A 57,671-nucleotide genomic window follows, 5' to 3' on the forward strand; every position below is an offset into this window, starting at 1 on the left:
GAGTTGCCGCTTCTATTGCCGAAGCAGAGCTTCGTGGGCACGACTGGCACGCGCGTCAGTCTGGTCGATCCGACCGATGTCCTTGCACGGCAATGCGTGGCTCTGGCGACGGCGTCCGCGCTACACGCTCCGGTCTTTAGCGCGCCCGGTCGATCGCGCTGACAGCCAACTCCCGAGCCAGGTCCGCGTACAGTTCGGCCCACTTGCCTATCAAACTGGGATCATCGGTCAGGAAAAGCGGATGTTCGGCCCAGGCGCTGACGTCCGCACCTTTCCAGGCCATTTCGAATATCCGCAACTCCTCATCCTCGCTGACGCCGACATCGACCAGTTCGCCAAACGAGGCCAGGTTGGAGAGCGACACATTTTCGGCCGCGATGCCGTGAATAGCGGCCAGGGCGCCGGTCGCCCGCTTTCGGGCATCGTCACGGCTGCCGGCAAACAGGAACACGATGCTTTCGCCGTGCGCGTTGTTCGCCGCCGCCCGATACAGCGAAGTTTTGCAGCGATGACTCAGTTGCGTGCCCATGGTTGCCCCCGGTTCCGAAAACTGTTCGTCGTTTTGCTCCGCCACCTGAGTTGTGCCGATTTGCGTCTCCAGGCGCTGCTGCCGGTCGCGGTATCTGTCGCTGCTCCAGTACAGGTAAATACCGCACACGACCAGGCAGGCCATCGCGAGAATCCCGACGCCTCCAAGTATCGCAAGATCCGCATGCGCCATTTCGGGCCTCCTCTAGTCTCGCGCGTGTCACGCCCGCCATTTGCGGAACCTTGCCGGCACGCTATCTATCAGAATACGGCGGCCCCGCTCGACTTTTTAAACCGTCCCACGCATGAACCGGACGCGGGTGGCGGAGAATCGGTCTGCTCGCATCGCCGGCATGGCCGAGATCTTGCGAGCGCAGGAACGATACTTCGAGTATCTGATGGCAGTGGCTAATGATCAACAGAGCACACCTCTCTATTGACCAATCGATCGCGCTATAGGACGCTATGAGGCTTATGCCAATGCGCCGGACGGCTGTCTCACGTCGCGCCCTTCATCTTCGGAAACCGCCCCGCCGCAAAACCCCGGACCCAGGTCGCGGCGCGTAACTTCAGCGGTTTCTTTTGCAGTGCAGCCGCGATGAAGTCGACAAATACTCGAGCGGCCAGGCGGTTGGCTCGCGCCATCGGGAATAGGCATGCACGGGCAGGCGCGCATGCCGTTCACGGCATCTACACTCCAGCCAGCGCCGGGAGTTCAACCTCGTAAGAAACGCGTTCGCGCCAGCTGCTCATTTCCGGCTGATGAGCCACGCGACTCTGGCGCGGCGCGCTGTCGACATGTCTCGGCAGCGGCGCCGGATAGCGCGCACGTTTCTTCTCAAGAATGGCCTGGCTCAAAAATTCCGCGCTGTAGGCCTTCAACAGGTGCGCATGATGTGCTTCGATATACGCGGCGATCTGCGCCTGTTCGCCGTCGATCGTAGCGAGCAGCTTCAGCGTCTGCGCATCCCAGCGAAAGCGCAGGCCGAGTTCATCGAAAGCGGCGTTATAGGCGCACAGTTGCGCCTGGATTTCAGCATGGTGCGCGCTGTCGCCAGCGTCGAATTGCGAGGGGTTCATGGTCGTCTCCGTCAGGCAGGTGGCATGAACGAAGAGTAGAAGAGCCCATAAATAAACAATAGTTAAAGTTTTTTCGAAAAACGATAGTGTTTTGTTTATATATTGGTTTACCCCAAGTGGCCACAGCATCGAGATTCGCGCACCCTGGACAGCGTGCCATCGCCGTCAATCGAGCCATGGGCAAGGGCGACAGCGCATCCATTAGGAATACCGAATGCAAACCATAAAATGTTTTAACTTTTCCTTATTGCTGTTCTCGCGCAGCATCCACTCAGACGCGCTGCACGACCCATCGCCTCTCACTCGCCGGTTTTTCTCTCGACGGGTAAGGGTTTTCGTTAGTGCAGCTCCCTCTGGCCGACCATTGGCGCCTCGCTGCCGCAAATAAAACGGCGACGAAGCGGTTCGATCACGTAAGTCCAACGCGCCGTTTGAGCGCGACGGAATATACAGGAGACGGAGACATGGGACATTCCAGTGCATCGGAGAGAGGCCGCACTGCATTCACGCATCACCGCTGGGTGCAGCTCGCGATCGGCATTGTGTGCATGGGGCTCGTCGCAAATCTGCAATATGCGTGGACGCTGTTCGTGGTACCGATGGACAACGCCCACCACTGGGGACAAGCGGCGATCCAGACAGCGTTCACGATCTTCATCGTCACCGAAACCTGGCTCGTGCCCGTCGAAGGCTGGCTCGTGGACAAATTCGGGCCGCGCCCGGTCGTCATCGGCGGCTCGCTGTGCGCGGCGCTCGGCTGGATCATCGACGCTCATGCGAACAGTCTCGCCGAACTGTACGCCGCGGCAGTCATCGCCGGGATCGGCGCGGGCTGCGTGTATGGCACCTGTGTGGGCACGGCGCTCAAATGGTTTCCGGACAAGCGCGGTCTCGCGGCGGGTTTGACCGCGGCGGGTTTCGGCGCCGGGGCGGCCGTCACCGTGATCCCGATTGCCGACATGATCCAACGCTCGGGCTACCAGCACACCTTCATGTTCTTCGGCATTTTCCAGGGCGTCTGCATTCTGCTGCTCGCCACCATGCTGATTCGGCCGAAGCCGCCCGCCACCGCTGTCGCCACTAAACGCATCGTCGCTAGCAAGATCGACTACACCCCTGGCGAGATGATCCGTTCGCCGCTCTTCTGGGTGCTGTATCTGATGTTCGTGTTCGTTGCAGCCGGCGGCATCATCGCGACCGCGCAGCTCGGGCCGATTGCGAAGGAATTCGGCTTCGCCAAGCTGCCCGTGAATCTGATGGGCATCACGCTGCCGCTCCTCACGATGACACTGTCTATCGACAACCTGTGCAACGGTTTTACCCGTCCCTTGTGCGGCTTTCTGTCGGATCGCATCGGCCGGGAAAACACGATGTTCATGATCTTTCTCGGCGAAGGCGTCGCGCTGCTGGGACTCATGCAGTTCGGCCATAACCCGTACGCCTTCATGTTCTTCGCGGCCGCCGTATTCCTGTGCTGGGGCGAAATCTTCTCGATCTTCCCGGCGACCTGCGCGGATACGTTCGGCAGCAAATACGCCGCAGCCAACGCGGGAACGCTGTACACCGCGAAGGGCACGGCATCGATGCTGGTGCCGCTGGCGTCGGTGCTGTCGGCGAACGGCGGATGGAGCACGGTGTTCATCTCCGCCGCCGTGGTGTCGATCGCGGCAGCCGTATCCGCGAAATTCATCCTCGCCCCCATGAGAAAGCGCTGGATCGAAAACTCAGGCGCGCCGGCCGGCGTCGTCATCGCCGAAGCACGGCTGCAGCCGTCGTCCGGCGGCTCGCCTGATTGACTGACCACGTGAGCGCCCCGCTCGCGAAATACCACACACGCCCCGCCACTAAGGAGAGATGTCATGGCAGAAGCCGACCAGCCCACAACAGACAACACGTCGACACAACAGGCGATCGAGACGACCGACGGATTCCATCTCGTCATCGACGCGCTGAAACTGAACGACATCAACACCATCTTTGGCCTGGTCGGCATCCCGATCACCGACCTGGCGCGTCTTGCCCAGGCGGAAGGCATGCGTTTCATCGGCTTTCGCCATGAACAGCACGCGGGCAATGCAGCGGCCGTTTCCGGTTACATGACAAAGAAACCCGGCATCTGTCTGACGGTGTCGGCGCCGGGTTTTCTGAATGGACTGACCGCACTCGCCAACGCGACCACCAACTGCTTCCCGATGATCCTGATCAGCGGCTCGAGCGAGCGCGAAATCGTCGATCTGCAGCAAGGCGATTACGAAGAGATGGATCAGTTGAATGCAGCCAAGCCGTACGCGAAGGCCGCTTATCGTGTGCTGCATGCGGAAGATATCGGCATCGGCGTGGCGCGCGCGATCCGCGCCGCGGTGTCGGGCCGCCCTGGCGGCGTCTATCTGGACCTGCCCGCCAAGCTGCTCGCGCAAACCATGGACGCCGTGAAAGCGCAGCAATCGCTGGTGCGCGTGATCGACGCAGCACCTCGTCAATTGCCCGCGCCGGAATCGGTCAAGCGCGCGATCGATGTTCTGAAGAGCGCCAAGCGTCCGCTGATTCTGCTCGGCAAAGGCGCGGCGTACGCACAGGCCGACGCGGAGATTCGCGGCTTCGTCGAACAAAGCGGCATTCCGTATCTGCCGATGTCGATGGCCAAGGGCCTGCTGCCCGATACGCACGAGCAATCGGCATCGGCGGCGCGTTCGTTCGTGCTGCAGGAGGCCGACGTCGTCGTGCTGATCGGCGCGCGTCTGAATTGGCTGCTCTCGCATGGCAAAGGCAAGACGTGGGGCGCCGAGCCGAAGAAGTTCGTCCAGGTCGACATCTCGCCGACGGAAATCGACAGCAACGTCGCGATTGCCGCGCCGGTGATCGGCGATATCGGTTCGTGCGTGGCGGCGCTGCGCGAAGGCCTCGATGCGAGCTACAAAAAGCCGAGCACGGAGTGGACCGGCGCAATTGCCGAACGCAAGAACAAGAACCTCGCCAAGATGGCCGCGACGCTCGACAAGAACCCGTCGCCGATGAACTTTCACAGCGCGTTGCGCGCGATCCGCGACGTGCTGAAAACACGGCCGGACATCAACGTCGTCAACGAAGGCGCGAACACGCTCGACTACGCGCGCAGCATCATCGACATGTACGAGCCGCGCAAACGCTTCGACTCGGGCACGTGGGGAATCATGGGCATCGGCATGGGCTTCGCGATCGGCGCGGCGGTGACGAGCGGCAAACCGGTCGTCGCGATCGAGGGCGATAGCGCGTTCGGCTTCAGCGGCATGGAACTCGAAACCATCTGCCGTTACGACCTGCCGGTTTGCACCATCGTCTTCAACAACAACGGCGTGTATCGCGGCACCGACGTGAACCCGACCGGCGGCAAAGACGTCGCGCCGACCGTGTTCGTGAAGAACGCGCGCTACGACAAGATGATCGAGGCATTCGGCGGCATCGGCTATCACGCGACCACGCCGGAAGAACTGACGAAGGCGCTGCTCGAATCGATCGCCTCGGGCAAACCGAGCCTGATCAACGCCGTCATCGACGAAGCGGCCGGCACCGAAAGCGGCCGCCTGACCAATCTGAATCCGCAAAGCGCGGCAATGAAAAAGTAATCTGGGCAACCACGGAGATTCAACATGACCAAACCTCTCGAAGGCATCAGGATCATCGACTTCACCCACGTTCAGGCGGGCCCCGCATGCACGCAGTTGCTCGCCTGGTTCGGCGCGGACGTCATCAAGGTTGAACGGCCGGGTTCCGGCGACGTGACGCGCAACCAGTTACGCGATATCCCTGATGCCGACGCGCTGTACTTCACGATGCTCAACAGCAACAAGAAGTCGCTCACGCTGGACACGAAAAAACCCGAAGGCAAAGAGGTGCTCGAAAAGCTGATCCGCGAATCGGACGTGCTGGTCGAGAATTTCGGCCCCGGCGCGTTGGACCGGATGGGCTTTTCGTGGGAACGCCTGAACGAACTCAACCCGAAGATGATCGTCGCTTCGGTGAAGGGCTTCAGCGACGGCCACCACTACGACGACCTGAAGGTCTACGAAAACGTCGCGCAATGCGCGGGCGGCGCGGCCTCCACCACCGGCTTCTGGGACGGCCCGCCGACCATCAGCGCGGCGGCGCTCGGCGACAGCAACACCGGCATGCATCTGGCCATCGGCATTCTGACCGCACTCCTCGGACGCGACAAAACCGGCAAAGGCCAGAAGGTCGCGGTATCAATGCAGGACAGCGTGCTGAATCTGTGCCGCGTGAAACTGCGCGATCAGCAGCGGCTGGAGCGTGTCGGTTACCTGGAAGAATATCCGCAGTATCCGCACGGCGAATTCAGCGATGTCGTGCCGCGCGGCGGCAACGCCGGCGGCGGCGGCCAGCCGGGTTGGGTGCTCAAGTGCAAGGGCTGGGAAACGGATCCGAACGCGTACATCTACTTCACGATTCAGGGCCACGCGTGGGAACCGATCTGCAAGGCGCTCGGCAAGCCCGAGTGGATCGACGATCCGGCCTACAAGACTGCGGAAGCACGACAACCGCATATCTTCGAGATCTTCAAAACGATCGAAGATTGGCTCGCCGACAAGACCAAGTTCGAAGCGGTCGACATCCTGCGCAAGTTCGACATTCCGTGCGCGCCGGTGCTGACCATGAAGGAACTGGCGAACGATCCGTCGCTGCGCGCGAGCGGCACGATTGTCGAAGTGCCGCACAAGAAACGCGGCTCGTATCTCACCGTCGGCAGCCCGATCAAGTTTTCGGATCTGAAGCCGGAAGTCACTGCTTCGCCGCTGTTGGGCGAACACACCGAAGAAGTGCTCGCGAGCCTCGGCTACAGCAAGCAGGACATTTTCAACCTGCGCGAAGTGAAAGCGGTTTAAATGGTGCTACGCAAGGCCGGGTATCAGCCCGGCCTTGCCGATGCGGCGCCCCTGGCGGCGCCGTATGCTTTTGAGCATCGTGTTGTCATATTGGGGAACGCCATGCAAAACGCCATCGACTTCCAGCAACTTGCCAACGCAATCGGCGACGCGATCGTCATTTCCGACGCCCACGGCAGCATCACATTCTGGAACCCCGCGGCTGAACGCATGTTCGGCTTTACGCAAAGCGAGGCGCTCGGCAATTCGCTGGACCTGATCATCCCGGAGCGTCTGCGCGGCCGGCATTGGGACGGCTATCACAAGACCATGGCAACGGGCGAAACCCGCTATGGGAACGACGTACTGCGTGTTCCAGCCGTGCACAAGGACGGACGCTCGCTATCGATCGCCTTTACGGTCGCATTGCTGCATTCGCCACAAAACGAACTCACCGGCATCGTCGCCGTGATCCGCGACGAGACCAGCCGCTTCCAGGAGGATCGCCTGCTGCGCAAGCGGCTTGCGGAACTGGAGGCGTCCGCCGGCGCGTGAGCGCCCCTGCTTCACCCCCGTTCGGTCCATCGCTGTAGACTCTGCCAGATCGCGTTTTCAATCACACTGGATCAGGCAACATGGACCGCATCGACGCAATGAAGGTGTTCGTCGCCACGCTCGACGAAGGCAGCCTGGCGGGCGCGAGCCGTCGACTCGGCCGCTCGCCCGCCGCGGTTAGCCGCGCTATTGCGTTCCTCGAAGAGCATGTCGGCACGGCCTTGCTGCATCGCACGACGCGCACCATCAAACTGAGCGAAGCCGGCGAACGATATGCCGCTGCCTGCCGCCGCATTCTCACCGATCTCGAAGAGGCCGACCTGCTGATCGCCGGCGAGCGCTCCGCGCCGCGCGGGCTGCTCACGATCACCGCGCCGGTGGCCGCCGGCCAGGACATGCTGCAGCCGATCATCGACGAATTCGTCGACCGCTATCCGGCTGTGTCGGTCCGCCTGAATATGCTCGACCGCCCGGTGAGCCTCATCGACGAAGGGATGGATCTGGCGTTGCGCATCGCTCATCTGCCCGATTCCACGCTGGTGGCAATTCCGGTCGGCGAAGTGCGGCGGGTCGTTGCCGCGTCGCCTCGCTACCTGGCCAAGCACCCTCCCATCACCGAACCTGCCGATCTGGCCCAGCATCAGATCATCTCCATGACTCACTTCGGCCTGGATTCGTGGAGCTTTCCGCCGCCGAACGGTTCGACGATTCCGCGCGTCGTGCAGTTCACGCCACGCTTCATCGTCAACAGTATTCAGGCGGCCGTGGCCTCGGCGGTCGCGGGACACGGCGTCACCCGCATGTTTTCGTACCACGTCGCCGAACAGGTCAAGGAAGGCACGCTGAAGATCGTCCTGAGCGACAACGAACCCGCCCCGCTACCGGTCCACCTGCTGACACCGCACGGGCGCCTCGCCGTGCCCAAGGTGCGCGCGTTCGTCGATTTCGCGGCGCCGCGTCTGCGCAAGCATTTCACCCAATCCCAGCGGATTACCACCAGAAATTGAACCGTTTCGCGGAAGAATGTCTGCCGTGCCGCGTGGATTCTCTCTTCAATCGGTTCAATCTAGACTTGGCTCCATCGAGATCACCTGACGCAAGCCATCGGCCACCCCGGGAATTCACTGGCATGACCGACGCCACGCTCGACTCGAATCGGCAATCTTCGTAACAGGCACCCATACCGCACGTGAACGGCGGCCACAACGTCGGCGCTCCAGGTGTCGTTCGTCACGCTGCGAAGCATTGCGGACTCAGTTTGCAATCCTCATGAGCGGCATTGCGAGCGGTGATCGTCGTACCTTTCGCGTCGAACCCGCCAACAAGACGAGTCGGCGCGTAACCGAACAGTGGAGGCAGTGATGCAACGTGCAGTCGTCAACGGACCGATCCCGCCGGCATTCAATGTGTGGCGCGGCGCGCTGGCAGGCGCCAGCGCGAGCCTGGTCGGTATCGGCCTCGCGCGCTTCGCCTATACCCCGTTGTTGCCGGCGATCGTCAGCGCGCACTGGTTTCCGGCGTCGACCGCCGCGTATCTCGGCGCGGCCAATCTCGGCGGCTATCTGGCGGGCGCGCTCGCAGGCGGTTGGCTGGCACGGCGTTTCGATGCCACGTCCGTGTTGCGCGCGATGATGCTGCTCGCGACCGTCGCGTTCGTCGCCTGCGCCTTTCCGGTTTCGTTTCTGTGGTTCTTCGTCTCGCGCTTCGCATCCGGCCTGGCCGGCGGCGCGCTGATGGTGCTGGCCGCGCCGACGATCCTCGCGCACGTGAGCCCATCGCGCAGGGGCTTTGCGAGCGGCGCGATCTTTAGCGGTATCGGTCTCGGCATCGTGGCATCCGGGACGATCGTGCCGATCCTGCTGCGCCAAGGCCTGATGCAAACGTGGCTGGGACTGGCCGCAATCTCCCTCGCTCTGACAGCCGTCGCGTGGAACGGCTGGCCGGGACGAGGCGAATCCGCCGCGCAGCACACGACGCATCACACACGGCATGGTCAGACTTATCCGGCTGCGTCGCTGCGCGCGCTCTACACCGAGTATGCGTTGAACGCCGTCGGCCTCGTTCCGCACATGATCTTTCTCGTCGATTTCGTGGCGCGCGGCCTCGGCAAGGGTCTCGATGCCGGCGCGCAATACTGGGTGCTGTTCGGCCTCGGCGCGATTGTGGGCCCGCTGCTGACGGGTCATCTGGCTGACCGCGCCGGCTTCGGTCCGGCATTGCGTATGGCCTTTGTCCTGCAGATCGCCGCAGTCGCGTTGCCGGCCGTCGTGCGCGGGCCCGCGGCATTGATCGTGTCGAGCGTCGTAGTCGGCGCATTCGTGCCGGGCATCGTAGCGCTCGTGCTCGGCAGGATCAATGAATTGCTCGCGCATCATCCGGCTGCCCAGAAAAGCGCGTGGAGCGCGGCGACCACCAGTTTCGCCGTCTTGCAGGCCGTCGCGGCGTACGGTCTGTCGTTTCTGTTTGCGCACGACGGCGGCAATTACACCACGCTGTTCGTGATTGGCGCAGCGTCTTTGGCGCTTGCTCTCGCGGTGGATCTATTCGCGTCGTTTCGCTTCGGTTCGAAGCAAGCCTAGCCGCTCCGCTGCAGGCGACTCCACCCACTACTCGAACTGTGAGAACCTCATGACCTCCAATACCGGCTTTCTGCAGGCACTCGGCGTGCAGCATCCCATCATTCAGGCGCCGATGGCGGGCATTTCGACGCCCGCCCTTGCAGCCGCGGTTTCCAATGCCGGCGCGCTCGGCTCGATCGCCGTGGGTGCGAGCACCGCGCAGCAGGCGCGCGAACTGATTGTCGCGACGCGCGCGCTCACCAGCGAGCCGTTCAATGTCAACGTGTTCTGCCATCGGCCGGCCTACAGCGATCCGCTTCGCGAAGCGACCTGGCTCGCGCATCTGCAGCCGCTGTTCGCCGAGTTCGGCGCCAGAACGCCGGTGGCGCTCAAGGAGATTTACACGAGCTTCGTGGTCGACGAGGCGCTGCTGCAAGTGTTGATCGAAGAGCGTCCCGCTGTCGTCAGTTTTCATTTTGGGCTGCCATCGCGCGAATGGATCAATGAACTGCATCGCGCCGGCATTCTGCTGTTCGGATGCGCGACCACGCCGCACGAAGCCTTGCAAATCGAGCAGGCGGGACTCGATGCGATCGTCGCGCAAGGTGCCGAAGCAGGCGGTCACCGTGGCGTCTTCAATCCGGACGACGACGCGATGATCGGCACCCTTGCGCTGGTGCGGCTGATCGCCAGACAGTCGACGCTGCCGGTCATCGCCGCGGGCGGCATCATGGACGGTCAAAGCATTGCCGGCGCGTTGCTCCTCGGAGCGAGCGCAGTGCAGATGGGCACCGCGTTCGTGCTGTGTCCGGAATCGGGCGCGGATGCCGCCTACCGCAACGCATTGACCACCCAGCGCGCGTACCGGACGGCCGTGACGGCCGCGATCTCCGGCCGCCCTGCGCGCGGTTTGAGCAACCGGCTGTATATCGACGTAGACTCGCCGGACGCGCCGCCGCTGCCCGACTATCCGATTGCATACGACGCCGCCAAGGCGCTGAACGCCGCCGCCCGTGCCAAAGGCAACACAGAATTTGCTGTCCAGTGGGCCGGCCAGGGCGCACCGCTCGCGAGAGCGTTGCCTGCGGCGCAATTAGTCGCCGCATTGATGAGCGAACTTGCCGAAGCACAGGGTCAGTCACGCTCGCATTTGTTTGCCGAGAAGACGATATGAACACCCCCTCGCAAGTTTCCGTGCCTTCCGGTCAGCCAACGCACGGCCTCGACTATTCCGCGCGACATGAACGTTACTGGCGCCGCAATCTGGCCGTGTGCGTATTCGGCTCGTTCACTACGCTCGTCAGCCTGAGCATGCTGCTGCCGTTCTTGCCCATCTATGTGCAGCAACTCGGCGTGCAGTCGCAGTCCGCCGTCATCCAGTGGTCGGGAATCGCGTTCGGCGCCACGTTTCTCGGCACTGCCGTCACGGCGCCCGTGTGGGGACGCCTTGCCGATCGTTATGGCCGCAAGCCGATGCTGGTGCGCGCGGCCGTCGGCATGGCCGTGGTCATGTCGCTGATCGGCGTTGCGCACAACGTGCATCAACTCGTCGCCCTGCGTTTGCTCGCGGGTCTCGTGGGCGGCTACTCGTCGGCGTCGACGGTCATGGTCGGCACCCAGGCGCCGAAGGAACGCGCGGGCTGGGCGCTCGGCGTCCTGTCGACGGGAGCGCTGGCCGGCAACCTGATCGGGCCGCTCGTCGGCGGTTTTTTGCCGGGCTGGCTCGGCATTCGCGGCACGTTCTTCGCCGGCGGCGCCATGATCGCGGTCGCCGCGCTGCTCACGATTTTCGTCGTAAAGGAAGATTTCGACCCGGCGACTCATTCCAGCCGGCGTCCCGCCGAACACGCAACGGCGAGCACGCATCGCAACAACTACCCGGTGATCGCCGCGTTGCTCGTCACGGCAATGATGGTGCTGCTCGCCAACATGTCGATCGAGCCGGTCATCACCGTCTATGTGGGCAGTCTCGGCGTGCAGTCGCTGCATCTGGCGCGCGTGGCCGGCATCGTGATGGCCTGTTCGGCTTTCGGCAGCATGCTGACGGCCGCACGCCTCGGCGCTTTGGCCGATCGGGTGGGCAGTTGGAACGTGATCGTCGCGTGCCTGGTGTTGACCGGGCTGGTGATGATTCCGCAAGCGTTCGTTCACGCGTGGTGGCAACTGGCGGGATTACGCGCGCTGATGGGCATGACGCTGGCCGGTCTGCTGCCTGCGATTGCGAAACTCGCCCGGCATGCGGTGGAAGAGCACAAGACCGGTCAGATGCTCGGCTACCTGCAGTCGGCGCAATTCAGCGGACAGGTTGTCGGTCCGATTATCGGCGGCGTGATCGCTGTCCATCTCGGGCTGCACTCTGTGTTCTTCGTCACCGGCTCGTTGCTGGTGGCATGCGCCGCGCTTGCGCAGTGGGCGCGGACTCGTCAGAGTCTCGCTGTTTGATCGGCGAGATTGCCGCCGTCATTCGCCCGCGATTGTTCTACCCGACGGATTCTTTACCCTCGCATGCAACTGCGTGCGAATCTCGCTCGCGACTGCCGGCGGCAGCGGAATATAGTCCAGGTCCTCAGCGGCCTGGTTGCCGTTCGTCAGCGCCCAGTCGAGGAATCTCAGCGTTTCCTCGCCGCGCTCCGGTTTGTCCTGCGTGCTGTGCAGCAATACATACGTCGCGCCGACGACGGGCCATGCGTTTGCGCCCGCTTCATTGGTCAGGATCGGAAAGCGCGATCTGGACCAGTCGGCGCTCGCGGCGGCGGCCTTGAATGTTTCCGGCCCAGGCTGAACTACGGCACCCGCCGCATTTTCCATGGCCGCGTACGACATATGGTTCTGCTTCGTGAAGTCCCACGCAACGTAGCCGATCGCGCCCGGCAAATGCTGTACGAAGGTAGCAACCCCTTCGTTGCCTCTTCCGCCTATTCCGCGCGGCCAGCGCACTGACGTCCCCTCACCGACCTTGCTCCTCCACTCAGGGTTGACCTGCGCGAGAAAGTGCGTCCAGATCAGCGTGGTACCTGAACCGTCGAGCCGACGAACCACCGCGATAGGCGTATCGGGCAGCTTGATCGTGGGGTTGATGGCGGCAATGGCCGGGGCATTCCAGCTGACGATTTTGCCCAGATAGATATCTCCAAGCACACGCCCCGAGAGAATCAACTCGCCTGGCTTGATACCAGGTAGATTGATGACCGGCACGACACCGCCGATTACGGTTGGAAACTGGATCAGCCCGTTCTTCGCCAGCTCGTCGTCGCTCAGCGGTGCGTCCGAACCTGCGAAATCGACCTGGCTGACCATGATCTCCTTCAAGCCTTCCGTCGACCCGACTGCGCGATAGCTCACCGTGCCGCCGCCCGCGCGCTGATACGCGTTGGCCCATTTCATATAAATCGGCGCGGCAAAGGTGCTGCCGGCGCCGGTGATGTCAGCGCTGTGCGCCGCGACCGCCAGAAAAGCGCCGGCCACACTAGCCAACAATGTTTGTATATAGCTCACGAAAGACCTCACTCGGAATTGTTGTTGAAGCTCATGAAGTGAAGCTCGCCGGGTAACGACGCGTGGCGCAATGAAACTATGGTCTGGCGGACTCCTTTACGATTTCTATTTCCGCCAGTTGGTCGTCGCGTTGCGGTGTGCCGATCTGAAACCGGGTGTGTGCAGCGCTGAATAACAACTTTTCTTATTACAGGACGATGAACAGCGGGAAGCAAATTGAATCGCTCTATCACCACGGCACGGAAAGGACTCGCCATTCGATTCGACATACTGAACAACGTGAGGACTTCTCCGAGCGAAAGTATGTTGAATGGTTGCGTGGAATCCGCCGCGTGCACAATGAGGGCATGGCCCTCGAGGTTTTTACGTTGTAGGATTGGTATTACCGTTTGCCAAGCCACCCGATACGCGTCACCTTACGTTCACCTCACTTCCGTCCGCTTTTGGGACTCATGCATCTCGAGCCGATGAACTCCACACCTGACACGCGTGATCCCGCATCCGCAACCGCATCTGCACAGGAGCGGAACGCGGACAATCCCGGCAAACGAGGCGGCACGATTGCGCCGGACATGTCGCCGGCAGTGGCATTTTCGACGCTGGCCACGCCAATGGCCGCGCAAGTGGCGCAACGCATCGGCAGCTTGTGCGTGAGCGCGGATGCGGAAAGTCCGCACAAACTGCGTGTCGTGCTGCGGCGCTTGCGTTCGCTGTGGTGGGCTTACGATCCGCTGATCGACAGATCGCAGGCAAGATGGCAGCGGCGCGAATTCAAGGCGCTCGCCGATTCCGCCGGTCAGACGCGTGACTGGGATATCCTGAAACACTTACTGGCGGAAGACGTGTCGACCGCAGACTCTTTTGCGGCGCTCATCGAACGTCTCGATCTATTGCGTGGCAATGCGCTGTTGCGCAGTCGCGCAACGATCGCCGACGCGAACGCCGAAGCCATGCTGACGCAGCGGATAGCGAGCGTGATTCAGCAACTCGACGCATGCTCGTTCGACGAACCACTCGCGGTATTCGCTACGAACCGTGTTACAGCGGCGAAGCAGTCGCTGCGAAAACGGTTGAAGCGCGCGCTGGGAAATCCGCACGCCGGCTATGCTGAACTTCACGATGTCCGCATCGCGGGAAAGAAAGTGCGCTACTTGTTGGAGTTTTTCGCACCGCTACTCGATAGCGGCGATGAGATCAGCGTCGTGGAACTCACGCAATTGCAGGACGAACTGGGCAAGCTCAACGATATCGTTTCGAGCGAAGCGCTACTCCTCGCGCATGCGGATCGGCTCGGTGAGCCCGGCATAATAGACGACGCAATTGCGTATCTCAGGCATCGCAAAGGCCAGCACATGCAGCGAGCGGATGCGGAGCTACACGCACTCCGCGACCGGCTTGCCCTTGAGCGTACCGGCGCCGGTATGAACTGACTCGACGATACGGCGTTATACGGCCACTGCCACTAGCGCCAAAGCCGGACGCAACGGCCCTTATCGCTCCTTGCGCCGGCGGAACGCCCACCATCCCGCGAGCCCGGTAAAACCGGCGACGAGCAACACCATCACCCAGAAGCCGTGCCGGTTTTCAGCTAGCGGGATACCGCCGACATTCATGCCGAAAAAACCCGCGACGATATTGATCGGCATAGCGAGAACCGTCACCAGTGTGAGCGTAAACAGCGTGCGGTTGTTCTGCTCTTCGAGGCGGGAGATGATTTCCTCCTGCAGCAACCTGACCCGTTCGATCAGCCCGGCCACGTCGGAGAGAACCACGGAAAACTCTTCCGTCGACTCGCGCAGGTCCTGTACGTCCTCCGAATGAAGCCAGCGCGGCGGCCTTGCGAGCAGACGGAAGATCGCACCGGGTTCAGGCGCCAGCATGCGCTGTAAGCGCGTCAGCATTCGGCGCATCGCGCCCAGGTCGATCCGGTTCTGTGTGGGCCGCTGCGAGAGAAACCTGTCCTCGATCCGGTCGACGTCGGCGCTGGTTCGCCGGACGATCTGCACCAGCAGGTCAGCCTGATCACGCATCAGGTGAACCAGTAATTCCGCTGGAGACCTGAATACTTCCCCCTCCCGAACCGACGCGCGCAATCGGTCCACAGAGCGCAGTGGTTTGAGACGTGCGGTCACGATGATCCGCTGGTTCGCGTAGATCCACAGCGTCGCAATCTCGGAGGGAGTGAACTCGAGATTGAACATGACGTCGTTCACGACCGCGCGTAGTGCGCCGTCCGCATGTTCGATACGCGTGGAGTGCGAGCCTTCGCGCAATGCATCGAAAAACGTCTCGGGCAAATCGAGCTGGGCTCTTATCCAACGCTCGCTGGCGCTATGCGCCAGATTGAAGTGAAGCCAGAGAAACTCGCTGCCTTCCTTCGCGGGGCCGTTGGCATCGTGGGCCTGCAGCCATTCGGCGACTTCGTCGGCGTCGACAGAGCGCCCGGCGCGATTCGAAGTAAAGAGAAAGCCGCAGACCATGCCGGACGAGTCCGCGCCGTAGGTTTGCAGTAGCAGATCAGATTTCATAGGTCATTCAGCGTTTGCTTCCCATGCGGGATTGGCCTATCCAGCAATCTGGCGGCCGTAATCAGACCGTGGCAGCCGCCACACGATTCCAATTTCAGGCACCGCGCAGATTGAACCGGAATCAAAGTCCTGAGCATATCGCGGCCGATCAAAAGAAGGTTAACCCGCTAGTTTTCACGACGTCGACTTAGCGAATGCTTAAGCTTAGGCAAGCGGATCATTTAATTTGAGTAGTCACAAGAACGTCATATTTCACACTTAAGTTGCAGCCCATCGAAGGCGGCCGTGTCGCCATGAGGAGTCTCACCATGAATCTCAAGCAACTTACGCTGGTCGTGTGTGCGCTGTGTGCCGGCGCCGCACACGCCGCCGACATCACCGGTGCGGGCAGCACCTTCGCCGCGCCGATCTATACGAAATGGGCCGACGCCTATCAAAAGACCGGCGGCGGCAAGGTCAACTATCAGGGCATCGGTTCGTCAGGCGGCATCAAGCAGATCATTGCGAAGACCGTCGATTTCGCCGGCTCGGACGCCCCGCTCAAAGACGACGAACTGGCCAAAGACGGGCTATTCCAGTTCCCGACCGTTGTGGGCGGCGTGGTGCCGGCAATCAACGTGCCGGGTGTGAAGGCTGGCGAACTGGTGCTGTCGGGCGAAGTGCTCGCCGATATCTATCTGGGCAAGATCAAGAAGTGGAACGATCCGGCGATCGCCGCGCTGAACCCGAAAATGAAACTGCCCGATACCGATATCGCCGTCGTTCGCCGTGCCGACGGCTCGGGCACCAGCTTCATCTGGACGAACTATTTGTCCAAGGTGAGCCCGGAGTGGAAGTCGAAGGTAGGCGAAGGCGCCACGGTGAACTGGCCGACGGGGACGGGCGGCAAGGGTAACGACGGCGTGGCCGCTTTCGTGCAGCGTCTGCCGGGCGCGATCGGCTACGTCGAGTGGGCGTATGCGAAGCAGAATCACATGACCTATGCCTCGCTGAAAAATGCAGCGGGTACGGTGGTCGCACCGGCAACGGACAGCTTCAAGGCAGCGGCAGCGGGCGCGGACTGGTCGAAGTCGTTCTACCAGATTCTGACGAACGAGCCGGGCAAGAACGCGTGGCCCGTGGTCGGTGCAACATTCGTGCTGTTGCACACGACGCAGGACAAAGCACCGCAAGGCGCCGAAACACTGAAGTTTTTCGATTGGGCGTTCAAGAACGGCGGCAAGGCGGCGGATGATCTCGACTACATTTCGCTGCCGGAATCCGTGACGGCTGAAATCCGCACGCAGTGGAAACAGAAAGTGAAGGACGCGTCGGGCAAACCGGTTGCGCCGTAAGCGCCGGCCTCATGGGGCGCGCGTCACATGCGCGCGCCTTTCTCCATTTCGCGTCTGACCGGTGGCTTGCGTCAGGTCGTGACTTTCGACATCGCCGCCGTGGCCGGGTCGTAACGGTAGCCCTTCTGCGCGAGCTGGTGCGTCATCGTCGCGGCGATCAGTTTTTGCTGCGCCTCCCTGGAGATCAATTCGTGATCCGGCTTGAGCCGCTCCAGTTCGGACGAAAGCCGCCTGACAAGCGCCACCTCGCCGGTGCTACGCGCGTCGATGAACAAGATTTTTTCGCTCGCGAGACCGAGCCGCTGCTTCAGGTCTTTTGCGTGCGCGACCCACTGTTCGGCCGTTGTGCGAAGCTCGCTCATGGCCTTTGCATGGGCTTTGGCTTGCGTCGACATTTGACGTTGCAATGCCGCGACCTCCTCCGCATTGTCGTTCTCCTCGGCGCGGGCTGCTAACTGCTGGGCGCGTTGAGCGTGTTGCGCGATGGCCGCGGTTTGCGCCGCGACGCGCTGCTCCAGTTGCGCGACATGGCGTTCGGCGGCCTCCGCGCGCTCCCTCACGGTGGACGCGTCCTGCGATAGCCGAGCGAGGTTCGCACTGACGAGTGTCTTCGCCTCGGTCACGGTGCTGATTTGCTCCCGCGCCTCCTCCAGTTCATGCGTGACACGCTGCAACTCGCGCAGTTGAGCCGACGCTTCCTCGGCCCGCACCTGGGCTGCCTCGCGCTCCGCGATAAGCACAGCGCGGGCTTGTTTCAACTCAGCTTCCACTGCGGCGAACTGCGCGTGGTTCTCGCTTGCCTGCGCTTCAGCTGCTTTTGCCTGCGATGAAGCCGCGTTCAACTCCGTCAACAACCGTGCCGCTTCTTCTTCCCTGGCTTGATAGGCGTTGTTCAACGCTGCAATCCGCTGCTGGGCTTGATCGCGTTCTTCGGCGGCTCGCGCGATTTCATCGTGCCTGGCTGATAGTTCTGCGGCCAACTCCGCTCGTGCCTTGCGTTCTTCGTCTAGCAAAGCCGTTGCGGCTTGCTGTTCGGCAGCTTGCGACGCTGTGCGCTGGGTGAGTTCTTCTACGCGTGCTTCGGCTGCCTGCGCGCGCGACGTTGCCGCGCTCAACTCGTCGGACAGTCGCGTCGCTTCTTCCGACTTCGCCTGATGGGCGTCGCGCAAAGCGGCGAACTGCTGCCGCGTTTGATCGTGTTCCTGGGTGACTCGCGTTACCTCGTCGTTCCTGGCCGAGACAACCGCCGTCAACTCTTCGCGTGCTTTGCGTTCTTCTTCCAGCAAGGCGTTCGTCGCTGTCAGATTGGCATGATCCGCCGATGCACGCTGTTCGATTTCTTCTACACGTGTCTCTGCTGCTTGAGCGCGTGACGTCGCGGTACTCGCTTCCTGCGACCATCGCGTCACTTCCTGCGAGCTCGCCTGATACGCGGCTTCCAACGTCGCCAATTGCTGCAGTGCCTGGTCGCGCTCCTGAGTGACGCGCGTTATTTCGTCGGTCTTGCTGGAGACAGCCGAGGCCAATTCCTGGCGTGCCTTACGTTCCTCTTCAAGCGACGCGCTCGTCGCTTCCAGGCTGGCACCTAGCGACGACACGCGTTGCGTAAGCTCTGCCACGCGCGCCTCCGCCGTTTGCGCGCGAGACGCAGCAGCACTCGCCTCGTGCGACTTGGCCTCATAGGCGCCGCGCAGCGACGTGATTTCCTCCAGCGCAAGATCACGCTCTTGAGCGACACGCGTCATCTCATCGTTCGTGACCGAGACGATCGACGCCAGTTCTTCGCGTGCTCTGCGTTCCTCTTCGATAGATAACTTTGCAGACTCCAGGTCCTCAACCTGCAGCGACACTTGCCGCGCCAGTTCTTCCGCGCGCGCCTCCGCCGCTTGCGCACGCGACGAAGCGGCGCTCGCCTCCTGCGACCGTTGCGTGGCTTCTTGCGACTTCGCCTCATGGGCGTCGCGCAACGCGGCGATTTCCTGCTGGGCGCGATCGCGTTCCTGCGTGACTCGCGTTACTTCATCGTTCTTGCTCGTGACGACCGTCGCCAACGCTTCGCGCGCCTGTCGTTCCTCTTCAAGCAACGCGTTCACGGCTTCCAGTTTGGTTTGGTCGTCGGACGCGCGCTGCACGAATTCGTCGATGCGTGCCTCCGCCGCTTCAGCGCGCGACGTAGCCGCGCTTGCCTCTTGCGCGAATCGCGTCGCCTCTTCTGTCTTCGCCTGACAGGCGTCGCTCAATGTTATGGCTTCGTGCCGCGCCTGATCTCGCTCCTGCGTGATCTGAGCGACTTCATCAGTTTTGCCGGTCAGCGCCGCGGCCAACTCTTCGCGCGCGAGGCGCTCTTCGTCGAGCGAGGCCTTCGTGCCTTCCAGTTCGGCGTCTTGCGCGGATGCACGTTGCACCAGTTCGTTGACGTGAGTTTCCGCCGCTTCGGCGCGACCGGCGGCGCTCGCGCGTTCCGCCTCGAGGCGTAGGGCAGCACTTTCCGACGCGCTCAGCGCGTCCGTCAGCGCGCTGAGGCGATTGCGCCCCGCTTCCATTTCATCGATGCTCTTTTGATACTCGGCAAGCGCTTCGTCCCGTTCCGCGAGGGCAGCTTCGAGGTCCTGGCTCACCGCGGCGAGACGTTGATTGAACGCCTTCTCCGCATCGTGCTGCGACGCCGCCCAGATCCGATCCGCGGCGCTGATGACCGTTTCCGCGAGGCCTTCCGGCAAGCCGGGCTGGACCTGTGCTTGCGGTGTTTCGGCCTGCCGCGCCTCGCGCCAGCGTTGCAAGGCTGCGACTATCGCCACCAGCGAACCGCCGCGAACCTCTTTCCAGATCGTCACTGGCGAAACTCTTCTGCCCTCTTCGACCATGCGATCGGCGATGGCAGCGATCTGTTCATCGGTGATTGTGTCTGTGTCCGTGGACATATGCGCCTCAAGAATCAATGTAACGGGGCGAAAGGTTAAATTTTATACGTTACTACGTCTGCGGACGTCCGGCGACGTTCGGGATACAAGCTAAATGACAGCTAACGGAACGCGGACCGCTGATATTAGGGCTCAACGGTCGTCTCGAATGCGCGGAACAGCGGACCATAAGGCGGCTATATCGCCGCCGATCGCTCGCGTGAAGGAGGTACCCGCGATACCGGTACGAGCGCTTGCCTTGTTAGCCCGCACCGACGTTGCAACAATGCAGCGGAAGCGCTTGGGGCGCCCGCCGGCGTGGAAAGGCGAAGCGGCGTCGACATGACACACCAGATACCGAGGTATACGGCAATGCGTATTTCGTTTCTGCATACGATGGATGGGAACCGCCAGGTGTTTGAGCAGGCAGCAGAAACGCTGGGGCTGCGGGCCGAAGATCTTCACCATGAAGTGAGAGCGGACCTTCGCGAGGCTGTCGACCGAACGGGGGCGTTTTCCGACGAGTTGCGCGCCCAGACAAGCCAGCGTCTTCTCGCGCTGGCAGCCGATTCCGACGCTGTCATTCTCACTTGCGCCACACTCGGGCCCGCGGTGGCCGATATCGAGAGTCCGCCTGTGCCCATCGTCCGGGCGGATGTCGCTCTGGCTGCGGCGGCAGCAGAAATCGGCGGGACAATCGTCGTGTTGTGCGCGGCAGAATCGGCAATCGAGTCGACCACGAAGCTCTTCGCGGAGCACGCAGGCAAAAGCGCTGCGTCGGTGGAAGTCGTTCATGTCGGCAACGTTTGGGCGCTGTTCAAAGCGGGCGACATTCAAGCATGCCTCGCGGCGACCGCGTCATCAGCCGATGCGGCGTATGAGGCAGGCGCGACCGTTGTGGCATTCGCTCATCCGTGGATGGCGGCCGCCGCCGGCCTCGTCCAGAAGGGTAGACGGCCGCTCGATAGTCCGAGCGCGGCGCTGCACGCTGCAACACAGCGATTCCGCGAACGCTCGAGGCACGTCTGACAGGTAACGGCGCTCAATCAGCCACAACTGGACTGAATGCAGCCCGCGTCAAAAGAGGAATCGTGATGCCCGGCTCCACGATAACTGCCAGCGACGACCCACACTTTGAAGTTATTACGCTTCAAATTCACCACGGCGATCGTTTCTCGCTCTGACCGAAGCGCACGACGCGTGACTCGGCTTCGTCCACCGCGAATACCGGCGCTGTTTGCAGTTGCTGCTCGTGCAAATCGAGAAGCCTCGTGATCGGCGCACAGTCCGCTGCCGCGATCCGCCAGATTTCTCGGCTCGCACTGCGGGCGGCGGCATCCAGAATACGTTCGGCATCGAGATAAAGGTCACGCTCCAGCGCGCCGAACCCGGCCTGTTGAAGATACCAGGCCAGGTAAAGCACCTTCACCAGTTTTGCCAGTAATTCGCCGTTGCCTTTGCCCGCCTGAAATGCGGCCAACGCGAGATGCCAGCGCAACGACTGTTCGCGCACATATGCGGTGGTATGCGGCAAAAGTTTGGCTTTACCCAGCGGCTTTCTGCGCGCCTGATTCCCCGTTGGTCGTTTTTTACGATTCTGAGACATGGATCGTTTATCTTGTCGATGCTGCTTTTAATCCCAGCATCGTAATGCATACGACAACGGAAAATCTATCGTCGAGACGATTTAACGAAATTTATTAGTATGCCGATCGCATAACAGACTTTGAGATTAATAGAATGTGGGGCTATGAATATCTCTCAAGCAACTGTTTTACTTCATTTTTTCATATTCAAACCAACAGGGATTACCGCACCGGCCGGGAGAACCTTATCAAGGCTCGCGGATGGCAAGAGACAACATAACGCGCCGCGCAATACCTGAACTAATGTCTTCCTTCCGAAGGAAGCCAGAATTAGCAAACCCACAATATCAAACGCGACTGGCAGCCCAAATTAATATTGAGCCCGGCAATGACACCATCGGGCAGCCACTCCTCGGCCGTGAATCAAGTTTCCGATGAGAAAAGTATGCGAATGTCGCACCTGCTTCGATCCGGCAAATCCGCTTCCCTGCCCAAGCCGCGCGCGACGGTTCAAAGCGCTGGCGGAGAGCCCATCGCCAACGCCCGAATCTCGTCCGCAGACTTGTCGCTCGCCTCAAATGTTATTATCGGAAACAACATTGTCCCTCCCAAGCGTGCATTTAAAGCATCAAGCCCCATGGACACCCATCTCGCCAAATCCGCCGATCCGTCCATCACCGACCTCGGCCGCCGCGTCCGCGCCGCTCGCCAGGCGCAGGATCTGACTCTGGAAACCGCCAGCCGTCTATGCGGCGTGTCCCGCTCGACGCTCTCGAAGGTCGAAAACGGCCTGATGTCCCCCACTTTCGACGTGCTGCAGAAAATCGTCCTCGGACTGAAGATCGAAATCGGCGAGCTGTTCGGCTCCACGCCAAAAGTCAGCGCCAGCGGCCGCCGCGCGCTGACCCGCAAAAACGAGGGCCAGCGCCACGCGTATCGCGGCTACCAGATGGAACTGCTCGCCACCGACCTCGCGCACAAGGCGATGCTGCCGTTTCGTATCCGCATCTCCGCGCACACGCTCGACGCCTTCGACGACTGGGGACGTCACGAAGGCGAGGAGTTTCTGTACGTGATCAGCGGCAGCGTGTGCCTCTATTCGGAGTTGTACGCGCCGACGCATCTGAACGCCGGCGACAGTCTCTACTTCGACAGCCGCACCGGTCACGCAGCGGTCTCCACGAGCGAAGAAGACGCCGAGGTGTTGTGGATGGCGACCAGCGCCGACATTCCGCAAGCGCCGGCCACCATCGAATCGACGAAAAAGTAAGCGCAGGCGCAGCAGCGCGCGTGAGCGCGCTTTAGCGCGCCGCCAACGCCCGCTGCGCGAGTTGCGCGATATGCATTGCGTGACGCCCCGTCCCCTGCTCGATCTGTTCACGGCAACTGAAGCCGTTGGTCAAGACGATCGTCTCCGCGCCCGCCGCACGCACCGCCGGAAATAGCTTGTCTTCGCCGATTTTCGTGGACAGCGCGTGATGCTCCGTGTTGAACCCGAACGATCCCGCCATACCGCAGCATCCCGTATCGAGCAGTTTCCAATTCACGCCGAGCTTGTTCAGCAGCGCGGTATCGCCCTGCATGCCGAACAGCGCCTTCTGATGGCAATGTCCGTGCACGATCACGTCCGCGGCGAGCGTCGGCCAATCGAACGGCTGACGCGCGACGAAATCGGAGAACAGGAAAGTTTGCGCGGACAGCTTCCTAGCCAATGCATGATTGGGCAGCTGCTTCAGCAATTCGTCCTTGAACACTGACAAACAACCCGGTTCGAGACCGACTAGCGGCACGCCGGCCGCGATATCGTCCGCGAGGTCGTCGAGAATATGAGTGAGCAACTCGCGCGCGCGTTCGAGCAGGCCGAAGTCGTACAGCGGGCGCCCGCAGCACAACCGGTTCTTCGGCAACACGACATCCCAGCCCAATTGCTTCAAGACATCGGCAGCGGCCTGCGCGATCTCGGGCGTGAAGTGATCGTTGAACGTATCGACCCACAGGATCACTTTCTTCACGTCGCCGCGAGCATCACGCGCCGATTGCGGCGAACGTCGTGCGATCTGCCTGTATGTGGCATCCGCGAAACGAGGCAGTTCGCGCGTTTGCGCCACGCCGGCCAGCCACTTGCCAAACGAAGATAAACCCGGCGCCGACGTCACGAAATTCGTCAGACGTGGAAAACGCGCCGCCCACGGCGCCCATTCGCCGATGCGTCCCATGAACAGCGCCTGCCGTGGCCGACGATTCGTCCCGTAGTAATGCGAAAGAAATTCCGCCTTGTATGAAGCCATATCCGTATGCGTCGGGCAATCGGATTTGCAGCCCTTGCAGGCGAGACACGTATCGAGCGCTTCTTTCACTTCGCGGCTTTGCCAGCCGTCGGCAATCACGTCGCCTTGCAGCATTTCCCAGAATAGATGCGCACGGCCACGCGTCGAATATTTCTCTTCGCGTGTCGCGCGATAACTCGGGCACATCGTGCCGCCTTCGAGCGAGCGGCATTTGCCCATGCCGATGCATCGTTCGATCTCGCGCTGAAAACCGTCGCCCTCCTGGCTCGCAAACGTCAGTCTGGTTTGCAACGTGACCGGCTTGTAGGCGGGGCCCATGCGCAGGTTCTCGTCGGCGCGATAGGCATGCACGACTTTGCCCGGATTCAGACGATTGGCCGGATCCCAGATCGCCTTGAACTGCTCCATCGCCCGCATCAACTCGGGGCCGTACATGATCGGCAGAAACTCGGCCTTGGCCTGGCCGTCGCCGTGTTCGCCCGACAGCGAACCGCCGAATTCGACGACCAGTTCGGCCGCCTCGCGCAGAAACTTGCGCCACGTCGCCACACCTTCCGCACTGCGCAGATCGAAGGTAATGCGCGCGTGCACGCAGCCATCGCCGAAATGGCCGTAGAGACTCGTCTCGTAACCGTAGCGATCCACCAGCGCCTGGAATGCGCGCAGATAGTCGCCGAGACGCAGCGGATCGACCGCGGCATCTTCCCAGCCGACGACGGGGTCCGGCGTGCCGGAATCGACCGACAACGCCACCGCCGACGCGCCCGTCTCACGAATCGACCAGACCTTGGCCTGCAACGCTCGATCTTCGACCAGCATCGCCGAGACGTTCGGCCCGGCTTCCCCGGAGGCAAAATAAGCGGCGGCGGCTCGCGCTTTAAGCATCACATCGCCTTGCGTGTCCGCGCCGAATTCGAGCACGACCCACGCATCGCCTTCGGGCAGCAACGCGATCTCGTCCTTCTTCAGACCGCGCGCCTGCAAGCCGCGAATGATCGCGCGGTCCAGTCCTTCGATGGCGATCGGCCCGCAGCGCATGAAATGCGGCACGGCATCCGCTGCCGTGTAGATATCCGCGAAGCCGACCACGACGATCACGCGCATCGCCGGACTCTTCACGAGGCGCACTTTCGCCTGCAAGGTGAGCGCGCACGTCCCCTCGGTGCCGACCAGTGCGCGCGCGACGTTAAAGCCGTTTTCCGGCAGCAGCTGATCGAGATTGAAGCCCGACACGCGCCGTTTGATCTGCGGGAATCTCGCGCGAATCTGCTCGGCGTAGGTATCGCGCAACTGCTTCAGCGCGGCGTAGATTTCACCCTGACGGCCGCCCGCGGCGATGATGCGTTCGAGCTCCTGATCGGAGGTCGGACCGACCCAGAAACGCGCCCCGTCGAATGTCGCGATTTCCAGCGCCTCGACGTTTTCCACCGTTTTGCCGGCCATCACCGAATGCGCGCCGCACGAGTTGTTGGCGATCATGCCGCCGAGCGTGCAGCGGCTGTGCGTCGCCGGGTCGGGGGCGAAGGTGAGGCCGTGTTGTTCAGCGGCATCGCGCAAGGTATCGCAGACCACGCCGGGTTCGACGATCGCAACGCGCGCGACCGGATCGACCGACACGACACGGTTCACGTATTTGCTCGCGTCCGCGACCACCGCGACGTTGACGCACTGTCCGTTCTGCGACGTGCCACCGCCGCGCGGGAGAAACGGCACGTCATTGCGACGGCAAGCGGCGAGCGTGGCCAACAGGTCGTCGACATCCGCGGGTACGACGACGGCCAGCGGCACTTGCCGATAGTTCGACGCATCCGCCGCATACAGCGCTTTCGAGCCCTGGTCGAAGCGCACTTCGCCACGCACGTGGCTGCGCAAATCGGCTTCGAGCGCCTGCATCACGGCGGCGGTGCCGGTGAATGGCGTCGCCACGTGCGGCGCCCGCTTCAATGCGCTTGGGCCGCTATCGTGCAGTTCGTCGACGCTTGCGCCCTGTTCCTCATCAAATGACGTTCCCACTGCGCTCCCCGTCTCTCGTGCCTGTGCGCCGCCGCTGCGCGCTCACGCAGCCTGGCTCGCGGTCATCTTGAAGATGCCCTGTGCGTTGCCCGCGTCGAAACGCAGGTCCGTTTCCCAACGACGCGCGTCCTGATCGAAAGTCCGCTTGCGCGTGATGAATTCGTAGAAAGAGCCCGGCACTTCACGTGTCACCAAACTGCCGTCAGCCGCACGGAACTCGCGCAGCACGAGGTCGGCACGATACGCCGTCTGAAACACGCGTCCCGAGCGCGAGCGCTCCACTTCCGGTTTCATCGGACGACCCTTGGCCTTCTCGTCGTCGGACAATTGAAAGACATCCGCGACGCGATCGGTGGCATGGTTGAACGCGTTGCCTTCCGTGGCGATCCACGCCATCTCTGCCGATTCCCTCAACAATACTTCGTAATCGGCTTCGCGTGGCATGTCGTGCTGGCGCGCGAACGCGCCGACGATCATTGCCAGCAATTCGTGCGCCGAGTCGAGCGGCAGCACGCCGTCGCGCTCGAGCTCCCACAACTGGCCGACGGCGCGCGGCGTCAGCGGATCGCGCGACGCGCCGATCACGTTGGTCACCGCCTGCTGAAATTCCGGCGAGAACCGTTCAGGATGCAATTCGCTGACGAAGAACTGCGCGATTTCATCGGGCGCGTCGTCATGCGCCCACGCGCGGCCGGTCATGCCGAGGCGATCGAGCGGATAGCGGCCGTTAATGCTGAAGCCGAGCGGACGAAGAATGCGCGCGAACGCGGCTTCGCCCGTCGGCAGCGCGCCGCTGTGCGGCCAGCGCACCGTGCGCAACGCGCCGTGATCGAAGTACACGCTGCCGCCCGCCGCGATCGTCTCCTGAGTGTACTGGCGGCCGTTCGCCGAGCGCGCCAGCAGATCCTCGAACAGCGCCATGTTCATCGCCTGCGCAAGCTCGGCGCGCGTGACGATGCCGCCCTCCCATTCGTCCAGAATGCGCGGATGGTTCAGCGTCGCGAAGAGCCGTGTGGTCTTTTCGGCGCCGAGCAATTTCAGCAGCAGTTGTTCGACATTCGCATTCTTGATGGTTCGCATAGCGGTTCTCTACGTGGCTTTGACGGGCGCTGATTTACGTGTTCGAACAGACTTTCCGGCGCGGATGCAAAGCACCGGATGGCATGCTCGAAGACGTGATTATTCAAATCGCCCGGCGTGCCGTAAAGCGAGATAAAATCGCCACTTGATGCGTTTTTGGAATCAACGTGCGAAAGTTCAAGATCCCCAACATGGGCGCGCTGCTCGCTTTCGAAGCCGCCGCGCGGCACGAGAGCTTTACGCACGCGGCGCGCGAACTCTTTCTCACCGAGAGCGCGGTGTCACGGCAGATCAATACGCTGGAGAGCAACCTTGGCGTGCGGCTGTTCGTACGCGTCAAACAGCGCGTGGTGCTGACGAAAGCGGGCAAGGTGTACAGCGCGCAAGTGCGGCGCTCGCTGGAACAACTGGATCGCGACACGCTGTCCATCATCGCGCACGGCAGCGGCGGCGGTTATCTGGAGTTGGCGGTTCTGCCCACTTTCGCGTCGCAATGGCTGATTCCGCGGCTCGCGGCATTCAACGCGCAGTATCCGGACGTGCGCGTGAACATGGGTGTGCGAACCGGCACATTCCCGTTCGCCGAGACCCATTTCGAGGCCGCGATTCACTATGGCAAGCCCACTTGGCCGGGCACGTCGGCGGATTTTCTGTTCAGCGAAGAGGTCGTGCCGGTGTGCGCGGCGAGTCTGCTGAAGCGCCCCGTTCAAAGCGCCGCCGAGCTTCTGAACTACCCGCTGCTGCATTCCACCACCCGGCCGGACGGCTGGGCCTCATGGTTCGCCAGCGTGGGCGTCGACGACAACCGGGCGATGCAAGGCGTGCGCTACGAGCTCCACACCATGCTCATCAGCGCAGCCGCGGCAGGTCTCGGCATTGCGCTGGTGCCGCGTTTTTTCGTCGATGCGCAGCTCGACCAGCTCGGGCTCGTGATTCCGCTCGATGCGCCCGCCGTCGCCGACTCGGCGTACTACCTCGTCTATCCGACCGAGTTGAGTCATGGCAGGCCGCTGGCGAGTTTCCGCGAGTGGCTGTTGCACGAAGCCGCGGCCTACAACGCGGTCAATCCCGAGCTAGGCAGCCGGCCCGACACGGCTTGAGCCGACGCGGGCTTCAGGTCGAACCTTCAGGCACCAGCCTGTTCGCGCGCTTTGGCCAGTGCGCTCAGATTGCCCTCGCCGAAGCCGTGATGACCTTGGCGCTGCACGATCTCGAAGAATATTTCGCCGGCGCGGCGCCGCACGAAGGTCTGGAAAAACAGCAGCGGCACGCCGTCCGCGCCGATTTCGCCGTCCACCAGCACGTGCGTGCGCTTGAGTCGCGCGACATCGAGCCCATGACCCGGCAGACGCGCGTCGAGTTGATCGTAGTAACGCGGCGGCGGCTCGACGAATTCGACGCCGTTTGCGAGCAACTGCTCGACGCACGCGAAAATGTCGTCGGTGGCGAGGGCGATATGCTGCACCCCTTCGCCCGGATGATCGGGCAAATACTCGTGCATCAGATTGGTCCGGCTCGTACCTTCCTCGTACAAGGGCACGCGAATCGCGCCGCACGGCGACACCATCACGCGCGATTCCGCCGACACATGCCAATTGGCGTGCAACTCGTGAATCTCGCGGAAGTTGAGCAGGTCGCGATAGAAGTCGAGCCACTCCTGCATCCGGCCTTCGCCGACCGTTTGCGTCAGATGGTCCACGGCGACGAGGCCGTTGCCCGCATGACTCAAGTCGGCATGCGCCGTGTCGATTTCGATGGGCCGGAAGTCGATATCGAAGATGGAGATGTCGCCGAGGCCGCCACGCTGGCCGCCGCGGCCGCGCCAACGGTCGACGAAATAGATATGCGAGTCGCCGATGCCCTGAATCGCCGGAATCAGCAACTCGCCCGTGCCGATCTTCTCGCCTTCGAACGCCCATGCGCCGAGCTCGATCGCGCGGTCGAAGGCGCGCTGCGCGTCCGCCACGCGAATGCCGATCGCGCAGATGCCCGCGCCGTATTCTTCCGCATAGCGCGCGGCGAACGAATCCGGCTCGGCGTTGATAAGGAACTGCATCTCGCCCTGACGATAGAGCGTGACGTCCTTGCTGATATGCCGCGCAATCGCCTTGAAGCCGAGCTTGGTGAAGGTTTCGCCGAGCGCCTGCGGATCGCGCGCGGCGAATTCCACGAATTCGAGGCCGGCAGTGCCGAGCGGATTGTGCTCAGGCGCCGACACGGCGCGCAGCGCGGCGTCTGGAGTGGGCAAGTCGCTGGGCATGGCAATCTCCTTTACAGTCTTTCGACGCTGTTCGCACTGTTTCTGGTGTTCGGTGCAAGCCGCCGCCACATCCGGTGTGACACCGCATGGGTGGCGTGTCGCGGCATCGTGGCCCGCGACGGCTTTTGCACCGTGTTTGTACACCGGGTAGCAGGGCGTTCGCAACCTTCATTTTGTACCGAATGGTTCACTCGACGGCGCCGCCCTCCGCCTCGCGCTACCAGATACTCACGATCAAGGACGAAACGCGCTATTTACGGCTACGCTTCTGCGCCGTTTTTCCTGTTGCCTTATCCGCACTCGAAGCCATGCGCTGCTGCGCGACCTCACGCACCGCCTCGATAAACGCCCGTCCGACCGGCGATGGCTGCGTGTCCGAGCGCCGGATCAATCCGACCGGCTCGCCGGTGCCGGCGAACGGCAATGGCAAACGTACCAGCATGCCGTGCGCCAGTTCGTATTCGACCGCGCTCAGAGGAACGAACCACACGGCGCCGTTCTCCAGCGTCAAGGCGCGCCCCGTCGAAACCGACAATACCTCGATGAACGCCGATAACGGCGGCACGCCCCATGCGCTCAACAGACTGTCCGCCGATTGCCGGATCAACGTGCCGAACGGCGGCAACACCACTGGAAAATCTTCGAGCGACGCGGCCGGCAAACCCGCGCCCGCTGCCAACGGATGCCCGGCGCGGACCACCGCGATCAACGGCTCGCTGAACAGCTGCTCGAAACTGAGCCCGACCATCCGCTCGGGATCGGCCAGCCGACCGACCGCAAATTCGATCGTGCCCGCTTTCAGGCGCTCGAGCAATTCGGGGTTGGCGCCCGTCGCGAGGCGCACGATCACGCGCGGCCAGAGCGCGGCGAACCGCTTCAGCACCGGCGGTATCAACGCCGCCGCGACGGTCGGCAGAATGCCGATTTCCAGCGTGGCGGCGGCCGCGCCTTCCGCGCGCGCCAGCAGATCGACACCTTGGCGCAGCGCGCTAACGCAAGCACTTGCGTGCGGCATGAAGAGTTGCCCCTCGCGGGTCGGCACGGCGCCGTGGCGGCCGCGCTCGAACAGCTTCACGCCGAGAATCGCTTCCAGTTCGGCCACCGTCTTGGAGACCGCGGGCTGGGTGATCGACAGGCTGTCGGCCGCCCGCTGGACGCTGCCGAACTGCGCGACGGCCAGAAAGCACTGGAGATGACGGAATTTGACGCGGCTATCCGCGAGGCTGCGTTGCATAACGGCAGGTTATACGAAAAGGGCGAAAACGTCATTTTGCATAACCTCTTAGGTTGGATAAAGTCTCTCCATAACGTCGTATCCCACAATTCCTCGAAGGAGACACTGATGGACGATTCCTTTCTCAGCGCGCGCGACTTCCCGTCCCATCCGCCTTACGTCTACCCCGGCTACGGTTCGTCGGTCAAACGCGGCCCGACACTTCCGCTGATTCCGTTGAAGGAAAAGCTGCGCGATCAGCGCGTGCCGGTCTACGGCACTGAAGACCTCGGCGCGCTCGATCACGACCTGACGCGTAACGCCGTGCGTAACGGCGAACCGCTCGGCGAGCGTATCATCGTGACGGGCCGTGTGCTCGACGAAGGCAACCGCCCGGTGCGCAACACGCTGGTCGAAATCTGGCAAGCCAACGCCGCCGGCCGCTATGTGCACAAGGCCGATCAGCACGACGCGCCGCTCGACCCGAATTTCCTCGGCGCGGGCCGCTGCATCACGGACAACGAAGGCCGCTATCGCTTCCTGACGATCAAGCCGGGCGCGTATCCGTGGGGCAACCATCCGAATGCGTGGCGTCCGAACCATATTCACTTCTCGCTCTTCGGCGACCATTTTGGCTCGCGCCTCGTCACGCAGATGTACTTTCCCGGCGATCCGCTGCTGGCGTTCGACCCGATCTTCCAGGGCACGCCGGAGCACGCCCGTGACCGCCTGATCGCGGATTTCTCGCTCGACACCACGCAAGAGGCCTATGCGCTCGGCTACGACTTCGACATCGTGCTGCGCGGCCGCAACGAAACTCCGATGGAGCGCTAAGCCATGACCACTCTCAAGCAAACGCCTTCGCAGACGGTTGGACCTTACTTCGCTTACGGTTTGTGCCCGCAGCAGTACGATTTCGACTTCAGGAGCCTGTTCACACCGGTTCTGGCTGACCGCGAAGCGGCCGGCGAGCACATCACGCTAGTCGGGCAAGTATTCGACGGCGACGGCAAGGTCATTGGCGACGCCATGCTCGAAGTGTCGCAAGTGGACTCGAACGGTCACTTCCCGGCGTCGCGTGAGGAAATCCTGAAGACCGGTTTTCGCGGTTTTGCGCGTGTGGGCACCGGCACGGATCCGCACAAACGTTTTGTCGTGGAAACGGTGAAACCGGGCCGGGCCAGTGCGGATGAAGCGCCGCATCTGAATGTGATCCTGACCATGCGCGGCATGCTGCTGCACACGTTCACGCGCATCTATTTCGAGGACGAAGCCGCAGCGAACGAGAAGGATCCTGTGCTGGCAGCGGTTCCGGCGGAGCGACGCGAGACGCTGATCGCGCGCCGCGAGCCGAATGTGGCGAACGTTTACCGTTTCGACATCCACATGCAAGGCGCTAAGGAAACCGTATTTTTCGATATTTGACGCGGTTTTTCTACACTTTCATATAGCTTTCACATACACTGGCCGTGATCCTTCTAGCGACTGGATCGCGAAACTCCGAGTAGTTGAGCCCGCCTTGCGCGGGCTTTTTTTTTGGCCTTTTTTCGTCTGTCTTGTCTGACGACTACCGCTCACTGCAACGAACAGCGCAGCCAGCGGCTGATTCTCACCACGTCGGCAATGTGATCGTGCGCGCCTGGCGCGCCCAGCACCACAATGTCCACCGGCCTGCCGTGCACCTTCATTCGCACCACCACGCAGTGCCCGGCCTCGTTGATGAAGCCGGTTTTCTGCAGCACGATCGAGCGGTCGCCGCCTCGCACGAGCGCATTCGAGTTGTGATAACTCAAGCTCGCTCGCCCGCCGCCGGGTAAGACCACCTGATCGCGATCAGTGGAATAAGCGCGAATCAGCGGATAACGGCTGGCCGCGGCAACCAGCAACGACAAATCGCGCGCGGTGGAAACGTTCTGCGCCGACAAGCCCGTGCCATTTACGAACGACGTGTGCCGCATACCGAGCAAGCGCGCCTTCGCATTCATCGCCGCCACGAAACCTGGACGGCCGCCCATGTAGTCGCGACTGAGCGCGGCCGCAGCGCGGTTCTCCGACGACATCAGCGCAATATGCAGCATGTCATGGCGCGACAGCGTCGAACCGACACTCAAACGTGAACCAGTGAATTTGTCGAAATCCTGGTCCTGAACCGTGACGTTAAGCGGCGCATTCAATGCATGCTGTGCATCGAGCGACACGACCGCCGTCATCAGTTTGGATACCGAAGCGATTGGCATGACGAGGTCCGCCTGCTTTTCGGTAAGCACGGTTTGCGTTCGTTCGTCGACGACGTAGACGGATCTGGCGCGAAGTAAAGCGCGGGATTTCGGCGTATAGCCGCAGCGCGCCAACAAACGGGGGCCCTTATGCGACATCGAGGCGCGCGACGCTGACGCACGTTGCGTATCGCCCTTTGCCGCCAACGCTGCGGGGCGTGTCACGCCGCGTGCATCCCGCGCATTGCGCGCAGCTTGCCGGCGATGTTTGGGTGTGACTTTGCTGACATGCATCGTCCGCTCGGTGCTAGCCACGTGCTTGCGCTTGTGTGCGACGCGACGCCGAGTCTTGCCGGCGGTCGGCTTCTTCGCTTTGTTCGAGCGCTGTGCTTTCGCCCTGGACGTGCGCTTGGTGGACGGCTCAACGTGCCGGCTCGCGCGCGCGGACAGCTGCCCTGCAGGCTCGTGGGCCGCACCAAACGACCAGCCGATATTCAGCCACAACAAGCCGAATATCGCGAGACAACGGAGCCATGCAGGAAAACGAAAAGCCGGAAATTCAGATGAAGGAGTTCGATGACCGTACGGCATGCAGCTTCCAGTTCTGTGCCGCATGCGCCCGCATGAATGGGCACGGAATCGGCAACGACCCGCCGATGTTAAGGCAGATTGTGCACGCGATCAACGGCAAAGGAACGCGCCGACTGGCTATGCGACATCCGCACGCAAGCCGCAGACGCCCTTCCTAGCATCGGAAATGATCGATGTTCTGTCCAGCGTAAATTGCACGCGCGAGCCAGTCCGGTTTATCACCATGACCGTCCCACGTATTGCCGTAAGCGTCGCGATACATCACGGCCCGCGTCGCGGCCACATCGGCTTCGATCGCTTCGGCGAGCGCTTCTATCGTAATGCCGTATTCGTCCATGCGTCGGCGGATCCATGCGACCAGGCGCTCACGCGCATTCCCGTCGAAGTCGAGCTGCCGTTGTTCCCCAAGCTCTTTCATAACGTACCAGTGTCGCGGCTAATAATGCTCGCGTTAGAAAAGCAAAAGGCTTCGCTAAAAAACGCGAAGCCTATGCGTGATTCAGATGGCTCGAGTGCGAATCGAACTCGCGATGCCTCTCCCGATGCGGGAAAACTCGCACCTGGAAATCATGCCCAATAAATCTTGGATTATGGGAAATTCGTCGGCAACCGGATCGAATTGCGCTCGTGTCTCGCCCCGTGGTTCGGGGCTGCTTCAGCGTATGGAAAGCGATTCTAGCATCCAATTTCTTTTGCTTGCAGCAACGAATTGTTAGTCCGCGACGCAAAGCTTTTTAATTCCCATCGGGTTATCCAGAATGCGAGTAGAAGCGGCAATACTCATTGACAGGAAATGAGCGCGCAGCAAGGGCAAAAAAGCAAATCCCCTTCTCTCATGTTATGTTCACTGACTAGCACGCTCGTGCATAGGAGACACTCGATCATGACCGCTTCAACCGCCATCATCACCATCCTGGCCGCACTGCTGTTAGGCGCCATGAGTCCGGGACCGAGCTTCGTGATCGTCGCCCGCAATGCGATCGGATTGTCGCGCGGCGATGGGCTCGCTACCGCCCTCGGCATGGGTGTCGGCGGCGTGTTCTTTAGCGGCATCGCGTTGCTCGGTCTCTATACCTTGCTGGCGAGTGTCGAATGGCTCTACGTCGGCCTGAAAGTGGCGGGTGGGTTGTATCTGATCTACCTCGCGTCGAAAATCTGGCGCGGCGCGGCCAAACCGCTTGCTTTCGATGCCTCGCAAGCGGTCTCGGGCAATGCTCGCAAATCGTTCTGGATCGGCTTGAGCACACAGCTCAGCAATCCGAAGACAGCCGTCTATTACGGCAGTATTTTCGCGGCGCTGCTGCCGCAACACCCGCCGCTGTGGTGCTACTTTGCATTGCCGCCCGCAATCTTCGCTATCGAAGCCGGCTGGTACACCGTCGTCGCGTTGTGCTTCTCGAGCAAGCGGCCGCGTGAAATTTACCTGCTATGGAAAGCCTGGGTGGATCGCGTCGCCGCGAGCGCTGTCGCCGCGCTGGGATTGCGCCTGATCCTGACGGCGCACAAAGTGGGCATCTGACAACGCGTAGCCGCTCGAACGGCTTGCTGCGCGGCCCGGCAAGCCGGGAACCAGGGCATTATCGGCAAGCGCTCGCGTGAGCCGCGCGCCGCGTCCGGCAAAACAGTTACAAGTTAAGTGTTGACGTTGACATACCCCGGCGGTTACTGTGGCGTCCGAAGTTCAAGAAGTTCGATTGCTGTTCATCAATGTCTCGCTCCCTCAGCGGTATTCGTTGTCCTCTCCCTCCTTGACGCTTCACACGCTCTTTCACAGAGCACATTTCTCTATTTTTTTACCTCAAGGATTCTTCATGGATACCGGTACCGTTAAGTGGTTCAACGACAGCAAAGGCTTTGGCTTCATCACCCCGGACAAGGGCGGCGACGACCTGTTCGCGCACTTCTCCGAAATCAGCGGCGACGGCTTCAAGACGCTGGCTGAGAATCAGAAAGTGAGCTTCGAAACGAAGCAAGGCCCGAAGGGTCTGCAAGCGGCTAACATCAAGCCGCTGTAAGTTTGAAGGGCTCGGTGTCCGGCAACGGACATCGGGCTGCAGCGACATCCTCGCGGAGCTTTGTCTCCCACAGTTGGCGCGTATCGCTTTGAGCTGCATGTCATTTCAAGCAGCTTGCCTGAGCGCCAAACGCCTCGTTGCACCTCATTCTCCCCTCCGGCTTCAACGCCCATTTTTCGCTTTCCGACTGCGTCAGGATTCGGCTCGCAATGGCTTGAATCAGCTCGTCCGCGCGACTCGTGCAAGGGTCCGCAAGGCAGGCGCGCACTCGAACATCATTAAAATATAAAATGCAAAACAAACATATTCATCACTACAACGGCTATGCCGTCAAACCCTCGGCGCACCGTTTGCCCGATGGCACTTTTTCATCCAATCTGTTGCTCGAACGCGCCGACAGCGCGCGTACCGAAGGGCGCTACCAGTTCTATTCGCTCGACTACTTCAAGAACGAGGAACAGGCGCTGCAGCACTCGGCACGCTGGGCACGTCACTGGGTCGACACGCGCGGCTAAGCTCGCGATCGGCGTGCGATTCTGCGCGACGACGCGCACGTGATCCACGCGCTCCCGTGCCCACGTGCGCTTGTCCCGCGGCACGTATTACCGCCAATAGGCGTGCCATTCGGCACGCCTTTTACCATTGCATACGCGAGCGCATCATGGCTTTTCTTCCGCTTTGATACGCGCGCGTAGTTCGAACTTCTGAATTTTTCCCGTCGATGTCTTCGGCAATTCGCCGAAACGCACCGCTTTCGGCAACTTGTATCCCGCAAGAAAAAGCCGGCAGTGCGCAATGATCTCTTCCGCGCTCACCTGAGCCCCTTCCTTGAGCTCGACGAAGGCACACGGCACCTCGCCCCACTTCGGATCGGCCATCGCCACCACGGCCGCTACAGACACCGCGGGGTGACGGTATAGCGTGTCTTCGACCTCGATGCTCGAAATGTTCTCGCCGCCGGAAATGATGATGTCCTTGCTGCGATCGCGAATGCGAATGTAGCCATCGGGCATTCGCACGCCGAGATCGCCGGTGTGGAACCAGCCGCCCTGGAAGGCGGCTTCCGTCGCGCGCTCGTTCTTCAGATAGCCTTTCATGCAGATGTTGCCGCCGAACATGATCTCGCCGATCGTCTCGCCATCGTCGGGCACGGGCGTCAGCGTGTCCGGGTCGAGCACGGTCACCGCGGCCTGCAGGTGATAGCGCACGCCTTGCCGCGCGTTCATCTCGGCGCGTGCGCCGTCGTCGAGCGTCTCCCACTCCTCCTGTTTCGCGCAGACTGCGGCCGGACCGTAGGTTTCGGTGAGTCCGTACACGTGCGTGAGATCGAAGCCGATCTCCTTCATCTTCGCGATCACCGCAGGCGCGGGCGCCGCGCCCGCCACCATCGTCGACACGCGATGCTCGATGCCCTCGCGCCATTCCGCTGGCGCGTTCGCGAGCGCGCTCTGCACGATCGGCGCGCCGCAATAGTGCGTGATGCCTTCGCGGCGAATCAGATCGAACACTGTCTTCGCATCGAATTTGCGCAAACAGACATTGACGCCGGCCCGTGCGGCCACCGTCCACGGGAAACACCAGCCGTTGCAGTGAAATAGCGGCAAGGTCCACAGGTAGATGGCGTGCTTGGGCATATCCCATTCGAGGATGTTGCTCAGCGCGTTCAGATACGCGCCGCGATGGTGGTAGACCACGCCCTTCGGATCGCCGGTGGTGCCGGAAGTGTAGTTCAGCGCGATGGCGTCCCATTCGTCGGCGGGCATGGCCCACGCGAATTCGGGGTCGCCGGATCGCAGGAACGCTTCGTAGTCTGTCGCGCGGATAAATTGCGAAGGATCGGCGGGCATCGCGTCCGCCACGCTGATTACGCGCAGGTCCGGGAACTCCAGCGCGGCGCGATGCGCGAACTCGCCGTACTCGGTATCGACGATCAACGCCTTCGCCTCGCCGTGGCGCAGCATGAACAACAGCGACGATACGTCGAGCCGCGTATTTAGCGTATTGAGCACGGCGCCGGCCATGGGCACGCCGAAGTGCGCTTCTATCATCGGAGGAATATTGGGGAGCAAGGCCGCGACCGTGTCGCCACGCTGAATGCCAGCCCGCTGCAACGCGCTGGCCAGACGCCGGACGCGTTCGTAGGTCTCGCGCCAGTTGCGGCGAATCTTCCCATGGACGACCGCCGGCCGCTCACCGTAGACTTCCGCTGCGCGCACGATGAAATCGATCGGGGTGAGCGGTACGTAGTTGGCCTCGCGGCGCTCGAGGCCTGCTTCGAACATGTGTTTCATCGCATCGTCTCCAGAGGCGCTGGCCGCGCCGTCGATTATTCTGTTGATGAACTAGGCTAACAATGGTCATGGTGAACTGTCTGTCGTTCAAATGACAGAGTGGCGCGCCTTGGCGCGTCAGCACTCACTTCCGCCCAAACACCCGCAAGCTGCCATGAACGACGCTCCGCTCACCGCCCCCGCCGATGCCCGCCCGCGCAGGCCTGAGCGAGTTGCGCGCGCCGATCTTCCGGGCCTGTTCGCCACCTGTGCGTGGTTCCGGGCGCTCGCCGCCGAGCATCAATCCATGGTCCTCGCCAGCGCACACGCGGAGCATCTTGAAGGCGGGGCGTGGATCGCGCGCCGCCAGGAACCGTCGGACTACTGGATCGGCGTCCATTCCGGACTCATCAAACTTGCCATTTATAGCCCCTCGGGACGCAGTTGCACGCTGTCCGGCGTGCCGCCTGGCGGCTGGTTCGGCGAAGGCAGCGTGATCAAGCGTGAATTGCGCAAGTACGACGTGGCCGCGATTCAGCCTTCGCTGGTCATGTTCGTGCCGTCGGAGACGTTTCACACGCTGCTGGAGTCCAGCTTGCCGTTCAACGCATTCGTGATCCGGCAACTGAACAACCGCATGGGCGAATTCATCGCGTCGATCCAGAATAGCCGGTTGCTCGATGTCGATGCGCGCGTCGCGCAGTCGCTCGCGCAGTTGTTCAACCCCGATCTTTATCCCGACACCGGCCGCACCCTCGCCATTTCGCAGGAAGAAGTCGGCCTGTTGGCGGGCGTTTCGCGTCAGCGGATCAACCAGGCGCTGCAAAACCTCGAACGGCTGCAGATTTTGCGCCTCTCGTACAACCAGATCGACGTGCTCGACCTCGAACGCCTAGGCGCGTTCGGCCGGGAACAGCTCTAGCACCCAACGCCCTGCCTGCCGCTCTTGCTCCGCATGTTTCGGCGGCCGCCTGCGCGCGGCCGTTCGACTGTTTTTTGAGCAATCGGATAAAGAAAGCGCCGCACGCGCCGTTATGCGAGCTATGCAGCGCAGATTGCAGCCTGTCCCTATTCCGAGCTCAACGTATTGTCGAATCCGATAATGAACCGTCTGACACTGAAACAGAAGTTGTGGGTGCCGTTGCTGCTGTGCTGGGCCGCGCTCCTGATCGTGACCGTTGTGAACGCGTACGAAGCGCGTAACGGTCAAATGGACGCACGGCGCGCCAATCTGGCCGATGTCACGGACATGGCGGTATCGATCGTCGCGGACTATGCGAAACAGGCCGACGCCGGCAAGCTCTCCGTCGACGAAGCGAAGCAACAAGCGATCGCCCGCGTCAATGCGCAACGCTATGGTACCTCCGGCTACGTGACGATCGTGCGCAGCGACTCGGTCATGATCGACCACCCGATGAGCCCGAAGCTGAACGGTAAGGACATGGGCGGCTTCCGCGACGCCAAAGGCAACGCGCTGTATCACGACATCGCTCAGGCCGGCGGTTCGGCGGCCGGCGCCGACTACCTGCGCTACTGGTGGCCCAAACCCGGTGAAACGACACCTAGCGAGAAGATCGGCTATGTGAAACGCTTCGCCCCGTGGGGCTGGGACTTCATCGCCGGCGCTTACATGGACGACATTCAGGCGCAGTTCTACACGACGCTCGCACGCTCGGCCGGCATGCTCCTGGTACTCGGCGTGATCGTGTCGTTCGTGGCGTCGCGCGTGGTGCGCAGCGTGTCGCGCTCGATTGGCGGCGAGCCTTCCGCCGCGGCCTCGATTGCGATGCAGATCGCGCGCGGCGATCTGGCCACTCGCATCGAGCTGCGCCGCGACGACACGTCGAGCCTGCTGTTCTCGCTGCGTGAGATGCGCAATCAACTCGCATCCACCGTCGCGCGGATCAAGAACTCGGCGGAGACGATCACCGTCGCCTCGAAGGAAATCGCCGCGGGCAATCTGGATCTGTCGAGCCGCACCGAGGAACAGGCCGCGTCGTTGCAGCAGACCGCCGCCAGCATGGACGAACTCACCAAGACCGTCACGCAGAACGCCGACAATGCGGCGACCGCATCCGAACTGGCGAGCGACGCGTCGAGCATCGCCGCGCGCGGTGGCCAGGTGGTCAACGACGTGGTCGAGAAAATGGCGGGTATCACCGATAGTTCGCGCAAGATCGGCGAGATCATCAGCGTGATCGAGGGCATTGCGTTCCAGACCAACATTCTGGCGCTGAACGCCGCGGTGGAAGCCGCGCGCGCCGGCGAAGAGGGTCGCGGCTTCGCGGTGGTCGCGGGCGAGGTGCGCAATCTCGCGCAACGCAGCGCGACAGCGGCCAAGGAGATCAAAGTGTTGATCGATCAGTCGGTCGCACAAGTCGGCGAAGGCTCCACGCTCGCGGGCAAGGCGGGTAGCACGATCGGCGAGGTGGTCGACGCGGTGCGCCGCGTGACGGCCATCATGAACGAAATCTCGGCGGCTTCGAAGGAACAGAGTTCGGGTATCGGCGAAGTCAATCTCGCGATCCGTCAGATGGACGACGTGACGCAGCGCAATGCCGCACTTGTCGAGCAGGCGGCCGCCGCGGCCGGTTCGCTGGATGAGCAGACCGAACACCTGCGACATGCCGTGGCCGTGTTCAAGGTCGAGCAAACTGTGTGAGCGGGTTATACGGGCCACGGTCCGTCGTGCCCGATCGGCAGACCTCCTGACCGATCAAAATAAGGCTGTCGCCGAAAATCGGGTGACAGCCTTTTTTATTTGTCGCTGCGAAGCTGCAATCTACGCAGCACGCACGCCGCTCCTTCGCGTGATAGGCCGCTCGAGAATCGCATCGGTCCCGAACAGCGCGAACACGATGTCGGCCAGCACGCCGGACTTCTTCCAGCGCAGGTAGTAGCGATGCGCAGTCTGATACGGCGCGTAACGCTCCGGCATCGCGCTCCATGGCGCGCGCGCGTGCAGCACCCACATCACGCTATTCACCACCCAGCGGATATCGATGCTGGGACGCCCACGGCGAGGTCCAAGAGCTTTCATTTCAGGCAGCAGCGGGACGATGCGATGCCATTGCTCGTCAGTCAGATCGTAAGTGGTCGGCAAATGAGGCTGCGGCTTTCGAGTGGAATTATCCATGCGGTAAGAACGCGCGGCCGCTGCATACAGGCTGGCGTCGCTGCGAAATAGCGTCTATCAATCAATGGATTTCAGACTAACCGAAGCGCGCTTGCGCGAAAGTTAACTCTTGTCAGACAGCGCGGGGCAATGGTTGGAAACTGCAATAAGTTATTGCGCTAAAGGACTTTTGGCGCGACGAGGGCGCGGGTCTATCATCGGCGCGCCGGCGCACAGCCCGTCCGCATACGCCGGAATCGAATGAATAAACCATAACTGCCTAGCAGATATCCCAATGAGACAAATGAGATTCCTCAAGACCGCTGCCATCGTGGGTGGCGCTGCCCTCGCGATGACCGCCGAGCACGCCTCGGCACAGAGCTCGATCACACTGTACGGCGTCGCAGACGTGAGCGTGCGCTATCTGACCAACTCCAACGCCAAAAACGATGGCCGTCTGTTCATGACGAACGGTGCGATTACCAATAGCCGCTGGGGTCTGCGCGGCTCGGAAGATCTGGGCGGCGGACTGAAGGCGATCTTCGACCTGGAAAGCGGCATCAATCTGCAGGACGGGTCCGCCTCGGACAGCCAGCGGCTCTTCAACCGCAATGCGTACGTGGGCCTGAGCAGCCAATACGGCACGCTAACGCTAGGCCGTCAGAAGACGCCGTTGTTCGACCTGCTCGGCGACACCTACGACCCGCTCACGGTCGGCAACTACTTCGAGAACTCATGGTTGCCGGGCGCGCTCGGCGCGGGCCTTTACGCAGACAACGCAGTCAAATACACCGGCACGTACAAAGGCCTGACTATCGCCGCGATGTACTCGTTCGGCACCAACTCCGAATCGAGCGGCGCGGGCGGTTTCTCCGGCCAGGTGCCGGGCCATCTCGGCGCGGGCACGATGTACGGCTTTACGTTGTCGTATGTGGCCGGCCCATTGAGCCTCGCGGGCGGCGTGCAGCAGAATAGCGACAACAGCAATCACAAGCAGACTATCTTCAACGCAAACGCGGTCTATGCGTTCAGCACGGCGAAGGTGTACGTCGGCTATCTGCATTCGAAAGACGACACGGGTTTCGTCGACAGCGCGCTGGCGCAGCAGACGCTCGTGCCGGGCGTCGATATCCTGAAGGGCTCGGGCCGCGTCGACAACGGTCCGTTCGCCGGCGTCACGTGGCAGGCCACACCCGCGCTCACGTTGACTGGCGCGGCGTACTACGACCACATGTCCAACGCGGCGATCGGCAACGGACAACTGGGCAGCGGCAATCGCTATACGTTGGTGGCGTTGGCTGAATACGCCTTGTCCAAGCGCACCGAGGTGTACGGTACGGTCGATTTCGACAAGGTATCGGGCGCTGCCTCGGTCGAATTGCCGGGCAAGAACAACCAGACCGGCATTGCACTCGGTCTGCGTACGATTTTCTAAATCAGGCAGGGCCGCCTGTGCCCTGCAAGCCGCGCGCACCCGTCATTCTCGCCGGGTGCCGGCAATCAAACCGCGCGCGCATAAAAAAAGGTGCCGCGAACGGCACCTTTTCGTACACCAACCAGCTTCTGCTGAAGCTTAGAAGCGGTGACGCAGACCGACCGTAGCAGCCGTCTGGTTCTTCGACGACGACGGCAGTTGCGTGTTGTCGCCGCTGTAGATCGAAGCGACACCGCCGTCGCCCATTGCGTGCTGATACACGGCTTGAGCGTAGACGTCCGTACGACGCGACAGCGAGTAGTCAGCCTGCACGCCGATCTGGTGGTAGCGCACCGACTCCGAACCACCGTTCGCGCCAACGCCGTAGCCCTTGCCGTCCGTGAACGTGTAAGCCACGCCCAGGCCGAGAGCCGGGGTCAGGTTGTACTTGCCGTTGACTTCGTAGTTGTTAGCGCGCAGCGATTGCTGACCGCCCACGAAGTTGTCCGAACGCGATTGCGTCCATGCCAGACCGACGGTTGCCGGGCCAAATGCATACGAACCAGCAACGCCGAATTCACGTTGACGGAAGTTGCCGACGTTGCCTGCCAGTGCGTTGACGTACGAACCGTCCGAAGCACCCGTGTTACCTGCGCCCGGGTTGTTTTGCTGTGCGTAAGCAGCGCCCAGGTGCAGACCTTGCCACTGGTATGCAGCACCAACGCTGTATTCGCGGTTGTTTGCGAATGCGCCAGCCTGGTTCGAGAAGCCGTACGTGCCGCCGAACGAGAAGCCAGCGTAGTTAGCGCTCGAGTACTTGATCGAGTTGTTGACTGCGTAGCCGCCGTTCGTGTTCAGGTTGTCGTTGTTGAACGGATGCGCGAAGTACGTACCGCCCCAGCTGCCCGTTGCGGTCAGCGGTGCCAGGTAGTCTTGAGCTGCGTCATATTGACGACCCAGCGTGACCGTACCGAATTGCGCGCTCGACAGACCGACGAACGCTTGACGGTTGAACATGCCGTTGTTGTTAGCGAACTTGCCGTTGTTGATGTTGAAGCCGCTTTCCAACGTGAAGATAGCCTTCAGACCGCCGCCCAGGTCTTCCGAACCGCGCAGACCGAACATGCTTTGGTTGATGCCGCCGCTACCGGCTGCCCACTTTGCGTTGTGGTTGACGTTGCTGGTGTACGTCAGGCCCGCGTCCAGCAGACCATACAGAGTCACGCTGCTTTGTGCGTGAGCGACGGAGGCGAACGATGCGGCAACCGCAACGACGATGAGACTCTTTTTCATGCGTGGGACTCCTGTTCGATAAATTTACGCGGGGAGCGGGACCTGCCTCGGCAGCGTGTGCATCGCACCTGTTGCCGCCCTTCAACCGACCCGTTCCGGATCGTCGGGCACCCTTGAAACGAAGCGTGAGTGTAGGGGGACGCCCTGGTAGCGAGGTCGGCAATTCACGCAACAGGATTTTTCGTAAACAGCAACAATCTAATCGCCGCAGGCATTAAGTCTTTGTTTTCCCGACGTTTATGACCAAATTAGGTGGGTGTCGCACCTGCCGTGGTCATAAGTAATTTGCAACTTCTCAATATGTTCAGTTGTGTGCATGCAACAGCGTTTTAATAATCATGACGTAATCGGGTCGGAGCAATCAGGAAATTAGAGACGTATGATTGCCCGCAAGGGAGCCAATAGGCCGCATGCATTCGACCGCGGTAAATTTATTTTGGAAAACCGGGAACTTTATTGAATTAATGCTGCCGCTTTGCTCGACTCGAATTATCCCGCGTTATTTAGCTCTGGCCATTAACTTCTTTTTGCGAAGGCAATTGAATTTGACGGTGTGCTTTTATTCTGGCGCTGAGCAGTAGAGCAGTTCGATGGTGCTGGAAATCCGTGCGCGCCGCGTATGCGCCGCCTTTTTATGCTGTCGCGCGCAACAGCTGACGGCATACAGCCCTGGGAAGTGCTCGCAGCAACTCCCGCGTCTCATTTGTCTGTAAGGATCCGTACGGCGAGTCAGAAACCACTGAGGCGTTTTCACAAAACCCGTACGTCGAAGGGAAAGCCTTCAGCACGGGCATTGCCCGGAGGTGAAATGCGGCGCCGACCGCCGCGTGACAAGAACCCGTGCTGAAAGCGGACGGCAAACGTCGAACAGCCTTCCACCTTCATTAAACGGCACGAGCGTGCCATTCTTTTACACGGAGTTTCCCTAGTTCCCTACCACCACGACCTTATGGCTCGTCTTGCGACCACCGCAGCGCCTCCTCGTCCTCGGGTGAAGAGCCCGGCGCGAGCGGATCGGTTTCGGGCGGCACACCCGGCAATGGACGCGGTTGCTCGCCGGGTTCGTCGAGCGGCTGGTTGGCAGGATCGGCGACGGGGTCGATGGTGGGGTCGGTTTGCATGATGAGCATCCTGAGAATGGGAATGTCTCCCAACGCTCAGCGCGCAACGGCTATTCCCGAAGGGCCGGCGCTACAGTCGACCTGCGGGGCCTTCGCGTGACGATCTCGATCGGTTGATGTCCGGCTGTAGAAATTGCCTCAATGAGCGGCGAAACTTTCAACGCCCAATGGCACGACCGCGCACGTTGCACCATGTCACAGACTATTGACGATCGAGCCGCGAGCGCGGCATCTCACCGGCCGATCCGGTCAGGAACGGCTCCAGCCCGAACAGCCAGGCGAAACAGAACGTGACGCGCGACAACGCGCTGATCTGCCGTTGCGGCACGCCTGCGCGCTCGCTTTCCGGCGAAGTAGGCAACAAAGGTTGAGTCTGGACAAACTCATCAGCGGTGTGGTCAGGTCGCATGGTCGTTCTCGTTATTGATATGGTTTGGAAGCCGTGCTTGCGCAAACGACGTGCCACTCTCACCGGGCGGACTTCGGGCCGCCTAGTACTCAGGTTAGCGCGGCCATCGCGATAGAGTCTGTGCGTCAGAGCGCCAACGGAAACCAGCGAATGACGAGACGAAACCCGAAAGGAAAGAATAAATCTGACAGAGTTTGCGCCGACGAACGCAAAAGGAATGACGATATTTCCGCAGCGTGAAATGTGTTGCTTAACACGCGCGCCTGAGTCCGCAGCGATCAGTTTCAGGCGCGTCTGAATGCCGCTCATATGACGACGAACAACTTTTATCCAACTGGATAGAAGTCCGCGGCGCGTAGCTTAACAGCGCAACGGAAGTGACATATTGGCGCGCCCAATAGCCGCTTCACGACACACAAACAAAAAAGGGTTCCGACATTATCGGAACCCTTTCTTTGCATCGATGGTGGGCCGGGTCGGATTCGAACCGACGGTGTCCTTTCGGAGGCGGATTATGAGTCCGCTGCCTGCAACCAGCACGGCGTCCGGCCCAAGAAAAAAGACCCGGTCGTGAAGGCCGGGCCTATTCGTTGATTGGCCGACATACTACACGAAAAAGGGGCCTTCGCAACCGCTTCGCTACGGCGAAACAACCGCGAGGCCCCTTCAAACCGCTACATCATTTGCAATGAACGCCGGCTTCGATCAATTTCCTTCGAGGAAAGACTTCAGCTTGTCCGAACGGCTCGGGTGGCGCAGCTTGCGCAACGCCTTCGCCTCGATCTGACGGATCCGTTCACGCGTCACGTCGAACTGCTTGCCGACTTCTTCGAGCGTGTGATCGGTGCTCATCTCGATACCGAAACGCATGCGCAGCACCTTCGCTTCACGCGGAGTCAGCGAGTCGAGCACGTCCTTCACGACATCGCGCATGCTGGCATGCAAAGCCGCGTCGGCCGGCGCAACCGTGTTGTTGTCTTCGATGAAGTCGCCCAGATGTGAATCGTCGTCGTCACCGATCGGCGTTTCCATCGAGATCGGCTCCTTCGCGATCTTCATGATCTTGCGGATCTTGTCTTCCGGCATTTCCATCTTCTCGGCCAGCGTCGCCGGATCCGGCTCGAGACCGGTTTCCTGCAGAATCTGACGCGAGATGCGGTTCATCTTGTTGATCGTTTCGATCATGTGAACCGGAATCCGGATCGTGCGCGCCTGGTCGGCGATCGAACGCGTAATGGCCTGACGGATCCACCACGTTGCATACGTGGAGAACTTGTAGCCGCGACGGTATTCGAACTTGTCCACCGCCTTCATCAGACCGATGTTGCCTTCCTGAATCAGGTCAAGGAACTGAAGACCACGGTTCGTGTACTTCTTCGCGATCGAGATCACGAGACGCAAGTTCGCCTCGGTCATTTCGCGCTTCGCCTGACGCGCCTTCAGTTCGCCCGCCGCCATCTGACGGTTGGTTTCCTTCAGGTCTTTCAACGGCAGCACGACCCGCGCCTGCAGATCCAGCAGACGTTGTTGCTGTTCGCGAATAGCCGGAATGTTCCGCGTGAGGATCGCGCTATAAGCGTGACCTTCGCCGACGATCTTATCGGCCCACTCGAGATCCGTTTCGCTGCCCGGGAAACGCGCGATGAATTCCGCACGCGGCATGCCGCACTTGTCGACCACCGTGTGCAGAATCTGACGTTCGACCTGACGCACTTCGTCCACCTGCGCACGCAGCGTGTCGCACAGACGCTCGACGGTGCGCGCGGTGAAGCGGATCGTCATGAGCTCGTTCTGGATCGTTTCCTGTGCCTTCAGATACGACTTGGACTTGTAGCCTTCCTTCTCGAACGCGCGGCGCATCTTGTCGAACCATTCGCTGATCATCGCGAATTTTTCGAGCGAGGCACGCTTGAGCGCTTCCATCTGCGCTGCGTTAGCGGTAGCTTGCGCCGTGCCGTCGTCTTCTTCCTCGTCTTCTTCCGAGTCTTCTTCGACTTCCTCGTCTTCGCTCTCGATCGCTTCCGCTTCTTGCGCGGAGAAACCGTCCGCGTCTTCTGCGTTGGCGTCGATCAGACCGTCGACCAGTTCGTCGATGCGAATTTCCTCATTCGCGACCCGCTCCGCCATCGCCAGGATGTCGGCGATCGTGGTCGGGCATGCGGAGATGGCCATCACCATGTGCTTCAGGCCGTCTTCGATCCGCTTGGCGATTTCGATTTCGCCTTCGCGCGTGAGCAGCTCGACCGTGCCCATTTCACGCATGTACATGCGGACCGGGTCCGTAGTGCGGCCGAATTCCGAGTCGACGGTGGACAGCGCAACTTCCGCTTCCTCTTCCACTTCGTCGTCGGACGAAGCCGCCGGCGCGTTGTCGTTCAGCAGCAGCGTTTCAGCGTCCGGGGCCTGCTCGTACACCGCCACGCCCATGTCGTTGAACGTGCTGATGATGCCTTCGATCGCCTCGGTCTCGGTGAAGTTGTCCGGCAGGTGGTCGTTGATCTCAGCGTACGTGAGGAAGCCGCGCTCCTTGCCGAGCTTGATCAGCGCGCGCAGCTTGGAGCGGCGCTCCTCGAGTTCCTCGACCGTGCCCGGCTGTGACGACGCGAAAGCGTCTTTCAGCAGCGCTTTTTCCTTTGCACGACGGTCGCGAGCCTTGGCCTTTTCCACCTTGGCCGGAGCAGCAGCCGCGGGGTTTTCTTCGCTTTGGGTTGCGTCGTCATCGACGGGTACTTCGTTCAGCTTTTTCGTCATGGAGTTCGCCGTACCGGCTGTAGTCTCGACTCGCGGCTGGTGGACGCCAGCCGGTTGAACCGTGGATACTGGAACCTCGCGCACTACCGCATCGTCCTGCGCGGCAGCCGCTTCCCTTGCGCTTCTGACACCCGACCCCTTTGTGGCCGGTACTGCTACAACTTTCGCCGCCCTGACCGGCTCCGCTCGCGCAGCCGAAGTGGTCGAGGACTTCTTCGCGGCAACCGGTGCAACACTGACCGCAGACGCTTTTCTGACAGAAGAAACTAACCTGGCTTCGGTGACCTTTCTGGTCGGCTCCTTGGAGCTTGTGCCTGTCGTTTTCTTTCCGCCCGTTGTTCCGCCCGCAGTCTTTGCCATCGCATCGCCTTTTCGCCTTTGCTAGGAAAACCCTTGAAAAACAATCCGCTGGAAACCTTTTATTATAGCACCGAGGGTCTCCGCGCTCCGCCTACAGCCCGAGCTGGCGCTTCATGTCAGCCCGCTTCCGATTGAGCTCCGAGAGTTCCGCAAACTCCTCCGGCGTGTGCCGGGATTGCCGCGAAAGCTGCTCGAGACGATCGCAATAAGCGTCGTACCGCATCTTCAGGATCGCCGCCTTCAGTTCCTCTCCAACGATCCGTTCCTGCTCGCGCCGTTCCTCGATGACGGTCGCATCTTCCGGGTCCTTCAGCAGCAAATCCCGGACGTTTTCATCATAGTCTAGAATTTTGCGAAAGATTTCCTCGAAAGTTGGGGCGTTCGCGCCGTTTCGCAATAGGTCGGACAACAACTGAAACTCCGCCGAATCGCCCAGCGCACGCGCATGCGTCGTCACTTCCTCGAACAGTTCACCGTGCCGCGTGACCGTGAGCAACGCCTGTTCAGCCTCTTCGTCCAGCACGCCCACGGTGCGCGGATACATCACCAGATTGCGCAGCGTTTTTTCCTCGATCCCCGTCACGCTGCGCCGGTCTTTGCGGGCCGGTGCGGCGCGGGCCGCCGCCGCGATCCGGGAATCGACCTCGCACAGCGCGGCGACTTCGTCGAACGGCACGTCGAGCCGGTCGGCGAACATATGCATGATCTGCGCGCGCAGGGCATTGGCTGGCAGCGCCTGCAGCAGCGGTTTGGCGTCGAACAGCGCGCGGGCGCGGCCTTCCGGCTGATCAAGCTCCTTGCCGGTCAGCACCTCATTCAGCATGAACTGCGACAGCGGCATGGCCCGCTCGACCTGCTCGGCAAAGGCCTCGGTGCCGTATTCACGCACATAACTGTCCGGATCGTGCTCGGACGGTAAAAACAGGAACCGGATGGTCCGGTTGTCCGCCGCGTGCGGCAAACAGGCATCCAGCGCCCGGCGAGCGGCGCGCCGCCCGGCCGAATCGCCGTCGAAACTGAAGATGACCGTGTCGGTCTGGCGCATCAGTTTCTGAACGTGAATCGGCGTGCAGGCCGTGCCGAGCGTGGCGACCGCGTTCTGAAACCCCAATTGGGCCAGCGCGACCACGTCCATGTAGCCTTCCACGACCAGCACGTAGTGTTGTTCGCGGATCGCCAGACGCGCCTCGAACAGCCCATAAAGCTCGCTGCCTTTGTTAAATAAAGGCGTTTCGGGCGAATTCAAATATTTGGGCTCGCCGCTGTCCAGCACGCGGCCGCCGAAGCCGATTACCTGCCCCTTCACATTGCGAATCGGGAACATGATCCGCTCGCGAAAGCGGTCGTACCGGCGGTTCTGGCCCTGAGCGTCGGACTTTTCGCTGACGATCACCAAACCCGATTCGACCAGCGCATCGTCGCGGTAGTTCGGAAAAGCCGGTTCGAGGTTCTGCCAGCCGTCCGGGGCGTAGCCGAGTCCGAAACGGGCTGCTATCTCGCCGGTCAAGCCGCGCTTCTTCAGATACTGGATCGCGACCGGCGCGCTGCGCAGCTGCTTGCGGTAGAAGTCGCAGGCGGTCTGCATGACATCGGAAAGCGCGGTTGTGACCGCTTTGGATGCTGCCGGCGCATAGCCGCCGCCGGACCCGCCGCCGCCATAGCCGGGCGACGGCTCGTTTGGCACGGTCAACCCGACGGACTGCGCCAACTCATTGACTGCCTCGGGAAACGAGGACCCGACGTGCTCCATCAGGAACCCGATCGCCGTACCGTGCGCGCCGCAACCGAAGCAGTGATAGAACTGCTTAGTCGGACTAACCGTAAACGATGGGCTTTTCTCGTTGTGGAACGGGCACAGCCCCATGAAGTTCGCGCCGCCCTTTTTCAACTGCACATACCGGCCGACCACGTCGACGATATCGACGCGGTTGAGCAGGTCCTGCAGGAATGACGGTGGAATCACAGTAAATGACGCTGCCTTAAAAAACTCAACGCCGCGCACGCCGTCGAAAAACAGCATGCACGACGCGAAAATACGGAAATTTACTTCGCGAGCGCGGCTTTGACTTGCGCCGAAACAGCGGTCATGTCGGCGCGGCCGGCCAGCTTCGGCTTGAGCACGCCCATCACCTTGCCCATGTCCTGCGGTCCGGCTGCGCCGGTTTGCGCCACCGCGGCCTGAACTTCGGCGACGATCTCCGCCTCGGACATCTGCTCCGGCATATAGGCAGACAAGATGGCCAGTTCGGCCTTTTCCTTGTCGGCCAGATCGGTGCGGCCAGCGGCTTCGAACTGGCTGATCGAATCCTTGCGCTGCTTGATCATCTTGTCGATGACAGCGGTGATCGCGGTGTCGTCGAGCGTGATGCGCTCGTCGACTTCGCGCTGCTTGATCGCGGCGAGCAGCAGGCGGACCGTGCCGAGGCGCTCGGTCTCACGTGCCCGCATGGCGGCCTTCATATCGTCGTTGATCCGGTCCTTGAGACTCATCACTCACCTGAATGCGTTGGAATTTGAAAAACCGGCCAGACTAACCACTCAGCACGCGCATCAACACGAATACCCGCTTGGGACTGCTTCCTCAAGCGGGTTGGCACACTGTGCGTGGTGGTTGCGACCCTGCCGGCTGGCCCGAAGGGCCGTGTTTTCCGTGATGGCACCTGTTGCGCCCTCACCGGTTGAATGTCGCCGCTCCGTTAGACGGGAACCGCGGCAACGCCAGAATCAGTAGAACTTCTTTGGCAGCATCTGGCTACGCAGACGCTTGAAATGACGCTTCACCGCGGACGCCTTCTTACGCTTGCGCTCGGCCGTAGGCTTTTCGTAAAACTCGCGAGCGCGAAGTTCCGTCAACAAGCCGCTTTTCTCCATGGTGCGCTTGAACCGGCGCATGGCAACTTCAAACGGCTCGTTGTCTTTTACGCGGATGGTCGTCATTTTTCAATAACGGAACTTTGTAAAGGTTCAGGAGTATAGCAGAGCTTTCTCACAAAGCCAGAGCGCCGTCAAGCCCCTCTGGCATACTCCGCGGCCGCCTCGCCGGCCGCCACACCCGACGCCCATGCCCACTGAAAATTGTAGCCGCCCAACCAGCCGGTTACGTCGACGGCTTCGCCGATGAAGTACAAGCCCGGCGCGCGCGCGCTCATCATCGTCGATGACGACAGGTCGCGCGTGTCGATGCCGCCGCGCGTCACTTCGGCTTTGCGATAGCCTTCCGTGCCGTTGGGCGTGAGCGTCCAGCGCGACAGCGCCTCGCCGACGCGGCGCAGGGTTTTGTCCGGCAAATCGGCCACGCGCGCTTCGGCGGGAATCTGATGGGTTTCCAGCCAGACATGGGCGAGCCGCTGCGGGACCCATTCCGACAACAGATTGGCGATCTGCCGCTTCGTGCCGGTCTTCGCTTCCAGCAAGGCTGTCGCAGCGTCCTGCTCCGGCAGCAAGTTGATGTGAATCGGCTCGCCGGGCTGCCAGTAGCTCGAAATCTGCAGCACGCCTGGGCCGGAAAGACCGCGGTGAGTGAGCAGCAGGTCTTCGTTGAATTCGGCGCCGGTTTTTTTGTTGCCGGTCGCCAGTTGCACTTCCAGCGAGACGCCGGATAGCGCCGCGAACGGCTCCCAGTCTCCGGCTGCGAAAGTCAGCGGGACTAGCGCCGGCCGCGTATCGATCAGCTTGTGACCGAACTGCTTGGCAAGCCGGTAGGCGAAATCGGTGGCGCCGATCTTGGGAATCGACAGCCCGCCGGTCGCGACCACGAGCGCGCGAGCGACGATCGGCCCCGCCTGCGTATCCAGCGTGAAGCGCCCTTGCGGATCCTGTCGCACCTGCTCGACCGCAAGCGGCGTGCGCCACGCCACGCGGCCCGCATCGCACTCGTTCTTCAGCACATTGATGACCGCGTCGCTCGACTGGTCGCAGAAGAGCTGGCCTTTGTGCTTCTCGTGCCAAGTCACATGATGACGCTTGAGGAGCGCCATGAAATCGCGCGGTGTATAGCGCGCGAGCGCCGAGCGGCAAAAATGCGGATTGGCCGACAAGTAATTAGCCGGGCCGGCATACAGATTCGTGAAGTTGCAGCGGCCGCCACCGGAGATGCGGATTTTCTCCGCGAGACGCTGCGAGTGGTCGATCAGCACCACGCGACGGCCGAGTTGCCCGGCCACCGCCGCGCACATCATGCCGGCCGCGCCTGCGCCGATCACTGCGATATCGAAGGATTCCATGGGGCCGCATTGTACCCGCGCGTCGGCGGCGCCCTGCCCGCACTGCTATACTTTCAGGCTTGCCTTCTCACTTTCGGATGCCGGAGTTTTGTCACTTCTGCGTCCGCTCAAGCCCACCATCATGCTCGTTCTCGGCATCGAAAGCTCCTGCGACGAAACCGGTCTCGCGCTCTACGACACGGAGCGCGGCCTGCTCGCGCACGCGCTGCATTCGCAAATTGCGATGCATCGGGAGTACGGCGGCGTGGTGCCGGAACTGGCGTCGCGCGATCACATCCGGCGCGCGCTGCCGCTGCTCGAAGAGGTGATGGAACGCGCCGGCGCGGCCCGCGGCGACATCGACGCAATCGCCTACACGCAAGGCCCTGGCCTCGCGGGCGCGCTGCTGGTTGGCGCGAGCGTCGCCAATTCGCTGGCCATGGCGTGGGACAAGCCGACCATCGGCATTCATCACCTTGAAGGGCATTTGCTGTCGCCGCTGCTGGTGGATGAGCCGCCGCCGTTTCCGTTTGTCGCGCTACTGGTATCCGGTGGACACACGCAGTTGATGCGTGTCACGGACGTGGGCGTCTACGAGACGCTCGGCGAAACGCTGGACGACGCCGCCGGCGAAGCGTTCGACAAAACCGCCAAGCTGCTCGGCCTGGGTTACCCGGGCGGCCCGGAAGTCTCGCGCATGGCCGAATTCGGCACGCCGGGCGCGGTGGTTCTGCCGCGTCCCATGCTGCATTCCGGCGACCTCGATTTCAGCTTCAGCGGCTTGAAGACCGCTGTTCTCACGCACGCCAAGAAGCTCGGCGGCGCCAATATCTGCGAGCAGGCGAAAGCCGATCTGGCGCGTGGTTTCGTCGACGCGGCAGTCGACGTTCTGGCTGCGAAGTCGCTGGCCGCGCTCAAGAAGACCAAGCTCAACCGGTTGGTCGTCGCGGGCGGTGTCGGCGCAAACCGGCAGTTGCGCGAAGCACTGTCCGCTGCCGCAAAGAAACGCAATTTTTACGTGCACTATCCGGACATCTCGCTGTGCACGGACAACGGCGCGATGATCGCGCTGGCCGGCGCGTTGCGACTGCAGCGCTGGCCGGATCAGTCGGGCAAGGACTACGCGTTCACGGTGAAGCCGCGCTGGGATCTGACGTCCCTCGCACGCTGAACCACCCATCGTTTGGTCGTAAAAAAAGCCGCTTCCAAAAGAAGCGGCTTTTTTGTTGGGTTTAGCTAAAGCGCGTGTCAAGCCGCCCGCTTATCCCGCTCGATTACCGCGTACGCGCTGTGATTGTGAATCGACTCGAAGTTCTCGGCTTCCAGCACGTAGGCGACGATCCGCTCATCCGAGTTCAAACGCTGCGCAACATCGCGCACGAGGTCCTCGACGAACTTCGGATTTTCATAAGCGCGCTCGGTGACGAACTTCTCGTCCGGGCGCTTGAGCAAGCCCCACAGTTCACACGAGGCTTCTTCTTCGGCGATGCGGATCAGTTCTTCCGCGGCCACATCGCCCGCCAGTTCGGCATTGATCGTGACGTGCGAGCGCTGGTTATGCGCGCCGTACTGCGAGATCTTCTTCGAACACGGGCACAGGCTCGTCACCGGCACCAGCACCTGCAGGAACAGACGCGTCGCACCGTTGCGAGTCTCACCCGTCAGCGTGACTTCGTAGTCGAGCAGGCTTTGCACGCCCGACACCGGCGCGGTCTTGTTCACGAAGTACGGGAACGACACCTCGATGCGACCGGCCTCGGCCTCGAGTTTTTCGAGCATGGCGGCGAGCATGGTGCGGAACGTGGCCGGTTCCAGCGGCGCCTTGTTCTCTTCGAGCAACGCAACGAAACGCGACATGTGCGTGCCCTTCTGATCAGCCGGCAGATGCACGTCGAGATTCCACGTACCGACCGTCGGCTGCACCTCGCCGCTTTGCGTGCGAACCGTCAGCGGATGGCGCACGGCCTTCACACCGACCCGTTGAATCGGGATCTGACGGGTGTCGGGCGTGCTTTGTACGTCGGGCATCACAAAGGCGGGATTCATCTGATTCATCTTCTTGTCCTTTCAGGAAACGCCGGACCGCCCCAAGTCTTTTGCCCGCAAAGAAGCCCTTCGGGCAGTCCGCTCGCGAGGGCTGTCGCGAAGCGACAGGCTTGGCGGCTCCCGGCGGCCGCGCGGATCAAGGCGCGCAACGGCGAACGCCGGCCCCTGCCGGCGTTGGATGATGGGCCCGAAGGCCCACCGATTCAAGTTGGAGATTGCTTATGGCCGCCATGGCACGGCGGCCGCACCGCGAGCGGCGACGCTTACGCGACCCGCTTCACCGACGACTGGCCGCCGACCGCGCCGCTCGACAGGAAGCGCTCGCGGATCGACTTGGTGATACCCGCGGCGTCGAGACCACACGCGGCGAGCAGCTTGGCCGGGTCCCCATGATCGATGAACCGATCGGGGAGGCCCAATTGTAGTACGGGTCGCATAACCCCACTTTCAAGCAGGGCTTCGACGCAAGCCGAGCCTGCGCCGCCCATCACGCAGCCTTCTTCGACCGTGACGATGGCGTCGTGCGTTTCGGCCAGCTGACGGACCAGATTGGCGTCGAGCGGCTTCACGAAGCGCATGTTGGCGACCGTCGCGTCCAGTTGCTCGGCGGCTGCCAGCGACGGCGCGACCATCGTGCCAAACGCCAGAATCGCAATACGCTTGCCGGCCGGTTGCGACGTTTCGCGACGAATTTCACCCTTGCCGAGCGGCAGCGCCGCCATCTGCTTGACAGTGGCGACGCCCGTACCGGCGCCGCGCGGATAACGCACCGCCGTCGGGTTCGGCTGCTGCAAAGCCGTGTACAGCATCTGCCGGCATTCGTTTTCGTCCGACGCGGCCATCACGGTCATGTTCGGGATGCAGCGCAGGAACGCCAGGTCGTAAGCACCCGCGTGCGTAGCGCCGTCCGCGCCGACCAGACCCGCGCGGTCGATAGCGAACACCACCGGCAGGTTCTGCAGCGCGACGTCGTGAATCAGCTGATCGTAGGCGCGTTGCAAGAAGGTCGAGTAGATCGCGACCACCGGCTTCATGCCTTCTGCAGCCAAACCGCCGGCGAACGTCACCGCATGTTGCTCGGCGATGCCGACGTCGAAGTAACGGTCCGGGAAGCGCTTCTCGAACTCCACCATGCCCGAGCCTTCGCGCATGGCCGGCGTGATGCCGACCACACGCGCGTCCAGCTCGGCCGCGTCGCACAGCCATTCGCCAAAGACCTGCGTGTAGGTCTTCTTCGACGGCGTGGTGGCCGGCTTGATGCCTTCAGCCGGATTGAACTTGCCCGGGCCGTGATACAGCACCGGATCGGCTTCGGCCAGCTTGTAGCCCTGGCCTTTCTTCGTCACGACGTGCAGGAATTGCGGACCGCGCAGTTCCTTGATGTTCTGCAGCGTCGGGATCAGCGAATCGAGGTCGTGACCGTCGATCGGGCCGATGTAGTTGAAGCCGAACTCTTCGAACAGCGTGGCCGGCACGATCATGCCCTTGGCGTGCTCTTCGAGCTTGCGGGCGAGATCGAGCATGGGCGGCGCGACGCGCAGTACGCGTTCGACACCGGCCCGCGCGGCGGCGTAGAAGCGGCCCGACATCAGGCGCGCCAGATGGCGATTCAGCGCGCCGACCGGCGGCGAAATCGACATGTCGTTATCGTTCAGGATGACCAGCAGCGGCACGTCGTCTTCAACGCCGGCGTTGTTCATCGCCTCGAATGCCATGCCGGCCGTCATTGCGCCGTCGCCGATTACGGCGATGCCCGTGCGGTTGTCGCCCTGCAGCTTGCTTGCGATCGCCATGCCGAGCGCGGCGGAAATCGACGTGCTGGAGTGCGCCGTGCCGAACGTGTCGTATTCCGACTCGTCACGCTTCGGGAAGCCCGAGATGCCGCCCAGCTGACGCAACGTGTGCATCTGGTCACGGCGGCCCGTCAGAATTTTGTGCGGATAGGTTTGATGGCCGACGTCCCAGACGATCCGGTCGCGCGGCGTGTCGAACACATAGTGCAGAGCAATGGTCAACTCGACCGTGCCGAGGTTGGACGAAAGATGGCCGCCCGTCTGCGATACGCTGTCGAGCACAAAGGCACGCAACTCGTCGGCAAGCGGTTGCAATTGGCGGCGATCGAGGCGGCGCAAGGCTGCCGGGTCGTCAATGGTTTTCAGCAAGTCGTACATCGTCGTTCCATTGTAGGAAAACTTACGCGCCCGCACTTCATACATGCGCCTCATAACGGAGACGCACGGCGGCGGGCTTTCGCGTTCAGCTAACCCGGTTCACCACCAGGTCGGCCAATTCGGCAAGACGCTGCGCGCGTGCGCCGAACGGCGCCAGCGCGGCGTGAGCGTCGCTGCGCAACTGCGCTGCGAGCGCGCGCGATGCGTCGAGCCCAATAATCGACACGTAGGTCGGCTTGCCGTCCTTCGCGTCTTTGCCTGCCGTTTTGCCGAGCGTCGCCGAATCGGTCGTGACGTCGAGAATATCGTCGACGACCTGAAACGCGAGGCCGACAGCGGCCGAATACGCGTCGAGCGAACGCATGGCGTCCGCGTCCGGCGTTTCGCCCGCCAGTGCGCCCATGCGCACTGCGGCGCGCAGCAAGGCGCCGGTCTTCATGCGGTGCATGGTTTCCAGTTGCGTGCGTGTCAGCGTGTGGCCGACGCTCGCCAGATCGATGGCCTGCCCGCCGCACATGCCGATCGAGCCGCTCGCCAGCGCCAGTTCGCGCACCAGCGCGGCCTGCTGCGCCGGGGCCAGAACGTCCGATGTCAGCGAAACGAACGCCTGCGATTGCAGCGCGTCGCCAACCAGCAGTGCCGTTGCTTGGTCATATTTGACGTGTACGGTAGGCTTGCCGCGACGCAGCGCGTCGTCGTCCATGCACGGCATGTCGTCGTGGACGAGCGAGTACACATGGATCATCTCCAGCGCTGCAGCCGCCGCGTCGAGGCACTCGGCGCGCGCGCCGGTCAGTTCGCCGGCCGCGTGGCACAAGAGCGGGCGAACCCGCTTGCCGCCGCCCAGCACCGCGTAGCGCATGGCTTCATGCAGCGTGGCGGGCTCGGTTGCCTCGGTCGGCAGGTAATGTTCTAGTGCCGTTTCGACGCGCTCCAATACCGAGCGCATCCATTGTTCGAATGTCATAGGTCGTCCCCGCTTTCAGTAGCGGCTGTGCCTGCGGTATTCATGGGCAGCGGCTTGAGCGTCTCGCCGTCGAGCACGCGCACCTGCTGCTCGACCTTCTCGAGCTGTTGCTGGCAAAACGCCACAAGGGCGGCGCCGCGCCGATAGGCGGTAAGCGACTCCTCGAGGCTCAGGTTGCCGCTTTCCATGCGGGCAACCAACCCTTCCAGCTCCGCCTGGGCGGCCTCGTAATTCTCGGGCAGCGGCGTGCTGTCGGCGCCTTCGGCTGGCGTGGCAGCAGTATCTTTCGACGCGGTCTTCGCCATGAATAGTCGCAAAATTAAAACAAGTCGGACATTCTACGGCAAAAGCGATATTTCCGAGCCGCCGCAGCCCTGCGCCCCGCCTCCCCGCTGTGCGCCGTCCCAGCAGTCTCGCAGAAAAAAAACGATCGGTCTGCGGCGAAAACGTCGAACT

The 57,671-nt window shown here is 61.8% G+C and carries 49 protein-coding genes and 1 tRNA gene (1 of these 50 only partly in view); 23 read left to right on the top strand and 27 right to left on the bottom strand.

What is annotated here, in order from left to right:
- Nucleotides 1-162: the end of an aspartate/glutamate racemase family protein gene (locus B0G75_RS27485; protein ID WP_106313193.1), read on the top strand. The gene continues 1,332 nt to the left of window position 1, outside the view; only the last 162 of its 1,494 coding nucleotides appear in the window; its start codon lies beyond the left edge, outside the window; the stop codon is at nt 160-162.
- Here the strand turns inward: B0G75_RS27485 and B0G75_RS27490 are convergent.
- On the bottom strand, nt 137-721 hold the full coding sequence (locus B0G75_RS27490) for a hypothetical protein (RefSeq protein WP_106313196.1): 585 nt from the start codon (nt 719-721) through the stop codon (nt 137-139). The two genes, B0G75_RS27485 and B0G75_RS27490, sit on opposite strands and share 26 nt — an antisense overlap.
- Before the next feature lie 497 nt (nt 722-1,218).
- Complete coding sequence (locus tag B0G75_RS27495) at nt 1,219-1,737, bottom strand: hypothetical protein (RefSeq protein WP_374956923.1); 519 nt, start codon at nt 1,735-1,737, stop codon at nt 1,219-1,221.
- Between the two features lie 335 nt (nt 1,738-2,072).
- On the opposite strand from B0G75_RS27495, the gene oxlT reads away from it, so the two are divergent.
- The 8 genes from oxlT to B0G75_RS27535 all read left to right on the top strand — a co-directional run bounded on the left by oxlT (nt 2,073) and on the right by B0G75_RS27535 (nt 12,019).
- Nucleotides 2,073-3,404: an oxalate/formate MFS antiporter gene (gene oxlT / locus B0G75_RS27500; RefSeq protein WP_106313202.1), complete on the top strand. Its 1,332-nt coding sequence runs from the start codon at nt 2,073-2,075 to the stop codon at nt 3,402-3,404.
- 63 nt (nt 3,405-3,467) lie between these two features.
- The gene (oxc, locus tag B0G75_RS27505; protein ID WP_106313205.1) at nt 3,468-5,210 is read left to right on the top strand and encodes an oxalyl-CoA decarboxylase; all 1,743 of its coding nucleotides are present in this window, start codon (nt 3,468-3,470) and stop codon (nt 5,208-5,210) included.
- 24 nt (nt 5,211-5,234) lie between these two features.
- A complete protein-coding gene (gene frc, locus B0G75_RS27510) occupies nt 5,235-6,485 on the top strand; it encodes a formyl-CoA transferase (RefSeq protein ID WP_106313208.1) in 1,251 nt (416 codons plus the stop codon).
- 102 nt (nt 6,486-6,587) lie between these two features.
- Nucleotides 6,588-7,019, top strand: a complete 432-nt coding sequence (locus tag B0G75_RS27515; RefSeq protein WP_106313347.1) for a PAS domain-containing protein — start codon at nt 6,588-6,590, stop codon at nt 7,017-7,019.
- An 80-nt stretch (nt 7,020-7,099) separates the two neighbouring features.
- Nucleotides 7,100-8,026, top strand: coding sequence for a LysR family transcriptional regulator (locus B0G75_RS27520; protein WP_106313211.1), 927 nt, complete (start codon nt 7,100-7,102; stop codon nt 8,024-8,026).
- A gap of 354 nt (nt 8,027-8,380) precedes the next feature.
- Nucleotides 8,381-9,598 carry a YbfB/YjiJ family MFS transporter gene (locus B0G75_RS27525; RefSeq protein WP_106313214.1) on the top strand — a complete coding sequence of 406 codons (1,218 nt, stop codon included), beginning with the start codon at nt 8,381-8,383 and terminating at the stop codon, nt 9,596-9,598.
- 49 nt (nt 9,599-9,647) lie between these two features.
- Nucleotides 9,648-10,751 carry a nitronate monooxygenase family protein gene (locus B0G75_RS27530; RefSeq protein ID WP_106313217.1) on the top strand — a complete coding sequence of 368 codons (1,104 nt, stop codon included), beginning with the start codon at nt 9,648-9,650 and terminating at the stop codon, nt 10,749-10,751.
- Nucleotides 10,748-12,019: an MFS transporter gene (locus B0G75_RS27535; RefSeq protein WP_106313219.1), complete on the top strand. Its 1,272-nt coding sequence runs from the start codon at nt 10,748-10,750 to the stop codon at nt 12,017-12,019. The genes B0G75_RS27530 and B0G75_RS27535 overlap by 4 nt, the downstream gene beginning before the upstream one ends.
- 18 nt (nt 12,020-12,037) lie before the next feature.
- Here the strand turns inward: B0G75_RS27535 and pstS (B0G75_RS27540) are convergent, their stop codons facing one another.
- Nucleotides 12,038-13,072: a phosphate ABC transporter substrate-binding protein PstS gene (gene pstS, locus B0G75_RS27540; RefSeq protein WP_106313222.1), complete on the bottom strand. Its 1,035-nt coding sequence runs from the start codon at nt 13,070-13,072 to the stop codon at nt 12,038-12,040.
- Nucleotides 13,073-13,539: 467 nt separating this feature from the next.
- Here pstS (B0G75_RS27540) and B0G75_RS27545 point away from each other — a divergent pair, with 467 nt between their 5' ends.
- Nucleotides 13,540-14,502, top strand: coding sequence for a CHAD domain-containing protein (locus tag B0G75_RS27545; RefSeq protein WP_258194729.1), 963 nt, complete (start codon nt 13,540-13,542; stop codon nt 14,500-14,502).
- A gap of 60 nt (nt 14,503-14,562) precedes the next feature.
- Here the strand turns inward: B0G75_RS27545 and B0G75_RS27550 are convergent, their stop codons facing one another.
- Nucleotides 14,563-15,600, bottom strand: coding sequence for a transporter (locus B0G75_RS27550; RefSeq protein WP_106313228.1), 1,038 nt, complete (start codon nt 15,598-15,600; stop codon nt 14,563-14,565).
- Nucleotides 15,601-15,893: 293 nt separating this feature from the next.
- Between B0G75_RS27550 and pstS (B0G75_RS27555) the strand changes: the two genes are divergently transcribed.
- Nucleotides 15,894-16,934, top strand: coding sequence for a phosphate ABC transporter substrate-binding protein PstS (pstS, locus tag B0G75_RS27555; protein ID WP_258194731.1), 1,041 nt, complete (start codon nt 15,894-15,896; stop codon nt 16,932-16,934).
- A gap of 71 nt (nt 16,935-17,005) precedes the next feature.
- Here pstS (B0G75_RS27555) and B0G75_RS27560 read toward each other — a convergent pair whose 3' ends face one another.
- Nucleotides 17,006-19,855, bottom strand: coding sequence for a DNA-binding protein (locus tag B0G75_RS27560; protein ID WP_106313234.1), 2,850 nt, complete (start codon nt 19,853-19,855; stop codon nt 17,006-17,008).
- 351 nt (nt 19,856-20,206) lie between these two features.
- Here B0G75_RS27560 and B0G75_RS27565 point away from each other — a divergent pair, with 351 nt between their 5' ends.
- Entirely contained in the window at nt 20,207-20,863 is a 657-nt protein-coding gene (locus tag B0G75_RS27565; protein WP_106313237.1) for an arylsulfatase, read from the top strand.
- 127 nt (nt 20,864-20,990) lie between these two features.
- Here B0G75_RS27565 and B0G75_RS27570 read toward each other — a convergent pair whose 3' ends face one another.
- The gene (locus tag B0G75_RS27570; protein WP_258194732.1) at nt 20,991-21,332 is read right to left on the bottom strand and encodes a hypothetical protein; all 342 of its coding nucleotides are present in this window, start codon (nt 21,330-21,332) and stop codon (nt 20,991-20,993) included.
- Between the two features lie 725 nt (nt 21,333-22,057).
- Here B0G75_RS27570 and B0G75_RS27575 point away from each other — a divergent pair.
- Nucleotides 22,058-22,690, top strand: coding sequence for a helix-turn-helix domain-containing protein (locus tag B0G75_RS27575; protein WP_106282688.1), 633 nt, complete (start codon nt 22,058-22,060; stop codon nt 22,688-22,690).
- Nucleotides 22,691-22,721: 31 nt separating this feature from the next.
- Here B0G75_RS27575 and B0G75_RS27580 read toward each other — a convergent pair whose 3' ends face one another.
- Both B0G75_RS27580 and B0G75_RS27585 read right to left on the bottom strand, forming a co-directional pair.
- A complete protein-coding gene (locus B0G75_RS27580) occupies nt 22,722-25,721 on the bottom strand; it encodes an FAD-binding and (Fe-S)-binding domain-containing protein (RefSeq protein WP_106313243.1) in 3,000 nt (999 codons plus the stop codon).
- Between the two features lie 42 nt (nt 25,722-25,763).
- Nucleotides 25,764-26,801, bottom strand: a complete 1,038-nt coding sequence (locus tag B0G75_RS27585; protein WP_106313246.1) for a DUF1338 domain-containing protein — start codon at nt 26,799-26,801, stop codon at nt 25,764-25,766.
- Between the two features lie 167 nt (nt 26,802-26,968).
- On the opposite strand from B0G75_RS27585, the gene B0G75_RS27590 reads away from it, so the two are divergent.
- A complete protein-coding gene (locus tag B0G75_RS27590; protein ID WP_181309365.1) occupies nt 26,969-27,901 on the top strand; it encodes a LysR substrate-binding domain-containing protein in 933 nt (310 codons plus the stop codon).
- A gap of 26 nt (nt 27,902-27,927) precedes the next feature.
- On the opposite strand, the gene B0G75_RS27595 is transcribed toward B0G75_RS27590, so the two are convergent.
- Nucleotides 27,928-29,061 (bottom strand): 4-hydroxyphenylpyruvate dioxygenase family protein, encoded by a 1,134-nt coding sequence (locus tag B0G75_RS27595; RefSeq protein WP_106313251.1) that lies wholly within the window; start codon nt 29,059-29,061, stop codon nt 27,928-27,930.
- Between the two features lie 250 nt (nt 29,062-29,311).
- Nucleotides 29,312-30,295 (bottom strand): pca operon transcription factor PcaQ, encoded by a 984-nt coding sequence (pcaQ, locus tag B0G75_RS27600; protein ID WP_106313253.1) that lies wholly within the window; start codon nt 30,293-30,295, stop codon nt 29,312-29,314.
- A gap of 108 nt (nt 30,296-30,403) precedes the next feature.
- On the opposite strand from pcaQ, the gene pcaH reads away from it, so the two are divergent.
- Nucleotides 30,404-31,108, top strand: a complete 705-nt coding sequence (gene pcaH / locus B0G75_RS27605) for a protocatechuate 3,4-dioxygenase subunit beta (RefSeq protein ID WP_106313255.1) — start codon at nt 30,404-30,406, stop codon at nt 31,106-31,108.
- Nucleotides 31,109-31,111: 3 nt separating this feature from the next.
- Nucleotides 31,112-31,699, top strand: a complete 588-nt coding sequence (pcaG, locus tag B0G75_RS27610; RefSeq protein WP_106313257.1) for a protocatechuate 3,4-dioxygenase subunit alpha — start codon at nt 31,112-31,114, stop codon at nt 31,697-31,699.
- A gap of 149 nt (nt 31,700-31,848) precedes the next feature.
- Here the strand turns inward: pcaG and B0G75_RS27615 are convergent, their stop codons facing one another.
- Together B0G75_RS27615 and B0G75_RS27620 are read right to left on the bottom strand one after the other, a co-directional pair.
- Complete coding sequence (locus B0G75_RS27615) at nt 31,849-33,081, bottom strand: serine hydrolase (protein ID WP_106313259.1); 1,233 nt, start codon at nt 33,079-33,081, stop codon at nt 31,849-31,851.
- A 154-nt stretch (nt 33,082-33,235) separates the two neighbouring features.
- Nucleotides 33,236-33,499, bottom strand: coding sequence for an H-NS family nucleoid-associated regulatory protein (locus B0G75_RS27620; protein ID WP_106313261.1), 264 nt, complete (start codon nt 33,497-33,499; stop codon nt 33,236-33,238).
- Between the two features lie 465 nt (nt 33,500-33,964).
- Here B0G75_RS27620 and B0G75_RS27625 point away from each other — a divergent pair, with 465 nt between their 5' ends.
- The 3 genes from B0G75_RS27625 (at nt 33,965) to B0G75_RS27635 (ending at nt 35,611) form a co-directional block, all read left to right on the top strand.
- Nucleotides 33,965-34,600 (top strand): LysE family translocator, encoded by a 636-nt coding sequence (locus B0G75_RS27625; protein ID WP_106313263.1) that lies wholly within the window; start codon nt 33,965-33,967, stop codon nt 34,598-34,600.
- Between the two features lie 292 nt (nt 34,601-34,892).
- Complete coding sequence (locus B0G75_RS27630; RefSeq protein ID WP_012428559.1) at nt 34,893-35,096, top strand: cold-shock protein; 204 nt, start codon at nt 34,893-34,895, stop codon at nt 35,094-35,096.
- 290 nt (nt 35,097-35,386) lie between these two features.
- Complete coding sequence (locus B0G75_RS27635; protein ID WP_012428560.1) at nt 35,387-35,611, top strand: hypothetical protein; 225 nt, start codon at nt 35,387-35,389, stop codon at nt 35,609-35,611.
- Nucleotides 35,612-35,755: 144 nt separating this feature from the next.
- Here B0G75_RS27635 and B0G75_RS27640 read toward each other — a convergent pair whose 3' ends face one another.
- Nucleotides 35,756-37,387, bottom strand: a complete 1,632-nt coding sequence (locus tag B0G75_RS27640) for an acyl-CoA synthetase (protein WP_106313265.1) — start codon at nt 37,385-37,387, stop codon at nt 35,756-35,758.
- Between the two features lie 91 nt (nt 37,388-37,478).
- Between B0G75_RS27640 and B0G75_RS27645 the strand changes: the two genes are divergently transcribed.
- Nucleotides 37,479-38,288 carry a Crp/Fnr family transcriptional regulator gene (locus B0G75_RS27645; RefSeq protein ID WP_374956924.1) on the top strand — a complete coding sequence of 270 codons (810 nt, stop codon included), beginning with the start codon at nt 37,479-37,481 and terminating at the stop codon, nt 38,286-38,288.
- Nucleotides 38,289-38,468: 180 nt separating this feature from the next.
- Entirely contained in the window at nt 38,469-40,028 is a 1,560-nt protein-coding gene (locus B0G75_RS27650; RefSeq protein ID WP_106313269.1) for a methyl-accepting chemotaxis protein, read from the top strand.
- Nucleotides 40,029-40,148: 120 nt separating this feature from the next.
- On the opposite strand, the gene B0G75_RS27655 is transcribed toward B0G75_RS27650, so the two are convergent.
- The gene (locus B0G75_RS27655) at nt 40,149-40,502 is read right to left on the bottom strand and encodes a transposase (protein ID WP_106313271.1); all 354 of its coding nucleotides are present in this window, start codon (nt 40,500-40,502) and stop codon (nt 40,149-40,151) included.
- Nucleotides 40,503-40,776: 274 nt separating this feature from the next.
- On the opposite strand from B0G75_RS27655, the gene B0G75_RS27660 reads away from it, so the two are divergent.
- Complete coding sequence (locus tag B0G75_RS27660) at nt 40,777-41,916, top strand: porin (protein ID WP_181309366.1); 1,140 nt, start codon at nt 40,777-40,779, stop codon at nt 41,914-41,916.
- Between the two features lie 138 nt (nt 41,917-42,054).
- Here the strand turns inward: B0G75_RS27660 and B0G75_RS27665 are convergent, their stop codons facing one another.
- From B0G75_RS27665 to B0G75_RS27700, 9 genes are all read right to left on the bottom strand, one after another.
- Nucleotides 42,055-43,188: a porin gene (locus tag B0G75_RS27665; protein WP_106313275.1), complete on the bottom strand. Its 1,134-nt coding sequence runs from the start codon at nt 43,186-43,188 to the stop codon at nt 42,055-42,057.
- Nucleotides 43,189-44,135: 947 nt separating this feature from the next.
- Nucleotides 44,136-44,309 carry a hypothetical protein gene (locus B0G75_RS40825; protein WP_181309367.1) on the bottom strand — a complete coding sequence of 58 codons (174 nt, stop codon included), beginning with the start codon at nt 44,307-44,309 and terminating at the stop codon, nt 44,136-44,138.
- Nucleotides 44,310-44,511: 202 nt separating this feature from the next.
- Complete coding sequence (locus B0G75_RS41485) at nt 44,512-45,027, bottom strand: hypothetical protein (RefSeq protein ID WP_258194734.1); 516 nt, start codon at nt 45,025-45,027, stop codon at nt 44,512-44,514.
- A gap of 155 nt (nt 45,028-45,182) precedes the next feature.
- Nucleotides 45,183-45,270: transfer RNA gene (locus B0G75_RS27675), tRNA-Ile, on the bottom strand.
- 153 nt (nt 45,271-45,423) lie between these two features.
- A complete protein-coding gene (rpoD, locus tag B0G75_RS27680; protein WP_106313277.1) occupies nt 45,424-47,829 on the bottom strand; it encodes an RNA polymerase sigma factor RpoD in 2,406 nt (801 codons plus the stop codon).
- A 91-nt stretch (nt 47,830-47,920) separates the two neighbouring features.
- Entirely contained in the window at nt 47,921-49,792 is a 1,872-nt protein-coding gene (gene dnaG, locus B0G75_RS27685; protein WP_106313348.1) for a DNA primase, read from the bottom strand.
- Between the two features lie 80 nt (nt 49,793-49,872).
- A complete protein-coding gene (locus tag B0G75_RS27690; RefSeq protein ID WP_011490548.1) occupies nt 49,873-50,319 on the bottom strand; it encodes a GatB/YqeY domain-containing protein in 447 nt (148 codons plus the stop codon).
- Nucleotides 50,320-50,553: 234 nt separating this feature from the next.
- Nucleotides 50,554-50,766, bottom strand: coding sequence for a 30S ribosomal protein S21 (gene rpsU, locus B0G75_RS27695; protein WP_106282666.1), 213 nt, complete (start codon nt 50,764-50,766; stop codon nt 50,554-50,556).
- 68 nt (nt 50,767-50,834) lie between these two features.
- Nucleotides 50,835-52,052, bottom strand: coding sequence for an NAD(P)/FAD-dependent oxidoreductase (locus tag B0G75_RS27700; protein ID WP_106313278.1), 1,218 nt, complete (start codon nt 52,050-52,052; stop codon nt 50,835-50,837).
- Between the two features lie 121 nt (nt 52,053-52,173).
- Here B0G75_RS27700 and tsaD point away from each other — a divergent pair, with 121 nt between their 5' ends.
- Nucleotides 52,174-53,202 carry a tRNA (adenosine(37)-N6)-threonylcarbamoyltransferase complex transferase subunit TsaD gene (gene tsaD / locus B0G75_RS27705; protein ID WP_106313349.1) on the top strand — a complete coding sequence of 343 codons (1,029 nt, stop codon included), beginning with the start codon at nt 52,174-52,176 and terminating at the stop codon, nt 53,200-53,202.
- 77 nt (nt 53,203-53,279) lie between these two features.
- Here the strand turns inward: tsaD and folE2 are convergent, their stop codons facing one another.
- The 4 genes from folE2 to B0G75_RS27725 all read right to left on the bottom strand — a co-directional run bounded on the left by folE2 (nt 53,280) and on the right by B0G75_RS27725 (nt 57,520).
- Nucleotides 53,280-54,086, bottom strand: a complete 807-nt coding sequence (folE2, locus tag B0G75_RS27710; RefSeq protein WP_106313279.1) for a GTP cyclohydrolase FolE2 — start codon at nt 54,084-54,086, stop codon at nt 53,280-53,282.
- 254 nt (nt 54,087-54,340) lie between these two features.
- Nucleotides 54,341-56,248, bottom strand: a complete 1,908-nt coding sequence (dxs, locus tag B0G75_RS27715; RefSeq protein WP_106313280.1) for a 1-deoxy-D-xylulose-5-phosphate synthase — start codon at nt 56,246-56,248, stop codon at nt 54,341-54,343.
- Nucleotides 56,249-56,333: 85 nt separating this feature from the next.
- Nucleotides 56,334-57,215 carry a polyprenyl synthetase family protein gene (locus tag B0G75_RS27720; RefSeq protein ID WP_106313281.1) on the bottom strand — a complete coding sequence of 294 codons (882 nt, stop codon included), beginning with the start codon at nt 57,213-57,215 and terminating at the stop codon, nt 56,334-56,336.
- On the bottom strand, nt 57,212-57,520 hold the full coding sequence (locus tag B0G75_RS27725) for an exodeoxyribonuclease VII small subunit (RefSeq protein ID WP_106313282.1): 309 nt from the start codon (nt 57,518-57,520) through the stop codon (nt 57,212-57,214). Before B0G75_RS27725 ends, B0G75_RS27720 begins: the two co-directional genes overlap by 4 nt.
- Between the last annotated feature and the right edge of the window lie 151 nt (nt 57,521-57,671).

It is taken from the genome of Paraburkholderia sp. BL18I3N2 (assembly GCF_003001875.1).
Taxonomy (GTDB): domain Bacteria; phylum Pseudomonadota; class Gammaproteobacteria; order Burkholderiales; family Burkholderiaceae; genus Paraburkholderia; species Paraburkholderia phytofirmans.

Excerpts from the sequence above, each read along its gene's own strand:
- B0G75_RS27490 (WP_106313196.1), bottom strand. The coding sequence starts at position 721 with ATGGCGCATGCGGATCTTGCGATACTTGGAGGCGTCGGGATTCTCGCG.
- B0G75_RS27495 (WP_374956923.1), bottom strand. The coding sequence starts at position 1,737 with ATGCTGTGGCCACTTGGGGTAAACCAATATATAAACAAAACACTATCG.
- oxlT (WP_106313202.1), top strand. The coding sequence starts at position 2,073 with ATGGGACATTCCAGTGCATCGGAGAGAGGCCGCACTGCATTCACGCAT.
- oxc (WP_106313205.1), top strand. The coding sequence starts at position 3,468 with ATGGCAGAAGCCGACCAGCCCACAACAGACAACACGTCGACACAACAG.
- frc (WP_106313208.1), top strand. The coding sequence starts at position 5,235 with ATGACCAAACCTCTCGAAGGCATCAGGATCATCGACTTCACCCACGTT.
- B0G75_RS27515 (WP_106313347.1), top strand. The coding sequence starts at position 6,588 with ATGCAAAACGCCATCGACTTCCAGCAACTTGCCAACGCAATCGGCGAC.
- B0G75_RS27520 (WP_106313211.1), top strand. The coding sequence starts at position 7,100 with ATGGACCGCATCGACGCAATGAAGGTGTTCGTCGCCACGCTCGACGAA.
- B0G75_RS27525 (WP_106313214.1), top strand. The coding sequence starts at position 8,381 with ATGCAACGTGCAGTCGTCAACGGACCGATCCCGCCGGCATTCAATGTG.
- B0G75_RS27530 (WP_106313217.1), top strand. The coding sequence starts at position 9,648 with ATGACCTCCAATACCGGCTTTCTGCAGGCACTCGGCGTGCAGCATCCC.
- B0G75_RS27535 (WP_106313219.1), top strand. The coding sequence starts at position 10,748 with ATGAACACCCCCTCGCAAGTTTCCGTGCCTTCCGGTCAGCCAACGCAC.
- B0G75_RS27545 (WP_258194729.1), top strand. The coding sequence starts at position 13,540 with ATGAACTCCACACCTGACACGCGTGATCCCGCATCCGCAACCGCATCT.
- B0G75_RS27550 (WP_106313228.1), bottom strand. The coding sequence starts at position 15,600 with ATGAAATCTGATCTGCTACTGCAAACCTACGGCGCGGACTCGTCCGGC.
- pstS (WP_258194731.1), top strand. The coding sequence starts at position 15,894 with ATGAGGAGTCTCACCATGAATCTCAAGCAACTTACGCTGGTCGTGTGT.
- B0G75_RS27560 (WP_106313234.1), bottom strand. The coding sequence starts at position 19,855 with ATGTCCACGGACACAGACACAATCACCGATGAACAGATCGCTGCCATC.
- B0G75_RS27565 (WP_106313237.1), top strand. The coding sequence starts at position 20,207 with ATGCGTATTTCGTTTCTGCATACGATGGATGGGAACCGCCAGGTGTTT.
- B0G75_RS27575 (WP_106282688.1), top strand. The coding sequence starts at position 22,058 with ATGGACACCCATCTCGCCAAATCCGCCGATCCGTCCATCACCGACCTC.
- B0G75_RS27585 (WP_106313246.1), bottom strand. The coding sequence starts at position 26,801 with ATGCGAACCATCAAGAATGCGAATGTCGAACAACTGCTGCTGAAATTG.
- B0G75_RS27595 (WP_106313251.1), bottom strand. The coding sequence starts at position 29,061 with ATGCCCAGCGACTTGCCCACTCCAGACGCCGCGCTGCGCGCCGTGTCG.
- pcaQ (WP_106313253.1), bottom strand. The coding sequence starts at position 30,295 with ATGCAACGCAGCCTCGCGGATAGCCGCGTCAAATTCCGTCATCTCCAG.
- pcaH (WP_106313255.1), top strand. The coding sequence starts at position 30,404 with ATGGACGATTCCTTTCTCAGCGCGCGCGACTTCCCGTCCCATCCGCCT.
- pcaG (WP_106313257.1), top strand. The coding sequence starts at position 31,112 with ATGACCACTCTCAAGCAAACGCCTTCGCAGACGGTTGGACCTTACTTC.
- B0G75_RS27615 (WP_106313259.1), bottom strand. The coding sequence starts at position 33,081 with ATGCCGTACGGTCATCGAACTCCTTCATCTGAATTTCCGGCTTTTCGT.
- B0G75_RS27620 (WP_106313261.1), bottom strand. The coding sequence starts at position 33,499 with ATGAAAGAGCTTGGGGAACAACGGCAGCTCGACTTCGACGGGAATGCG.
- B0G75_RS27625 (WP_106313263.1), top strand. The coding sequence starts at position 33,965 with ATGACCGCTTCAACCGCCATCATCACCATCCTGGCCGCACTGCTGTTA.
- B0G75_RS27630 (WP_012428559.1), top strand. The coding sequence starts at position 34,893 with ATGGATACCGGTACCGTTAAGTGGTTCAACGACAGCAAAGGCTTTGGC.
- B0G75_RS27635 (WP_012428560.1), top strand. The coding sequence starts at position 35,387 with ATGCAAAACAAACATATTCATCACTACAACGGCTATGCCGTCAAACCC.
- B0G75_RS27640 (WP_106313265.1), bottom strand. The coding sequence starts at position 37,387 with ATGAAACACATGTTCGAAGCAGGCCTCGAGCGCCGCGAGGCCAACTAC.
- B0G75_RS27645 (WP_374956924.1), top strand. The coding sequence starts at position 37,479 with ATGACAGAGTGGCGCGCCTTGGCGCGTCAGCACTCACTTCCGCCCAAA.
- B0G75_RS27650 (WP_106313269.1), top strand. The coding sequence starts at position 38,469 with ATGAACCGTCTGACACTGAAACAGAAGTTGTGGGTGCCGTTGCTGCTG.
- B0G75_RS27655 (WP_106313271.1), bottom strand. The coding sequence starts at position 40,502 with ATGGATAATTCCACTCGAAAGCCGCAGCCTCATTTGCCGACCACTTAC.
- B0G75_RS27660 (WP_181309366.1), top strand. The coding sequence starts at position 40,777 with ATGAGACAAATGAGATTCCTCAAGACCGCTGCCATCGTGGGTGGCGCT.
- B0G75_RS27665 (WP_106313275.1), bottom strand. The coding sequence starts at position 43,188 with ATGAAAAAGAGTCTCATCGTCGTTGCGGTTGCCGCATCGTTCGCCTCC.
- B0G75_RS40825 (WP_181309367.1), bottom strand. The coding sequence starts at position 44,309 with ATGCAAACCGACCCCACCATCGACCCCGTCGCCGATCCTGCCAACCAG.
- B0G75_RS41485 (WP_258194734.1), bottom strand. The coding sequence starts at position 45,027 with ATGAGCGGCATTCAGACGCGCCTGAAACTGATCGCTGCGGACTCAGGC.
- rpoD (WP_106313277.1), bottom strand. The coding sequence starts at position 47,829 with ATGGCAAAGACTGCGGGCGGAACAACGGGCGGAAAGAAAACGACAGGC.
- B0G75_RS27690 (WP_011490548.1), bottom strand. The coding sequence starts at position 50,319 with ATGAGTCTCAAGGACCGGATCAACGACGATATGAAGGCCGCCATGCGG.
- rpsU (WP_106282666.1), bottom strand. The coding sequence starts at position 50,766 with ATGACGACCATCCGCGTAAAAGACAACGAGCCGTTTGAAGTTGCCATG.
- B0G75_RS27700 (WP_106313278.1), bottom strand. The coding sequence starts at position 52,052 with ATGGAATCCTTCGATATCGCAGTGATCGGCGCAGGCGCGGCCGGCATG.
- tsaD (WP_106313349.1), top strand. The coding sequence starts at position 52,174 with ATGCTCGTTCTCGGCATCGAAAGCTCCTGCGACGAAACCGGTCTCGCG.
- folE2 (WP_106313279.1), bottom strand. The coding sequence starts at position 54,086 with ATGAATCAGATGAATCCCGCCTTTGTGATGCCCGACGTACAAAGCACG.
- dxs (WP_106313280.1), bottom strand. The coding sequence starts at position 56,248 with ATGTACGACTTGCTGAAAACCATTGACGACCCGGCAGCCTTGCGCCGC.
- B0G75_RS27720 (WP_106313281.1), bottom strand. The coding sequence starts at position 57,215 with ATGACATTCGAACAATGGATGCGCTCGGTATTGGAGCGCGTCGAAACG.
- B0G75_RS27725 (WP_106313282.1), bottom strand. The coding sequence starts at position 57,520 with ATGGCGAAGACCGCGTCGAAAGATACTGCTGCCACGCCAGCCGAAGGC.